At 70.6% G+C, this 55,849-nt stretch carries 51 protein-coding genes; 27 read left to right on the forward strand and 24 right to left on the reverse strand.

Annotated elements, in window-relative coordinates; translation table 11 throughout:
* Positions 1–430 precede the first annotated feature (430 nt).
* Positions 431–1,327, reverse strand: a complete 897-nt coding sequence (locus ACZ6Z4_RS09685) for an SDR family oxidoreductase (RefSeq protein WP_465560674.1) — start codon at positions 1,325–1,327, stop codon at positions 431–433.
* 88 nt (positions 1,328–1,415) lie between these two features.
* On the opposite strand from ACZ6Z4_RS09685, the gene ACZ6Z4_RS09690 reads away from it, so the two are divergent.
* Entirely contained in the window at positions 1,416–1,973 is a 558-nt protein-coding gene (locus ACZ6Z4_RS09690; RefSeq protein ID WP_465560677.1) for a TetR/AcrR family transcriptional regulator, read from the forward strand.
* 409 nt (positions 1,974–2,382) lie between these two features.
* Here ACZ6Z4_RS09690 and ACZ6Z4_RS09695 read toward each other — a convergent pair whose 3' ends face one another.
* The 7 genes from ACZ6Z4_RS09695 to ACZ6Z4_RS09725 all read right to left on the reverse strand — a co-directional run bounded on the left by ACZ6Z4_RS09695 (position 2,383) and on the right by ACZ6Z4_RS09725 (position 11,127).
* Positions 2,383–3,285: a helix-turn-helix domain-containing protein gene (locus ACZ6Z4_RS09695; protein WP_465560680.1), complete on the reverse strand. Its 903-nt coding sequence runs from the start codon at positions 3,283–3,285 to the stop codon at positions 2,383–2,385.
* A 73-nt stretch (positions 3,286–3,358) separates the two neighbouring features.
* Positions 3,359–3,859, reverse strand: coding sequence for a GNAT family N-acetyltransferase (locus ACZ6Z4_RS09700; protein WP_465560683.1), 501 nt, complete (start codon positions 3,857–3,859; stop codon positions 3,359–3,361).
* An 807-nt stretch (positions 3,860–4,666) separates the two neighbouring features.
* Positions 4,667–5,722, reverse strand: coding sequence for a class I SAM-dependent methyltransferase (locus tag ACZ6Z4_RS09705; RefSeq protein WP_465560687.1), 1,056 nt, complete (start codon positions 5,720–5,722; stop codon positions 4,667–4,669).
* A complete protein-coding gene (locus ACZ6Z4_RS09710) occupies positions 5,719–7,272 on the reverse strand; it encodes an ATP-dependent DNA ligase (protein WP_465560690.1) in 1,554 nt (517 codons plus the stop codon). Before ACZ6Z4_RS09710 ends, ACZ6Z4_RS09705 begins: the two co-directional genes overlap by 4 nt.
* A 32-nt stretch (positions 7,273–7,304) precedes the next feature.
* Entirely contained in the window at positions 7,305–8,273 is a 969-nt protein-coding gene (locus ACZ6Z4_RS09715; RefSeq protein ID WP_465560696.1) for a Dyp-type peroxidase, read from the reverse strand.
* Between the two features lie 122 nt (positions 8,274–8,395).
* Positions 8,396–9,808: a pyridoxal phosphate-dependent decarboxylase family protein gene (locus tag ACZ6Z4_RS09720; protein WP_465560700.1), complete on the reverse strand. Its 1,413-nt coding sequence runs from the start codon at positions 9,806–9,808 to the stop codon at positions 8,396–8,398.
* On the reverse strand, positions 9,805–11,127 hold the full coding sequence (locus tag ACZ6Z4_RS09725; protein ID WP_465560704.1) for an MFS transporter: 1,323 nt from the start codon (positions 11,125–11,127) through the stop codon (positions 9,805–9,807). The genes ACZ6Z4_RS09720 and ACZ6Z4_RS09725 overlap by 4 nt, the downstream gene beginning before the upstream one ends.
* Before the next feature lie 84 nt (positions 11,128–11,211).
* On the opposite strand from ACZ6Z4_RS09725, the gene ACZ6Z4_RS09730 reads away from it, so the two are divergent.
* The 3 genes from ACZ6Z4_RS09730 to ACZ6Z4_RS09740 all read left to right on the forward strand — a co-directional run bounded on the left by ACZ6Z4_RS09730 (position 11,212) and on the right by ACZ6Z4_RS09740 (position 14,764).
* Positions 11,212–12,417 carry a lysostaphin resistance A-like protein gene (locus ACZ6Z4_RS09730; RefSeq protein WP_465560708.1) on the forward strand — a complete coding sequence of 402 codons (1,206 nt, stop codon included), beginning with the start codon at positions 11,212–11,214 and terminating at the stop codon, positions 12,415–12,417.
* A gap of 41 nt (positions 12,418–12,458) precedes the next feature.
* A complete protein-coding gene (locus ACZ6Z4_RS09735) occupies positions 12,459–13,169 on the forward strand; it encodes an HAD family hydrolase (RefSeq protein WP_465560711.1) in 711 nt (236 codons plus the stop codon).
* 110 nt (positions 13,170–13,279) lie between these two features.
* Positions 13,280–14,764, forward strand: a complete 1,485-nt coding sequence (locus ACZ6Z4_RS09740) for a PPC domain-containing protein (protein ID WP_465560714.1) — start codon at positions 13,280–13,282, stop codon at positions 14,762–14,764.
* A 140-nt stretch (positions 14,765–14,904) separates the two neighbouring features.
* On the opposite strand, the gene ACZ6Z4_RS09745 is transcribed toward ACZ6Z4_RS09740, so the two are convergent.
* From ACZ6Z4_RS09745 to ACZ6Z4_RS09760, 4 genes are all read right to left on the reverse strand, one after another.
* Positions 14,905–15,864, reverse strand: a complete 960-nt coding sequence (locus tag ACZ6Z4_RS09745) for a sigma-70 family RNA polymerase sigma factor (RefSeq protein WP_465560717.1) — start codon at positions 15,862–15,864, stop codon at positions 14,905–14,907.
* A 243-nt stretch (positions 15,865–16,107) separates the two neighbouring features.
* On the reverse strand, positions 16,108–18,183 hold the full coding sequence (locus tag ACZ6Z4_RS09750) for a S9 family peptidase (protein WP_465560720.1): 2,076 nt from the start codon (positions 18,181–18,183) through the stop codon (positions 16,108–16,110).
* Positions 18,184–18,208: 25 nt separating this feature from the next.
* On the reverse strand, positions 18,209–19,012 hold the full coding sequence (xth, locus tag ACZ6Z4_RS09755; RefSeq protein ID WP_465560723.1) for an exodeoxyribonuclease III: 804 nt from the start codon (positions 19,010–19,012) through the stop codon (positions 18,209–18,211).
* A gap of 22 nt (positions 19,013–19,034) precedes the next feature.
* Positions 19,035–19,655 carry a TetR/AcrR family transcriptional regulator gene (locus ACZ6Z4_RS09760; RefSeq protein WP_465560726.1) on the reverse strand — a complete coding sequence of 207 codons (621 nt, stop codon included), beginning with the start codon at positions 19,653–19,655 and terminating at the stop codon, positions 19,035–19,037.
* Positions 19,656–19,728: 73 nt separating this feature from the next.
* Here ACZ6Z4_RS09760 and ACZ6Z4_RS09765 point away from each other — a divergent pair, with 73 nt between their 5' ends.
* The 5 genes from ACZ6Z4_RS09765 to ACZ6Z4_RS09785 are packed head-to-tail and all read left to right on the forward strand — an operon-like array spanning position 19,729 to position 23,789.
* Positions 19,729–20,652 carry an SDR family oxidoreductase gene (locus ACZ6Z4_RS09765; protein WP_465560729.1) on the forward strand — a complete coding sequence of 308 codons (924 nt, stop codon included), beginning with the start codon at positions 19,729–19,731 and terminating at the stop codon, positions 20,650–20,652.
* Entirely contained in the window at positions 20,649–21,809 is a 1,161-nt protein-coding gene (locus tag ACZ6Z4_RS09770) for a saccharopine dehydrogenase family protein (RefSeq protein WP_465560732.1), read from the forward strand. The genes ACZ6Z4_RS09765 and ACZ6Z4_RS09770 overlap by 4 nt, the downstream gene beginning before the upstream one ends.
* A 2-nt stretch (positions 21,810–21,811) precedes the next feature.
* Complete coding sequence (locus tag ACZ6Z4_RS09775; RefSeq protein ID WP_465560735.1) at positions 21,812–22,675, forward strand: alpha/beta fold hydrolase; 864 nt, start codon at positions 21,812–21,814, stop codon at positions 22,673–22,675.
* The gene (locus ACZ6Z4_RS09780; RefSeq protein WP_465560738.1) at positions 22,672–23,064 is read left to right on the forward strand and encodes a YccF domain-containing protein; all 393 of its coding nucleotides are present in this window, start codon (positions 22,672–22,674) and stop codon (positions 23,062–23,064) included. The genes ACZ6Z4_RS09775 and ACZ6Z4_RS09780 overlap by 4 nt, the downstream gene beginning before the upstream one ends.
* The gene (locus tag ACZ6Z4_RS09785) at positions 23,061–23,789 is read left to right on the forward strand and encodes an MBL fold metallo-hydrolase (protein WP_465560741.1); all 729 of its coding nucleotides are present in this window, start codon (positions 23,061–23,063) and stop codon (positions 23,787–23,789) included. The genes ACZ6Z4_RS09780 and ACZ6Z4_RS09785 overlap by 4 nt, the downstream gene beginning before the upstream one ends.
* Positions 23,790–23,839: 50 nt before the next feature.
* Here the strand turns inward: ACZ6Z4_RS09785 and ACZ6Z4_RS09790 are convergent, their stop codons facing one another.
* The gene (locus tag ACZ6Z4_RS09790; protein ID WP_465560746.1) at positions 23,840–25,075 is read right to left on the reverse strand and encodes an MFS transporter; all 1,236 of its coding nucleotides are present in this window, start codon (positions 25,073–25,075) and stop codon (positions 23,840–23,842) included.
* Between the two features lie 115 nt (positions 25,076–25,190).
* Positions 25,191–25,721, reverse strand: coding sequence for a hemerythrin domain-containing protein (locus ACZ6Z4_RS09795; protein WP_363676945.1), 531 nt, complete (start codon positions 25,719–25,721; stop codon positions 25,191–25,193).
* 135 nt (positions 25,722–25,856) lie between these two features.
* On the opposite strand from ACZ6Z4_RS09795, the gene ddaH reads away from it, so the two are divergent.
* Positions 25,857–26,624, forward strand: coding sequence for a dimethylargininase (gene ddaH, locus ACZ6Z4_RS09800; protein WP_465560750.1), 768 nt, complete (start codon positions 25,857–25,859; stop codon positions 26,622–26,624).
* On the opposite strand, the gene ACZ6Z4_RS09805 is transcribed toward ddaH, so the two are convergent.
* Entirely contained in the window at positions 26,604–27,947 is a 1,344-nt protein-coding gene (locus ACZ6Z4_RS09805; RefSeq protein WP_465560753.1) for a DNA polymerase IV, read from the reverse strand. The genes ddaH and ACZ6Z4_RS09805 overlap by 21 nt on opposite strands.
* Before the next feature lie 58 nt (positions 27,948–28,005).
* On the opposite strand from ACZ6Z4_RS09805, the gene ACZ6Z4_RS09810 reads away from it, so the two are divergent.
* The 7 genes from ACZ6Z4_RS09810 to ACZ6Z4_RS09840 all read left to right on the forward strand — a co-directional run bounded on the left by ACZ6Z4_RS09810 (position 28,006) and on the right by ACZ6Z4_RS09840 (position 34,341).
* Positions 28,006–28,767 (forward strand): MBL fold metallo-hydrolase, encoded by a 762-nt coding sequence (locus ACZ6Z4_RS09810; protein WP_465560756.1) that lies wholly within the window; start codon positions 28,006–28,008, stop codon positions 28,765–28,767.
* A gap of 107 nt (positions 28,768–28,874) precedes the next feature.
* Complete coding sequence (locus ACZ6Z4_RS09815) at positions 28,875–30,353, forward strand: glutamate-cysteine ligase family protein (protein ID WP_363676941.1); 1,479 nt, start codon at positions 28,875–28,877, stop codon at positions 30,351–30,353.
* A 344-nt stretch (positions 30,354–30,697) separates the two neighbouring features.
* Positions 30,698–31,111 carry a universal stress protein gene (locus ACZ6Z4_RS09820; protein ID WP_363676940.1) on the forward strand — a complete coding sequence of 138 codons (414 nt, stop codon included), beginning with the start codon at positions 30,698–30,700 and terminating at the stop codon, positions 31,109–31,111.
* A 1-nt stretch (position 31,112) separates the two neighbouring features.
* Positions 31,113–31,733 (forward strand): HhH-GPD-type base excision DNA repair protein, encoded by a 621-nt coding sequence (locus tag ACZ6Z4_RS09825; protein WP_184794993.1) that lies wholly within the window; start codon positions 31,113–31,115, stop codon positions 31,731–31,733.
* Positions 31,734–32,028: 295 nt separating this feature from the next.
* A complete protein-coding gene (locus ACZ6Z4_RS09830; protein ID WP_363676939.1) occupies positions 32,029–33,354 on the forward strand; it encodes an RNA polymerase sigma factor in 1,326 nt (441 codons plus the stop codon).
* Positions 33,354–33,611, forward strand: a complete 258-nt coding sequence (locus tag ACZ6Z4_RS09835) for a DUF6412 domain-containing protein (RefSeq protein ID WP_465560762.1) — start codon at positions 33,354–33,356, stop codon at positions 33,609–33,611. The genes ACZ6Z4_RS09830 and ACZ6Z4_RS09835 overlap by 1 nt, the downstream gene beginning before the upstream one ends.
* A 52-nt stretch (positions 33,612–33,663) precedes the next feature.
* Entirely contained in the window at positions 33,664–34,341 is a 678-nt protein-coding gene (locus ACZ6Z4_RS09840) for a YidC/Oxa1 family membrane protein insertase (protein WP_465560765.1), read from the forward strand.
* Between the two features lie 3 nt (positions 34,342–34,344).
* On the opposite strand, the gene ACZ6Z4_RS09845 is transcribed toward ACZ6Z4_RS09840, so the two are convergent.
* Positions 34,345–34,731 (reverse strand): hypothetical protein, encoded by a 387-nt coding sequence (locus tag ACZ6Z4_RS09845; RefSeq protein ID WP_465560768.1) that lies wholly within the window; start codon positions 34,729–34,731, stop codon positions 34,345–34,347.
* Between the two features lie 26 nt (positions 34,732–34,757).
* Positions 34,758–35,474 carry a TetR/AcrR family transcriptional regulator gene (locus ACZ6Z4_RS09850; RefSeq protein ID WP_465560771.1) on the reverse strand — a complete coding sequence of 239 codons (717 nt, stop codon included), beginning with the start codon at positions 35,472–35,474 and terminating at the stop codon, positions 34,758–34,760.
* A 136-nt stretch (positions 35,475–35,610) separates the two neighbouring features.
* Here ACZ6Z4_RS09850 and ACZ6Z4_RS09855 point away from each other — a divergent pair, with 136 nt between their 5' ends.
* From ACZ6Z4_RS09855 to ppk2, 5 genes are all read left to right on the forward strand, one after another.
* The gene (locus ACZ6Z4_RS09855) at positions 35,611–37,095 is read left to right on the forward strand and encodes an MFS transporter (protein ID WP_465560775.1); all 1,485 of its coding nucleotides are present in this window, start codon (positions 35,611–35,613) and stop codon (positions 37,093–37,095) included.
* A gap of 12 nt (positions 37,096–37,107) precedes the next feature.
* Complete coding sequence (locus ACZ6Z4_RS09860; RefSeq protein ID WP_465560778.1) at positions 37,108–39,180, forward strand: S9 family peptidase; 2,073 nt, start codon at positions 37,108–37,110, stop codon at positions 39,178–39,180.
* 88 nt (positions 39,181–39,268) lie between these two features.
* Positions 39,269–40,585: an MFS transporter gene (locus ACZ6Z4_RS09865; protein WP_465560781.1), complete on the forward strand. Its 1,317-nt coding sequence runs from the start codon at positions 39,269–39,271 to the stop codon at positions 40,583–40,585.
* Between the two features lie 56 nt (positions 40,586–40,641).
* On the forward strand, positions 40,642–41,268 hold the full coding sequence (locus ACZ6Z4_RS09870) for an SAM-dependent methyltransferase (RefSeq protein ID WP_465560784.1): 627 nt from the start codon (positions 40,642–40,644) through the stop codon (positions 41,266–41,268).
* 58 nt (positions 41,269–41,326) lie between these two features.
* Positions 41,327–42,235, forward strand: a complete 909-nt coding sequence (gene ppk2, locus ACZ6Z4_RS09875; RefSeq protein WP_465560787.1) for a polyphosphate kinase 2 — start codon at positions 41,327–41,329, stop codon at positions 42,233–42,235.
* Here ppk2 and ACZ6Z4_RS09880 read toward each other — a convergent pair.
* The 4 genes from ACZ6Z4_RS09880 to ACZ6Z4_RS09895 all read right to left on the reverse strand — a co-directional run bounded on the left by ACZ6Z4_RS09880 (position 42,232) and on the right by ACZ6Z4_RS09895 (position 45,724).
* Complete coding sequence (locus tag ACZ6Z4_RS09880) at positions 42,232–43,764, reverse strand: sensor histidine kinase (RefSeq protein WP_465560792.1); 1,533 nt, start codon at positions 43,762–43,764, stop codon at positions 42,232–42,234. The two genes, ppk2 and ACZ6Z4_RS09880, sit on opposite strands and share 4 nt — an antisense overlap.
* Positions 43,764–44,465, reverse strand: a complete 702-nt coding sequence (locus tag ACZ6Z4_RS09885; protein WP_465560795.1) for a response regulator transcription factor — start codon at positions 44,463–44,465, stop codon at positions 43,764–43,766. Before ACZ6Z4_RS09885 ends, ACZ6Z4_RS09880 begins: the two co-directional genes overlap by 1 nt.
* Before the next feature lie 65 nt (positions 44,466–44,530).
* On the reverse strand, positions 44,531–45,106 hold the full coding sequence (locus tag ACZ6Z4_RS09890) for a hypothetical protein (RefSeq protein WP_465560798.1): 576 nt from the start codon (positions 45,104–45,106) through the stop codon (positions 44,531–44,533).
* 132 nt (positions 45,107–45,238) lie between these two features.
* A complete protein-coding gene (locus ACZ6Z4_RS09895) occupies positions 45,239–45,724 on the reverse strand; it encodes a DUF456 domain-containing protein (protein ID WP_465560802.1) in 486 nt (161 codons plus the stop codon).
* Between the two features lie 42 nt (positions 45,725–45,766).
* Between ACZ6Z4_RS09895 and ACZ6Z4_RS09900 the strand changes: the two genes are divergently transcribed.
* Entirely contained in the window at positions 45,767–47,764 is a 1,998-nt protein-coding gene (locus ACZ6Z4_RS09900) for an amylo-alpha-1,6-glucosidase (protein WP_465560804.1), read from the forward strand.
* 31 nt (positions 47,765–47,795) lie between these two features.
* Here the strand turns inward: ACZ6Z4_RS09900 and ACZ6Z4_RS09905 are convergent, their stop codons facing one another.
* The gene (locus tag ACZ6Z4_RS09905; RefSeq protein ID WP_465560806.1) at positions 47,796–48,428 is read right to left on the reverse strand and encodes a LysE family translocator; all 633 of its coding nucleotides are present in this window, start codon (positions 48,426–48,428) and stop codon (positions 47,796–47,798) included.
* A gap of 80 nt (positions 48,429–48,508) precedes the next feature.
* On the opposite strand from ACZ6Z4_RS09905, the gene ACZ6Z4_RS09910 reads away from it, so the two are divergent.
* A complete protein-coding gene (locus ACZ6Z4_RS09910; RefSeq protein ID WP_465560808.1) occupies positions 48,509–49,984 on the forward strand; it encodes an aminotransferase-like domain-containing protein in 1,476 nt (491 codons plus the stop codon).
* 111 nt (positions 49,985–50,095) lie between these two features.
* On the opposite strand, the gene ACZ6Z4_RS09915 is transcribed toward ACZ6Z4_RS09910, so the two are convergent.
* On the reverse strand, positions 50,096–50,326 hold the full coding sequence (locus ACZ6Z4_RS09915; RefSeq protein WP_363676922.1) for a DUF7455 domain-containing protein: 231 nt from the start codon (positions 50,324–50,326) through the stop codon (positions 50,096–50,098).
* Between the two features lie 469 nt (positions 50,327–50,795).
* Here ACZ6Z4_RS09915 and ACZ6Z4_RS09920 point away from each other — a divergent pair, with 469 nt between their 5' ends.
* From ACZ6Z4_RS09920 to ACZ6Z4_RS09930, 3 genes are all read left to right on the forward strand, one after another.
* Positions 50,796–52,880 (forward strand): DNA gyrase/topoisomerase IV subunit B, encoded by a 2,085-nt coding sequence (locus ACZ6Z4_RS09920; RefSeq protein ID WP_465560812.1) that lies wholly within the window; start codon positions 50,796–50,798, stop codon positions 52,878–52,880.
* A 482-nt stretch (positions 52,881–53,362) separates the two neighbouring features.
* Positions 53,363–53,908 (forward strand): GNAT family N-acetyltransferase, encoded by a 546-nt coding sequence (locus ACZ6Z4_RS09925; RefSeq protein ID WP_465560815.1) that lies wholly within the window; start codon positions 53,363–53,365, stop codon positions 53,906–53,908.
* Positions 53,905–54,537 carry an HAD family hydrolase gene (locus ACZ6Z4_RS09930; protein WP_465560821.1) on the forward strand — a complete coding sequence of 211 codons (633 nt, stop codon included), beginning with the start codon at positions 53,905–53,907 and terminating at the stop codon, positions 54,535–54,537. Before ACZ6Z4_RS09925 ends, ACZ6Z4_RS09930 begins: the two co-directional genes overlap by 4 nt.
* Here the strand turns inward: ACZ6Z4_RS09930 and ACZ6Z4_RS09935 are convergent.
* Positions 54,530–55,849, reverse strand: coding sequence for a pyroglutamyl-peptidase I (locus tag ACZ6Z4_RS09935; protein ID WP_465560824.1), 1,320 nt, complete (start codon positions 55,847–55,849; stop codon positions 54,530–54,532). The two genes, ACZ6Z4_RS09930 and ACZ6Z4_RS09935, sit on opposite strands and share 8 nt — an antisense overlap.

The following is a 55,849-nucleotide window of genomic DNA, read 5'->3' on the forward strand; positions in this document are numbered from 1 at the left end:
CCCCCCCCCCCCCCCCCCCCCCCCCCCCCCCCCCCCCCCCCCCCCCCCCCCCCCCCCCCCCCCCCCCCCCCCCCCCCCCCCCCCCCCCCCCCCCGCCGGTCCTCGCGCTGCCGGTCCCCGTGCCGCCGGTGCCCTCCGCCACCTGCCCCTCCGCCACCGGTCCGCTCGCCATCGGCCTCCGCGCCACCCGCCCCCGCGCGTCCGATCCCTGCGCCGCCGGTTCCTGCGCCGCCGGTTCCTGCGCCGCCGGTTCCTGCGCCGCCGGTCCCCTCGTGACCGGCCTCCTCGCGACCGACCACGTGCGACCGGTCTCCGCGCCACCGGTCCCCTCCGCTACCTGCCCCCTCCGCCACCGGTCCGCTCGCCATCGGCCTCCGCGCCAGCGGCCCCGCGCCACCCGCCCCTGCGCGTCCGGGCCCCGCGCTGCCGATCAGCCGAAGTAGTGGCTCTGGGCAAGATCTTCGAGGAGACCGATCTCGGTGGGCTCCCAGCCGAGCAGTTCGCGGGTCCGGGTCGCGGTCGTCGGGTTGTCGATCGCGACGAAGTGGGCGAGGTAGCCGACGTACTCCGGTGCCTGGTCCTTGCTGATCGAGCGAGCCGGGAGGCCGAGGCCGCGGCCCAGTGCTTCGGCGATCTGCCGGAACTCGACCCCTCCGTCGTGCACTGCGTGCAGTCGCGCACCCGCCGGTGCCGACTCGAGCGCCAGCCGGTACAGGCGGGCCGCGTCGAGGGTGTGCACCGACGACCAGCGGTTCACGCCGCTGCCGACGTACGCCGAGAAGCCGTTGCGGCGGGCGAACTCGATCAGCGACCGGATGAACCCGGTGTCGAGCGGTCCGTGCACGATCGGCAGCCGGACGACCGACGAGCGGATCTGCTTGGCGGCCAGGTCGACGACGAGGTTCTCGGCGTCGATGCGGTAGCCGCCGGGCAGGGTGTCGTCCTCGGTGCCCGGGCGGTCGAGCCCGGCCCCGGCGAGCAGGCCGGTGCCCGACGTACCGACGAACGGTTTGCCGGTGCCGGCCAGGACGTCGGCGATCGCGCGGACGGCGGTGAGGTCGGAGTCGGCGGCGCCGGTGAGGTCGCCGGCCGCCATGGCGTCGTGGCGGAACGCGAGATGAACGACGCCGTCGGCAGCATCAGCTGCGGCGCGCAGGGTGTCGAGATCGTCGAGGTCGCCGCGGACGACCTCGACGCCCCAGCCGGCCAGGCGTGCGGCGGAGGCATCCGACCGGGCGAGCCCGACGGCCTGGTGGCCGTGCCGCTGGAGTTCGGGGACGAGGGCGGAGCCGAGGTGGCCGGTGGCTCCGGTGACGAAGACGCGCACGGTGGTGTCCTTCCAGTGATGTCATTGAGTGACATCACCGAGCCTACACCCGTGATGTCACTCGATGACATCGCATAGGATCGGCCTCATGGTGCGCTGGGAACCGGACGCTGCGGGTCGACTCCGCGAGGCCGCGATGGCCCTGTATGCCGAACAGGGCTACGACGGCACGACCGTCGCGGAGATCGCCGATCGGGCCGGCGTGACCGCGCGCACGTTTTTCCGCCACTTCGCGGACAAGCGTGAGGTGCTGTTCGCGGGTTCATCGGAGCTGGAGGATTTGATGGTCGCGGCGGTCGCCGCGGCCCCGGCCGGTGCCGGCGCGATGGACGCGGTCGCGGCGGGTGTCCTCGCGGCGGGCGAGGTCTTCGAAGGGCGCCGCGACCACGCGCGCCGGCGTCAGGCGCTGATCGTGGCGACCCCGGAACTACGGGAGCGCGAGTTCATCAAAATGGCTGCGCTGGCTACGGCCTTCACCGCGGCCCTGCAGGCCCGCGGGGTGCCCGCACCCCGCGCGGCTCTCGCGGCGGAACTGGGCGTCACGATCTTCCGGGTGGCGTTCGAGCGCTGGGTTGACGGACCGGAGGGCGACCTGGAGAAGGTGCTGCGATCGACCCTCGCCGAACTGGCCGACCTGACCACCTGAGTCGCCGAGGTGTGCGACCCGGCCCTGCCAACCCGGCCGACCTGACCTCCTGAGCCGCCGACGTGCGCGACCCGGCCCTGCCAACCCGGCCGACCTGACCTCCTGAGTTGCCGACGTGTGCGACCCGGCCCTGCCGAACTGGTCGACCTGACCATCTGAGTCGCCGAGGTGTGCGACCCGGCCCTGCCAACCTGGCCGACCTGACCTCCTGGGTCGTGGACGTACGCGACCCAGCCCTGCCGAGGTGACCAGCGGACACGCTGGGCGGAATGGGATGCATACGCCGTACCGGTCGATGGCTCGGCGAGCCGTGGGTCGTCGCGCCCGGTGAAGTCCAGCCGGCCCTGCTTCGGCTCGTGCCCGGGCCGGGGACGGGTGCATCCGTGTCGATCGGCGCCAGGACAGGTAGTCACTCGGGCTGCGGAGGCGGCCCCGTCTTCGGTCGGCGGGTCTTGCGGATCAGGCTCTTGAGCAGCGCCGGCGTTTCCTGCGGCGGTGGAATGGTCGCGGCGAGGGTGTCGAGGATCTTGGTGTAGGCGTCGACGTCGTCGCGCTTGTCCAGGTACAGCGCGCTGGTGAGGTGCTCCAGATAGACCACGTCCGGGAGGTCCGGCTTGGGAAAGCGCAGGACTGTGAAGGCGCCGCCGGAGGCTGCGTGGCCGGCGCTGCTGGTGGGGATGATCTGAAGGGTGATGTTCGGGCGCTGGATCGCGTCGAGGAGAGCGTTCAACTGGGCGCGGAGGACGTCAGGACCGCCGATCGGGCGTTGCAGGGCGGATTCCTCGACGATCGCCCAGAGCTTCAGCGGCGGTTCGCGGTCGAACATGACCTGGCGAGTGCGGCGCAGGGCGACGAACTGCTCGATCTCTGACTCGGTGCGGTCGCCGGTTGCGGTGAGCTGGGCGACGGCTCGCGTGTACTCCGGGATCTGCAGCAGGCCGGGAACGTACTGGATCTCGTACGTGCGGATCAGCTCGGCCGCGGCCTCCAGGCCCAGGTAGGCGTCGAACCAGTCGGGGGTGACGTCGCCGTACTGGTGCCACCAGCCGGGGTTGTTCGCGTCGCGGGCCAGCTGGACCAGGCGGTCGCGTTCGGCTTCGTCGCGGACGTCGTACAGAGTGAGGAGGTCGAGGACATCGCGTTCCTTGAATCCGACGCGGCCGAGCTCGAGGCGGCTGATCTTCGACTCCGAGCCGCGGATCGCCCAGCCGGCGTCGGCGCGACTGACCGCGGCGCGCTCCCGCAGTCGCCGCAGGTGCGCGCCCAGCATGATGCGCAGGGCCGTCGGCCCCGGCTCGTTCCGCCCGGCCATGCAGCCAGTTTACAGGAAGATCGAACAGATGTTCGAGTCGGGTGGGAATCTGTGACGGGTGGGACGAATGAGGTCAGCGCAGCGTTTTGGTGAACATGAGCACGGCGTCGTCGTCGAGCCGGACAAGCTCGCCGGGCGGTACCTGGCGGTGGTCGTAGATGACGCCGCGGCCGTCGGGGAGGTAGCCGCGGCGGACGTACATGCGCTGCGCGGTGCCGTAGTCGGCGTACAGGCCGACGCCGAGGCCGACGACGTCGGAGCGCTCGGCCACCGACGCCTCGGCGGCGTCCATCAGGCTGCTGCCGATGCCGCGGCGCCGGTACGCGGGCAGCACGTTGAAGTCCTGGATCTCCGGCATACCGCCGAACGGCTCGTACGGCGATCGCCAGTTGACCGTCACGTAGCCGGCGATCTGGTCGTCGACGGTGGCGATGAAGGTGCTGCGGCTGCCGGACTGCTCGTCGGCAAGGTACTGGTTGAACGTGGTGATCGGTTTGTCCCAGCCGGCCGCGGCGAAGGCGGCGAAGAGGTCGGCGGGGTCGGTGTCGACCATCGGGCGGATCGTGGACGTCATGAGGCTCCCCAGCGGCTGGACGATCCCGCGAGCGTACGGCGTGTGCTGCGTCGGGGGCGCGTGAATTAGTTGGGCGGCAGTGTCGCCTGGACGCAGGAAGTGCCCGCGCGGCGAGTGCACGATCTGCTTCGGCTCGACGCCGACCGCGGCGAGCGCCTGGCCGAGCTGCGCGGGGCGCGCGAGCTTGCGGGTGCGGGCGCGCGGGGGTGCGGGGCTGCGCGGGCTTGCGGGGTGCGCGAGCCTGCGGGCTGCACGAACTTGCGCGGCTGCCTGGGCTAGCGGGGATGGGGGGCTAGCAGGGGGTGTGGGGTTCGCCGGGGGTGCGCGGGCTTGCGGGGGTGCGGGGTTGTGCGAGCCTGCGGGGCCGCGCGAATTGGCTGGGCCGCGGGGGACGTCGGGCTGCGTGAATTGGCTGGGCTGCGCGAATTAGCCGGGTAACCCCGGGTCGAGCTCGCGGCGCGCAAACGCGACCTTGCCCGGGTCGCGCGACGGCAGCGTCGGCGGCCGCGCGGAGTAGTTGGGCTGCGTGAATCGGCCGGGCCGCGCGGGTTAGTCGGGCTGCGCGAATCAGCCGGATACCCCCGGGCCGAGCTCGCGGCGCGCGAACGCGAGCTGGCCTGGGTTGCGCGACAGCAGCGTCGGTGGCCGCGCGGTCGATGCGGCCGGGTGGGTGGTTGGTCAGTCGCGGTAGTGCTTGGATCGGCAGTCGGTGGACCGGGGGTCGGTCGCGGTGGTATCCGGATCGGCAGTCGGTCGACCGGGGGTCGGTCGCGGTGGTACTTGGATCGGTAACCGGCGGACCGGCGGTCAGTCGCGGAGGTACTCGGCTCGCCAGCGGAGTGCGGTGGGGTCGGTGGGGCTGGGGGCCTGGTCGAGCTGGATCAGGCGGAGGTCGTTCTCGGCGAAGGCGTTGATGCCGGCTCGGGTCAGGGGCCAGGGTGGGCCTTCGACGGCGGCGTCGGGGACGTCGTCGGGGCGGGCGAAGGCGATGACGACGAGGGTGCCGCCGGGGCGGACCTGTTCGCCGACCTGGTGGGTTGCTTCCGGCTGGATCGCGATGGGGAGCGCCTGGACGGTGAAGATCTCGATGACCAGGTCGAAGGCGCGGTGCCACTCGGCGGGTGGGTTGAGGAGGTCGGCCACTTGGTAGTGGGCCTTGGAGTCGGGGTGAGCCTGCTCGGCGGCGGCGACCGCGGTGGGGGAGATGTCGAAGGCGATGGTGTCGTAGCCGAGGTCGGCGATCAGTTCGGCGTCCCAGCCGGTGCCCGCGCCGACGATCAGGGCGCGCTTGCCGGTGCCGTCTGGCTGGGCGGTGGAGATCCAGTCGGCGAGGAGCGGGTGGGCCATGCCGCGGTCCCAGGGGATGACGGCGCGGCCGTCGGCCGCGGCGGAGTACAGCTCCTCGAACCAGCCGGTGGGGTTGTCGGCTTCGAGCGCCTCGTGGGCGAGCAGGCGCGACGCGGCGTCCGGGTCCGGCGCGCCCGCGGCGGCGGACGAGTCGGCGCCCGGCGAGGCCGGAGAGGCGGCGGAGTCGGCGCCCGACGAACCCGATGCACCGGGGGAGTCGACGCCCGGCGTGCCCGTTGCTGCGCCCGCGGGGTCGGAGGCAGCGCCCGGCGGGATTGGGGCAGCCGGGGAGTCCGCGCCCGTTGCCGCGTCCGCCGGGTCGGAGGCAGCACCCGCCGAAATCGAGGCAGCAGAGGAGTCCGCGCCCGATGGGGTCGAGGCGGCAGGGGATTCCGCGCCCGACGGGCCCGGGGCGGCAGAGGAGTCTCCGTCCCGCGAGGCCGCGGCGTCCGCCTCCGGCGCGACCGAAGCGTCCGCCTTTGATGGGGCCGGAGAAGTGCTGTCCTGCGGGGTCATGAGGCCTCGTCTGGTTGGTGGATGTTCTGGAGGGTCTGCACCGTGTCTGCTTCGGCGGGGGTCTTGTCTTCGCGGTAGCGGAGGACGCGGGCGAAGCGGAGGGCCATGCCGGCGGGGTAGCGCGGGGACGTCTGGACGCCGTCGAAGGCGATCTCGACGACGATCTCGGGGCGGAGGTAGACGGTGTAGTTGTCGCGGCTGGTTTCGATCTGCTGGAAGCGGTCGGTCTGCCAGCGGAGGAGCTCGTCGGTGAGGCCCTTGAAGGTTTTGCCCATCATGACGAACTCGCCGGTGGTCTCGTCGCGGGCGCCGAGGTGCAGGTTCGACAGCCAGCCGGTACGGCGGCCGTGGCCCCACTCGGCGGCGAGGACGACCAGGTCGAGGGTGTGGGTCTGCTTGACCTTCACCCAGCCCGAGCCGCGGCGGCCGGCCTCGTACGGGATCGACAGCGACTTGACCATCACGCCCTCGTGGCCGCGCTTGACCGCGTCGGCGAAGAAGGCCTGGCCGGCCTCGGGATCGTCGGTGACGAGCCGGGGGATGCGCCGGTGCTCGGGGACGAGTTTGCTCAGCCACTCGTGGCGTTCGGCGCCGCCGAGGCCGATCAGGTCCTGGCCGTCGAGGTGCAGGATGTCGAAGAAGTACGGCGTGAGCGGGACTGTCTCCGGGCCGGTCGCGGCGCGGGTCGCCGTACGGGAACCGGTGACCTGGAAGGCCTCCGGGCGGCCGTCGGGGCGGAGGGCGATCAGCTCGCCGTCGAGGACGACCTGGTCGGCCTTCAGCTCGAGAGTGGCGGTGACGACCTCGGGCACGCGGCTGGTGATGTCGTCGAGGGTGCGGGTGTACACGACGACATCCGGGCCGTTGCGGTGGACCTGGATGCGGATGCCGTCGAGCTTCCACTCCAGCGCGGCAGGCGAGCCGGTCTTCGTCATCGCCTCGGCGACGGTGGTCGCGGACTGGGCGAGCATCGGCTGCACACCCCGGCCGACCTCCAGGCCGAACTGGGTGAGACCGGCTTCGCCCTCGGTCAGTACGGCGACCGCGACGGGCGCGGCGGCACCGCGGAGCATCGTCGCGGCGCGGATCTTGTCGAGCGGGATGCCGGTGGCTTTCGCGACGGCGTCGGCCATCACGCCGTCGAGGGCGCCCTGCCGAAGCTCGCCGGCGACGAGGAGGCGGAGGAACGTCTGCTCGGCCTCGGTGGCGCGGGAGAACAGCGCGTCGACCGCGGCGCGTTTGCGGGCCTGGGAACCGGTGCCGGAGATCTCGGAGAGCTCGGCGAAGGCCCGGTCGACCTCCTCCACGGTCAGAGATGGCTCGGTGGCCGGTGCGGGGACGTCGGTGAGCGTGCGCCAGCCCACGCCGGTACGCCGCTGGCGCAGCTCACCGGACAGGTAGGTGACGACGACCTCGGTCTCCACCGGGTCGGTCACGGCTGAGAGCAGCTCGGCGATGAAGCCGGCCTTGGCCAGCCGTGACCTGGTCCCGCTGAGAGCGGTGGAGGTGGCAACCACGTCGGCGAGCAACATGAGTTCAGTCTTACTCATGCCACCGACAGAATCCGGGACTTCGGCCCGGCTCAGGGGAGCTTGGGCAGGTCGTCCAGGAAGTCGGCGGACGGCGTGAAGAACAGGGTGCCGGTGGCGGCGGTGGAGAAGTCGAGGATCCGGTCGTAGTTACCTTCCGGCTCGCCGAGGAACATCCGGTGCAGCATCAGCTCGGTGACGGCCGGGTCCTTGGCGTAGCCGATGAAATAGGTGCCGAACTCGGCTTCGCCGATCGATCCGAACGGCATGTTGTCGCGGAGGATTTGGAGCTCGTTGCCGTCCTCGTCCTCGATGACGTTGAGGGCGATGTGCGAGTTGGACGGCTTGACGTCGTCGTCGAGCTCGATGTCCTCGAGCTTGGTGCGGCCGATCACGAGCTGCTGCTGCTCGACGGTCAGGGCGTTCCAGGCCTTCATGTCGTGCAGGTACTTCTGGACGATCACGTAGCTGCCGCCGGCGAAGTCGGGGTCCTCGGGGCCGACCAGGACGGCGTCCTCGGCGTCACGGCCGGTCGGGTTCTCGGTGCCGTCGACGAAGCCGAGCAGGTCGCGCATCTCGAAGTACTTGAAGCCGTGCACCTCGTCGACGACCGTCGCCGCGCCGTCGAGGATCTTCATGATCTGCTGGGCCAGCTCGAAGCACTGGTCGAGGTGGGCGGCGCGGATGTGGAACAGCAGGTCGCCCGGGGTGGAGACGGCCTTGTGCTTGCCGCCGTTCAGCTCGATGAAGGGGTGCAGGGCGCGGGGACGGGGGCCGGAGAAGAGGCGGTCCCAGACGTCGGAGCCGATGCTGGTGACGCAGGACAGGTTGCCGGCCGGGACGCGGAAACCGACCGAGCGGGTGAGGCCGCTGACGCGCTCGAGAAGGTCACGGGCCGTCTCCTCGCCGCCGGGCTCGATGCGGACCACGAGAAAGATCGCCGAGCCGGTCAACGGCATCAGCACCGACTGCGGCAGCGCGCGCGTCGAGGCGGTCGGACCAGGGGTCGGGTCGGTCACCATCACAGGCTCCTCAGGGGTTCGTACGACGTTCGGACAGCAGGATGCCGGACGGGTGTTTCGGGACGGAGCGGCGGGGTGGGCGGATCAGACAGCCGACGAATGCGCGCGAGTGGCGTAGGTGCTCACGACGGGCGCATCAGGCGGTCCAGGAAGGCGATCAGAAGGGCCTCGCGCAGCGGTGGGGGAGCTACGTCGAGGAGGGCGTTGACGGGGGCCATTCGGGTGGGGAGCGTGCCGGACGACGCGGTGTCGCCGAGGCCGGCGATGGAGAGGAGGCCGTCGAAGGCGGCGTCGTCGAGGGTCGACGGGTCGAGGGCGACGGCGGCCGCGGCGAGGTCGGGGGAGATCTGGACGGGGCCGGACTTCTGGGCTGCCTGAGTCGCTGTAGTGAGAGCAGCGACGAGGGAGTCGAGGCGGGATGCGGTGGCTGCGCTGACCGTCAGGTGGAGGGACGGCGGTTGGGCGCCGAAACTCAACTGGGGCTGGACGAACCAGCCGAGGGCGGCCATCTTGTCGGCGATGGTGAAGACGTCGGCGCGGGCGTCGGATCGGAGCGCGACCAGGGTGGTCGTGGGAGGGGCGAGGACGGTGAGGCCGTCGATCTCGGCTGCTCGCGCGGCGAGCGAGAGCGTGGCGTCGTGGGCGGTGCGGGCGAGGCGGGTGTAGCCCTCGTCGCCGATGTGGTTGACGACGGCCCAGGCGGCGGCGAGGGGAGCGCCGGATTTCGTGGACTGCATGGTCGAGTTGAGCATCGTGTAGCCGGGCCAGGCGGCGCTGGCGAAGTACTGCGGGCGGCGGAGCGCCGGGTCGTGGTGGAGCAGGATGGACGCGCCCTTGGGGGTGTAGGCGTACTTGTGGAGGTCGACCGAGATGCTCGTGACGCCCGGTACGGCGAAGTCGAAGGCCGGTACGGCGCGGCCGTCGAGGCGGAGGTAGGGCAGGATCCAGCCGCCGATGCAGGCGTCGACATGGCAGCGGACGCCGCGCTCGGCTGCCGCGGCGGCGATCTCGGGGATCGGGTCGATGACGCCGTGGGCGTACGAAGGAGCGCTGGCCACGACGAGGACGGTGTTGCCGTCGATGGCTGCGGCGATGTCGGATGGGCGCGGGGTGAACGTCAATGGGTCGACGTCGACCACGATCGCGCGGACGCCGAAGTAGTGCGCGGCCTTGTGGAAGGCGGCATGCGCGGTCGCCGGGATCACCATGTTCGGAGACGAGACAGAGACGGCATCACGGGCGGCCTGGACAGCAAGCAGCACCGACTCCGTGCCGCCCGACGTGACCGTCCCCACCGCCGACGGTCCGTTCAGCAGCCGCCGCGCCCACCCGACCAGATCGTTCTCCAGCGTTCGCAAGCTCGGGAAGACCGTCGGGTCCAGCCCGTTCGTCGCGCCGTACTGCGCGAGCGCCGCGCGCCCGATCTCGTCGGCCTCGGCCAACCCCGAGTCGTACACGTACGCCAGCGTGCTCCCGCCATGCGTGGGCAGGTCGCCCTCCTGCAGTGCGCGCAGCCGGGTGAGGACGTCGGTCATCGGGCCTCCAGGACTTCGTCGGCGGTCAGTCGGTAGCGGGTCAACGAGAAGAAGCTCAGGCCGATCAACACGGCGGGGACCAGCGACAGCCCGATCACGATCGCGGTCAGAGCGGATCCGGGCTGCACAGCGTTCTGGTCGGTCGACGACACATATCCGCCCACCGCGAGCACGACGGCGTACAGACCAGGACCGAGCGCCAGCCCGAGCGTCTCCCCGGCCGTCCACACTCCGGTGAACACACCAGCCCTCCGTACGCCGCTGCGCGCCGAATCGACCGCCGCGACATCCGGCAGCATCGCCAGCGGGAACACCTGCGCGCCCGTGAAGCCGATCCCGACGATGCCCGTGGCGACGTACACGCACCACGTCGGCACGTGCTGCGCCGTCGCCAACGCCAGCGACCCGATGCCGAGCACGGTCGAGGCCGCCAGGAAGCCGGTGCGCTTGCCGAAGCGGTTCCCGAAAGCCAGCCACAGCGGGCTCACCAGCAGCGCCGGGCCGACCACGCACACGAAGCCGATCGTCGCCGCGCCCGGATCGCCCAGCACGTACCGAGCGAGGTAGTCGATGCCCGCGAGCATCGCGCCGATCGCGAGTGCCTGGAGCATCAGCGTGATCAGCAACCAGCGGAAGTCGCGGACGGAGGCGACGAGCCGCAGCTGGTCGCGCAGCGTGCCGGTCGTCTCCTGCGGGCGCCCGATCGGCGCGCGCCGCGTCCCGACGTACGCGCCGATCGTTCCGGCCGCGAGCAGCACGGCGACGGCCAGACCCATCACCCGGTACCCGTCGCGGCCGCCGATCGCGTCGCGGATCGCGGGCGACGCGCCGCCGCTGATCAGGATCGCCAGGGTCAGGAACGCGACGCGCCACGACATCATCCGGGTGCGCTCGGCGTACGAGTCGGTGATCTCGGCGGGCATCGCGATGAACGGCACCTGGAAGAACGCGTACGCCGTCGCGCAGGCGACGAACGCGAGCAGCACCCAGGTCGCGTTCAGCGCCTTCGAGCCGAGGTCGGGCGCGGCGAACAGCACCGCGAAGCAGACCGCGAGCGCGAGCCCGCCGCGGAGCAGGAACGGGCGGCGCGGGCCGAGCGGCGACCGGTGGTGGTCGCTGATCCGGCCGGCGACCGGGTTGAGCAGGACGTCGAGCGCCTTCGGGAGCAGGACGATCGCGCCGGCCGCTCCGGCGGCGATGCCGAGGGTGTCGGTCAGGTAGGGGAGCAGCAGCAGGCCCGGGACGGTGCCGAACGAACCGGTGGCGACCGAGCCCAGGGCATAGCCGATCCGCACTCGGCGCTGCTGCTGGTTCGGCATGACGGAAGCATGTCAAACAACAGCGATCGCGTGTCGAGCTTCGTCCACAGGGGTGGACTTGAGCCGATCTCATAGAGTCACGGCATGGCGTCGCAGGGAGGACCACCGCAGGACCAGCCGCAGCAGCCGGGCTACGGCCAGCCGCCCTTGCCCGGAGGCCAGCAGCTGCCCGGCGAGCCCGGCTTCTGGTCACCCCAGCAGCCCCCGCCGTGGACCGGCCCGCAACAGCCCTACCCACCACAGCCCTACCCCCAGCAACAACCCCCGTACGGCCAGCCGCCCTACGGCCAGCACCCGTACGGTCAAGTGCCGTACAACATGCGCCCGCCGGAGCCTCGCCAGATCCCCGCCCCGCCCGGCACCCCGTTCCACCAGCTCGCCCGCAACGCTCCCCACAAGTGGTGGCGACCGCTCCTCGGCACCCTGGCCCTGGCCGCCTTCGCGTTCTTCGCGACGATCGCCGTCTTCCTCGTCTGGAGCATCGTCCACGGCGCGATCACCGGCGACTTCCCCGACGGCGAAGGCGACCAGCTCTTCCCGACCGACCTCGAGAACCTCGCCAGCACCCTCGTGATGCTCGCGATCCTCACCCCGGCCGTCGTTTTCACCGCCTGGGCGATCCAGCGGCGCCCGGCCTGGAGCGTCGCCTCGGTGCTGAACAAGATCCGCTGGAAGTGGCTCCTGCTCGCCTGCCTGCCGGCCCTCGGCTACCTGGCGGTCTCGGTCGCCCTCACCGCGCTGGTGGACCAGATCTTCCCGAACGCCGACCCGGCCGCGGCTGACGACGGCAGCTGGATCGGCTTCGCCGCCTTCATCGGCCCGGCGCTGCTGATCCTGTGCCTGGTCCCGTTCCAGTCCGCCGCGGAGGAGTTCGTGTTCCGCGGTTGGCTCGTCCAGGCGATCGGTGCGTACGGTCCGCGCGGCGAGTCCCGCAACCTGTTCACCAGACTCTTCCGTACGCCGTGGCCGGCGCTCGTGATCAGCAGCGCGCTGTTCGTCTCCGCGCACGGCTACACCGGCTGGGCGCTGATCGACATCTTCCTGTTCGCGATGACGGTCGGCTGGCTGACCGTGCGGACCGGTGGCATCGAGGCCGCGATCGCGCTGCACGCGCTGAACAACCTGCTCGCGTTCCTGTTGCCTGCGGCAACGGGTGACCTGGGCAGCTGGGCCGACCAGGGCGGTGCGCCGTGGACGCTGCTGCTGTCCGACATCCCGGCGCTGGCGTTCTTCGTGGTCACCGTCAGCTGGCTGGCCAAGCGCCGCAAGGTGGAGACCGTCAGCCGGTAAACCAGCGGAGATTGTCGGTGCGATCTGGCAACCTGTGCGCCGTGACGAACAGCGCAGAACCGATCGAGGCCGTCCTCTTCGACTGGGGCGGCACCCTGGCCACCTGGCACGACATCGACCTGTACGCCGTCTGGCGCTCGGTCGCCGCCCTGATCGACGAGGCGCGCGCCGACGAGCTGGCGACGAAGCTGCTCGCGGCCGAGAACGCGGCCTGGCTGCGGTCCCGCGACGAGCAGGTCAGTACGACGCTGGAGGCGGTCTGCCTGGCCGCCGAGGTGGTGATGACGCCGGCCGCGCTCGCGGAGTACGAGCGGCAGTGGCACCCGCACACCGAGCTCAACCCGGACGCGATCGACATGCTGAAGCAGCTCCGCGACCGCGGCTACCGGATCGGCGTCCTGTCGAACACGATCTGGTCGCGGCAGCGGCACGAGGACATCTTCGCCCGCGACGCGGTGCTGGAGCTGCTCGACGGCGCCGTCTACACCAGCGAGGTGCCGTGGACGAAGCCGCACCCGGAGACGTTCCTGGCCGCGATGCGGGCGGCCGGCGCGACCGACCCGGCGCGCTGCGTGTTCGTCGGCGACCGGCTGTTCGACGACGTCTGGGGCGCCCAGAACGTCGGGATGCGCGCGGTGCACATCCCGCACAGCAACATCCCGTCGAACCAGGTCGGCCACACCGAGGGCACGCCGGACGCGACCATCCAGCGCCTGTCCGAGCTCCCCGGCGTACTGGACGGCTGGCGCTGACGCGATCTGTTCATCTGGCGACTCCTTGCCATCGGCGACCGCCGGCGCCCGCGGCGACCTAGCCTGCGAACACCGCTCGTGAAGCAAACGTTCGAAAGGTGAGGATTCGTATGAGCAGGCTCAACGCGCGCCGGCGGCTCGGCTTCGCGGCCCTGGGGCTCTCCCTGGCCGCGGCCGCTGGTGTCGCCGGCGTCGCCACGTCTTCGTCGGCCAGCGTGCAGGCCCAGCCGCCGGCCGCCGTGCCGCGCCCCGCCGGGGTCAATCCGTTCATCGCCGAGTTGTCGGCCGGCGGGAACGTCGACTACGCCGCGTGGCGCAAGTACCTGCGGTCGAACGCCCCGGCCGCGGCCGCGCAGCGCATCGCCACGCTGCGGGCCCAGAAGTCGCCGCTGCTCGCCACCGCCGACGCCGTACCGGTGACGGCGAAGGAGCAGCAACCAGATCGGACCACCTCGGCCGCCACCGCACAGGGGCTTCCCGGCTTCGGTACCGGCAAGCACCAGCAGCCGAAGATGCACGTTCAGGGCGATCTCGACGCGGGCGACAAGGACTTCTACGCGGTCCAGCTCACGGCCGGCGACCTCTTGGGTACGTCGGTCAACGGTGCCGGGTCGGCGCTGGAGATCTACGCGCCGAGCCGAGAGTTCATCAGTGGTTCCACCCTGGACTACAGCGACATCTTTCCGCCGTCGTCACCGTTGCCGGGCGGCGGCAACGCGGTGCTGACCTACCTGGTTCCCAAGACCGGCCGCTACTACGTGAGCGTCGGCGGGACGGCCACCGGCGCGTACGACCTGACGCTGGAGGACTACCGGCCGCCGCTGGAGTCGGCCAAGCCGACGCAGACGTTGTTCCTGGACTTCGACGGCGCCCGGGCCGAGTCGGGTCCTTTCGGTGGTGGCCGCGTGACGCTCAGCCCGTTGTCGAGCTTCGTCGGCAAGTGGGGGCTGAAACCCAGCGACGAGGGCCGGCTGATCGACGCGATCGTTGCCGAGGTCAAGGAGAACCTGCTGCACGACATGGCTGCGAGCGGCCTCAACCGGCGCTTCGAGCTGAAGGTCCTGAACAGCAAGGACGACCCCGACCCGTGGGGCCGGCCCAATGTCAGCCGGGTGATCGTCGGCGGTACGAACGCGGAGTTCGGCACCTCGAGCCCGCTGCCGATCTTCGGCATCGCGCCGAGCATCGACCCCGGGAACTTCGCCACGACGGAGACCTCGTTTGTGCTGCTCGACCTGGCCACCGGCCCGGCCGGACCGACGAACTCGCTGAACACCTACCTGAAGCCGCAGAGCAACCGGATCGGCTTCCTCGGCCAAGCGCTCGGGACCGCCACGTCGCACGAGGCGGCGCACGCGTTCGGAAACTTCCACACCGACGCCAACGACGCTCAAGCCAACCTGATGGACTCGAGCATTCCGACCTACCCGCGGCTGTTCGGGGTCGGTCCGGACGGCATTGGCGGCACCGCTGACGACGCCGACGTCGACTTCGGCAAGGACGCGTTCAGCCCGGCCGAGGGTCTGCAGACCGGGACCGAGGACACGCTCAACCAGATCGGCTTCGCCCTGACCAGCGGCGGCCACCGCCGCTGACCCCGGTCCGATGCCGCGGCGTCTCCGGACCGACGCTGTGGACTGATAGCCGCTCCGACATCACAGAACCCCCGGGCCTGGAGAGGCCCGGGGGTCCTGAGTGGGGTTTTGGTTGGCTACGGCTGCCAGGTGGCTCAGACCTAGGCGGCCAGCGTCGGGTCGGCCATCAGGCGCAGGCGCCCCAGTGCCTCGCGCTCGATCTGCCGGACCCGCTCGGCGGAGATGCCGTGCACCGCGCCGATGTCGGCCAGCTTGGCCTGGCGGCCGTCGTGCAGCCCGTAGCGGCGACGGATCACGTCGGCCGACCGCGGGTCGAGCTGGTCGACCAGGCTGAACAGTCCGGACCGGTCGGAGGCGTCGGCGACCAGCTGGTCGGGGCCCGGCGCGGTCTCGGCCGCGATCAGGTCGCCCAGCGAGGTCTCGCCCTCGTCGTCGATCGGGTTGTCCAGGCTGATGTGGTCCCGGCCGATCCGGATCAGCTCCGTGACGCGCTCCGGGTCCAGGTCGAGCTCGGCGGCGATCTCGTCGATCTCCGGCTCGCGCCCGAGCTTGCGCTCCAGCGTGCGCCGCGCGGACCCGATCTGGTTCAGCTGCTCCACCACGTGCACCGGCAGCCGGACCACGCGGGCCTGCTGCGCGATACCGCGGGTGATCGCCTGCCGCACCCACCAGGTCGCGTACGTCGAGAACTTGAAGCCCTTGCGGTAGTCGAACTTCTCCACCGCGCGGATCAGCCCCGTGTTGCCCTCCTGGACCAGGTCCAGCAGCGGCATCTGCGAACGTCCGTACCGGCGCGCGATCGAAACCACGAGCCGCAGGTTGGCGGTGACGAAGCGCTGCTGGGCCTTCTGCCCCTCAGCCGCCAGCCACTCCAGCTCCTCCTGCGTCGCGTACTTGGGCGCGCCGCCCTTCTTACGTCCAACCCGCCCCTCGGCCAGCAGCTGCTCCGCCAGGAGTCCTGCCTCGACCGTCTCAGCGAGCTCGACCTCTTCCTCCGCCGTCAGCAGCGGAGTGCGCGCGATCTCCTCCAGGTAGAGACCGACGCTGTCCTTGCCGTCGATACCTTCGTCCGTGGACCGGACACGAGCCATGCGAGCCACCGAAACTCCCTTCGTCGTTACATGGAGAGCAACGCTCGAGTGAGGTTCAAGATTCCACGACGAGTGTGTAAACAGCCTGAACGTTCCCTGAGAGTTCCCAGCAGCTCCACGTTCAGGAAGCATTGTGTGTCCCACCACACATCGCCTTTCGTTGCCACCCAGCGCAACGCACCCGGTACCCGCCGGATTCCCGTAAAAACAGGACAACCGGGGGCCGGGTGCGCGCGTCTACCAGGGTTGGGCTCAGGCCAGACCGAGTGCGTCCAGCTCCCAGGCCAGCGTGAAGGCGACTTCTCGCCACGCGTCGTACCGGCCGCTGCGGCCGCCGTGACCGGCTTCCATCTCCGTTTTCAGCAGCACGTCGACGTCACCGGCGGCCGTCGCGCGCAGTTTCGCGACCCATTTCGCCGGCTCGACGAAGAACACCCGGGTGTCGTTCAGGCTGGTGATCGCCAGAATGCGCGGGTACTGCTGCGCGCTGACGTTCTCGTACGGCGAGTAGGACTTCATGTAGGCGTACACCTCGGGGTCCTCGAGCGGATTTCCCCACTCCTCCCACTCGATCACCGTCAGCGGCAGCGACGGGTCGAGAATGGTGGTCAGCGCGTCCACGAACGGCACCTCGGCGACGATTCCGCCGAACGCCTGCGGCGCCAGGTTCGCGACCGCGCCCATCAGCAGCCCGCCGGCGCTGCCGCCCTGCGCGACGATCCGCTCCGGGCGGCTCCAGCCGTCCTTGGCCAGGTGCTCGGCGACGGCGACGAAGTCGGTGAACGTGTTCCGCTTGGTGAGCGTCTTGCCGTTGTCGTACCAGCGTCGGCCGAGCTCGCCGCCGCCGCGGACGTGCGCGATCGCGAACACGACGCCGCGGTCGAGCAGCGACAGCCGCGGGATGGAGAACCACGGGTCCATCGATGACTCGTACGAGCCGTAGCCGTACAGCACGACCGGCGCGTTGCCGTCCTTGGCGACGTCCTTGCGGGCGACGATCGAGATCGGCACCTGCGTCCCGTCGGCGGCCGTCGCCCACTCCCGGTACTGCGTGTAGGCGCTCAGGTCGACCCCGCCGAGCACGGGCTGCTGCTTGAGCAGCCGTCGCTCGCCGGTCGCCACGTCCACGTCGTACGTCGAACCGGGCGTGACGAGGGAGGTGTAGCCGAACCGGTAGCGGGTGTCGTCCCACTCGTCGTTGCGGCCCGGGCTGACGGTGTAGATCGGCTCGTCGAAGGTCAGCACGTCAGGAGCGGCGAAGGTCTCGCCCTCGCGGCGCATCACCGCCAGCTCGGTCAGCGCGTCGCGCCGCCGGTAGAGCACGACGTGCCGCGCGAACGCGTCGACGCCGAGCAGCCGGCTCGACTCGTCGCCCTCGATCAGCGTCGTCCACTCACCGGGCGCGTCCAGGGGAGCGCTGGCCAGCGAGAAGTTCTCCGCGTCGGCGTTGTGCGTGATCAGCAGCTGGTCGCCGGCGTGCTCGACGTCGTACTCGACGCCCTCGACGCGCGGCCGGACGACGACCGGCGTACCGGCCGGGTCCTGCGCGTCGAGCAGCCAGACCTCGCTGGTCAGCTTGCTGCCGAGGGCGATCTGGATGGCCTGCTCGTTGCGGGTCAGGTCGACGCCGATCCAGTACCGCTCGTCGGCCTCCTCCATCACCAGGACGTCGTCGCCGGAGGCGCCGAGCGCGTGCCGCCAGACCTGGAACGGGCGCCACGCGTCGTCGACCTTGGTGTAGAAGATCGTCGAGCCGTCGGCCGACCAGGCCGAGCCGTAGTGCACCTCGGGCAGCTCGTCGGGCAGCAGCTCGCCGGTGCGCAGGTCCTTGATCCGCAGCGTGAACCGCTCGTCGCCCTTGAGGTCGACCGAGTAGGCGAGCAGGTTGCCGTCGGGGGAGACGTCGACGGTGCCGAGCGAGAAGAACTCCGAGTCGCCGGCCAGCACGTTGCCGTCGAGCATGACCTCCTCGCCGGGGATCTCGCCGTCGGTGGCCGGCGGCTGGTCGCCGTCGGCGAGCACGCGGCAGCTGATCGCGTACTGCTTGCCCTCGACGGTGCGGGTGTAGTACCAGTAGCCGCCGTGCCGCGCGGGCACGCTCAGGTCGGTCTGCAGGGTGCGGGCGGAGATCTCGCCGAAGATTGCCTCACGCAACGGTTCCAGGTGCGCCGTGCGGGCCTCGGTGTAGGCGTTCTCGGCGCGCAGGTGGTCCAGCACCTCGTCGTTCGACTTGTCCCGCAACCACTCGTAGTCGTCGACGAAGACGTCGCCGTGGTGGGTGCGTTCGATCGGCTTCTTGGCGGCGACAGGGGGTGTCAACTCAGGCATGTGGGGAGACTACCCGGCACCTCCGTCAGAGGCTGTACGTCGCCACCACGGGGGCGTGGTCGCTCCAGCGCTCGGCGTACGTCGGGGCGCGGTGGATCTCGCAGCCGGTGGCCGCGCCGGCCAGCTCCGGGGACGCGATCTGGTAGTCGATCCGCCAGCCGGCGTCGTTGTCGAACGCCTTCCCGCGCCACGACCACCACGAGTACGGACCGGGTCCGTCGCCGCCGAACCGGCGGCCCAGGTCGACCCAGCCGGCCGCGAACAAACGATCCATCCAGGCCCGCTCCTCGGGCAGGAAGCCGCTCTTCTTGCGGTTCGCCTTCCAGGCCTTCAGGTCCTCCTCGCGGTGCGCGATGTTCAGGTCGCCGCACATCAGGACGTGCCGGCCGTCGGCGCGCAACTCGGTCAGCCGGGCGGTGATCGCGTCCAGGAACGCGTACTTCTCCTCCTGCCGCGGCGGCGTCTCGAACTCGCCGGTGAACACGTAAGTGCTGACCGCGGTCAGCGCTGAGCCGTCGTCCAGTACGACGTCGGCCTCGACCCACCGGCCGGACCCGGCGAACCGCTCCGGGCCGATGTCGGTCCGCTCCACCTTGATCGGTCGCCGGCTCGCGATCGCGACACCCGCGCGGCCCTTGCTGCCGTCGATCGTCGGCTCGGCGTGGGCCAGGTGCCAGTCGCCACCGAGATGGTCGCGCAGGACCTCGTCGGTCGCGCGCACCTCCTGCATCAGCAGCAGGTCCGGATCGGTCTGCTCCAGCCACGGAGCCATGCCCCGCCGGTACGCCGCCCGAACTCCGTTCACATTCACCGTGGCAACCTTCAGCACCGGGCAACCCTAGGGCATCACCTCACAGCGTCGTGAGTACGGCGGCCAGCGACCGCTCGCAGAGGTCCTCGAGCTCGTCGCCGGTGACGGTCGGGTCGTCGATCCAGGTGAGCAGGATCTGCTCCACGTACCCCTGCCAGCCGAGGCAGACCAGCTCCACCCGCGGCGTCGTCTCGACCCCCTGCTGGGCGAGCGCGTCGATCACCCACCGGCTGAACACCTGCCGGATCTCCGAGTGCAGCGCGCGGACCTCGGGGTCACCGGCCGCGGACATCAGCAGCGTCGCGCGGTAGAGCTGCGGCGCCTGCAGGACCGCGCGGACGAAGGCGCGGATCCCGGTGCTGAGCTGCTCGTCGGGCGGCAGCGAGAGATCGGGCGCGGTCCGGAGCATCAGCTCCGAGGCCGCCTCCTCGATCACCGCGAACTGGAACTTCTTCTTCGAGCCGAAATAGTGGAACAGCAGCGCGGGGGAGACCTGGGCTTCGGCCGCGACCTGCTCGACGCTCAACTCGCGGTGCGGGTCGGCCTCGAGGACCCGCCGGGCGGCTTCGAGGATCTGCGCCCGGCGCTCGTCCGGCCGCAACCGGGCCCCGTCGCGCGGCCGCGTCCCGGGGCCGGCCGGGTCGGGAGAGGCATGGGTCATACGGCCAGTCTATTGAGTATCGGCTCAACAAGCACTTACTGTTGAGTATCGACTCAACAGACGGAGGTCCGCGATGGCCGGCAAGGTCGTACTCATCACAGGCGCGTCCCGGGGGATCGGTGCGGCGGTGGCCCGCCGGCTGGCGAGCGAGGGCGACAAGCTGGCGCTGGTCGGGCTCGAACCCGACGAGCTGAAGCAGGTCGCCGAGGCCTGCGGCCCGGACGCCGGCTGGTGGGAGGCCGACGTCACCGACCTCGAGTCGCTGCGTAGCGCGGTCGAGGGCATCGTCGCGCGGTACGGCCGGATCGACGTCGTGGTCGCCAACGCCGGCATCGCGGCGCCCGGCTTCACCCGCAGCATGGACCCGGCCGTCTGGGAGCGCGTCCTCGACGTCGACCTGTACGGCGTCTGGCGGACCGTGCACCTGACGCTGCCGCACCTGATCGAGTCCAAGGGCTATCTGCTGCTCGTCTCGTCGCTCGCGGCAGTCGTCCACATCCCCGGGCTGGCTTCGTACAACACAGCCAAGGCCGGGGTCGAGGCGATGGGCAACACGCTGCGCGCCGAGTTGCGGCACCTCGGCGTCCGGGTCGGCGTCGCGCACATGACGTTCGTGGACACCGACATGGTCCGCGGCGTCGACGACCACCCGGTGTTCGGCAAGGTCCGGACCGGCATCCCGTTCGCCAGCCGCGTCTACCCGCTGGAGCTGGCCGTCGAGAAGTTCACCGCCGGGATCCGGAAGCGCTCGCGGGTCGTGCACGTGCCCGGCTGGATCGGCCCGATGAAGATCTTCCGCGCCCTGATCCCGCACATCGTCGAGCTGGGCAGCCGGGTGTCGGTCGCGAAGGCAGACCGCGCCGCGCTGGCCGACATCGAGGCGCGCGGCGCCGACATCTCGTCGCGCGCCTCGGGTGCCGGTGGCCTGGCCGACACCGCGAAGGCGAAGACGGCCGCCGAGGCCCGCGCCGCCGAGGCGAAGGCGGAGCACGGATGAGCGACCGCCGGTACGACGTCGTCCTGTTCGGGGCGACCGGGTTCACCGGCGCGCTGACCGCCCAGTACCTCGTGAAGCACGCGCCGCCGGGCCTGAAGCTCGCGCTCGCAGGGCGGAACAAGGCCAAGCTGGAGCGCCTCCGCTCCGACCTGGACGCGCCGCAGCTCGACCTCCTGATCGCCGACGTCGAGGACTCCGGCTCGCTGCGCGCCGTCGCCGAGGCGACCCGCATCGTCGTCACCACCGTCGGCCCGTACATCCGGTACGGCGAACCGCTGGTCGCCGCCTGCGCGGCGGCCGGGACCGACTACCTCGACCTGACCGGTGAGCCCGAGTTCGTCGACAAGATGTACGTCGCCCACCACGCGCGGGCCGTCGAGACCGGCGCCCGGCTGATCCACTGCTGCGGCTTCGACTCGATCCCGTACGACCTCGGCGTGCAGTTCACCGTCGAGCAGCTCCCGCGGCGCGTACCGATCAAGGTCGACGGCATGATCCGCGCGGGCGGCAAGCCGTCGGGCGGAACCTGGGAGACCGCGATCACCGCGTTCTCACGCGGCAAGCAGAACCTGGACGCGCACCGCGCGCGGCGCCGGCTGGAGGAACGCCCGGCCGACCGCTCGGTGAAGCTGGCCGCGGGCCGGATCCACCGGCTGCAGGGGTTCTGGGCGGTGCCGCTGCCGACCGTCGACCCGCAGATCGTCCGGCGGTCCGCGCTGCTGCTCGACTCCTACGGCCCGGACTTCACCTACTCCCACTACGCGGCCGTGAAGCGGCTGCCGATGGTTGCCGGAGGCATCGTCGGGATCGGGTTGCTGGTCGCGGCCGCGCAGGTCCCGCCGGCCCGGCGGGCGCTGCTCGACCGGATCAAGGCCGGCGACGGGCCGTCGCCGCAGCGGCGCGCGAAGTCGTGGTTCAAGGCGCGCTTCGTCGGCTCGGGCGGCGGCAAGCGCGTCGTCACCGAGGTGTCCGGCGGTGACCCCGGGTACGACGAGACGGCGAAGATGCTCGGCGAGTGTGCGCTCAGCCTGGCTCTCGACGACCTGCCCGAGATCGCGGGTCAGGTCACCACCGCCTCGGCGATGGGCCCGGCGCTCCGCGACCGGTTGGTTGCCGCAGGCATCGGGTTCCGCGTGGTCGCGACCGAGGAGTACTGAGCGTGCGCCGGGTGAGATCGGCCGACGGAACGCAGATCGCGCTCTACGAGTACGGCGAGCACACCGCCCCGGTGCTCGTCTGCGTGCACGGCTATCCGGACAACGCGCGCCTGTGGGAGCCGGTCGCGGAGCGGCTGGCCGAGCACTTCCACGTCGTCACGTACGACGTACGCGGCGCCGGGCAGTCCGACCACCCGCGCGGGCGGTCGGCGTACGAGCTGGATCGGCTGGAGCAGGACTTCACCGCGGTGATCGACGCGGTCGCGGGCGACCGGCCCGTGCAGCTGCTCGCGCACGACTGGGGATCGATCCAGTCCTGGCACTTCGTGACCAGCGAGCGGCTGCGCGGGCGGATCGAGTCGTTCGTGTCGATCTCGGGGCCGTCGCTGGACCATGCGGGCTACTTCTTCCGGCGCCGGCGGCCGCTGCGGGAGAAGCTCCGGCAGCTCGTGCACTCCTGGTACATCTTCTACTTCCAGCTGCCGTGGCTGCCTGAGCTCGGCTGGCGGAAGGGCTGGGCGCATCGCGCCTTCGGCAAGCTGGAGCTGAGCGCCGGAGGCAGCGCGGCCGCGCCGGGAGAGCGCGATCTCGCGGACTACGTGAACGGGCTGCAGCTCTACCGGGCGAACGTGATCCCGCGGCTGCTGCGGCCGCGCGTACGGCGTACGGACGTCCCGGTGCTCGCGGTCTCGCCCGACGGCGACGCGTTCGTGACCACGCCGCTGCAGACCGACGTCGCGCGCTGGGCCCCCAACCTGAGCGTCCAGGTGGTCAGGGGTGGGCACTGGTTGCCCCGGAACGATCCCGGACTCGTCGCCCGGCTGACCCTCGAACACACCCGGAGGGTGGCAGGCTGGCAGGTATGAGAACGCTCCTGAACCTGATCTGGCTGGTGCTGGCCGGTTTCTGGCTGGCCGTCGGTTACGCGATCGCGGGTCTGATCTGCTGCATCCTGATCATCACCATCCCGTTCGGCATCGCCTCGTTCCGGATCGCCGGGTTCGCGCTCTGGCCGTTCGGCCGGACGATCGTCGACCGCCGCGGCGCGGGCGCCGGGTCGGTGCTCGGCAACATCATCTGGGTGCTGCTGGCCGGCTGGTGGCTGGCGCTCGGCCACCTGGTCACCGGGATCGCGCTGTGCGTCAGCATCATCGGGATCCCGCTCGGCCTGGCCAACTTCAAGCTGATCCCGATCTCGCTGCTCCCGCTCGGCAAGGACATCGTGTCCACCGACCAGGCGTTCGGCGCGCGATGAGGACGCTGACCGTTCTCGGCTCGTGCGGCGCCTGGCCCGAGGCCGGGCGCGCCTGCGCCGGCTTCCTGCTCGAGTACGACGGGTTCAAGGTCGTTCTCGATCTCGGCTACGCGACGTTGCCGCGCTTGCTGGAGTACTGCGAGGACGGCGCGGTCGACGCCGTCGTCATCACGCACCGGCACCCCGACCACTGCGTCGACGTCAGCGCGCTCGGCCGCGTTCGCCGCTTCCAGGCGCCGGACGCCGAGCCGGTCGCGCTGTACTGCCCGCCGGGAGTGGTCGACGTACTGCGCGCGCTGGAACCGAATCCCGACCCGGAAGACGTCTTCGCCGTCCACGACCTGGCATCGACCCCGGAGATCGGGCCGTTTCAGCTGGAGACCGTCGAGCTGCCGCACTTCGTCCCCAACCACGGCGTGCGGCTCAGCGCGCCCGGGCTGACGGTGGCCTACACGGGCGACAGCGGGCCGTCGGATGATCTGGCGAGGCTCGCGGAGGGCGCCGACCTCTACATCTCCGACGCGACCCACCAGACCGCGCCCCCGCCGCCGCGCTTCCTGATGACGGCCGCTGAAGCCGGGACCGGCGCTGCCGGGGCGAAGCGGCTGCTGCTGACGCACTTCTGGCCCGGCTCGGATCGCGCTCTCTCCGTTGCTCAGGCGCAGGAGACCTTCGCAGGTGAAGTGATCGCGGCCGAGGAAGGCCTGGTCGTCGACCTGAGCTAGCCAGAGAGGCTGGTCCAGCCGGAGAGCCTGGTCCAGCCGGAGAGCTTGGTCTAACCGGCGAGCCTCGCGTGCCGGAACGCCGACCGGTGCAGCAGCGCCGCCTGCACGACCATCCCCGCCACCCCGATCCACAGCGTCTCCCGATGCCCGAGGTGCTCGGCAAGCACCCCGCCGAGCACCAGACCGACCGTCAGCGACGCCCGGTTCACCGACCGAAGCGTGGCGTGCATCCGCCCGAGCAGCCCGGTCGGCGTGATCGACTGCCGATAGCCCATCTCGATCGGGCTGTCGATACCGATCGACAGCCCGAACGCGAACTGGCTGACGCACAACAGCACGAAACCGAGCGCGTTGTCTCCAGCCAACGGGATCAGCAGATACCCCACAGGCGTCATCCACCGGCATGCGATGATCGCCGGCCCGACACCGAGCCGCCGCCCGAACCATCCCGACGCCGTCGCGCCGAGCACCGATCCGACGCCACCGATCGCCAGCGTCACCCCGACCGCGCCGACGCTCAGCCCGAGCGTCTTGTACGCGAAGACCGTGTACGCCGTACTGACGACGCCCTGGAACACGAACCAGACGTGCCCGGTCACCGCCAACGGACCGGTGATCCGGTCCCGGTACACCCAGGCCAGGCCGTCCCGGATCTCCCGGCGCAGGTCGCGCGGAACATCCTTGCCGGGGGCAACTTCCGGCGCGATCGGCCGGACGGTGAGCAGCAGGAAGCCCGAGATCAGGTACGAGAGCGCGTCGAGCAGGATCGCCAGCGGCGCGCTGATCAGCTGGACCAGGAATCCGGCGAGGGCCGGCCCACCGGTCGAGGCGACGGCGTTGGTCTGCTCGAGGCGCGCCCACGCGGGCGTGAGCAGCGCGGTCGGGACGAGCAGGGGCGGGAACGACTGGTGCGCGGCGTCGTACCCGAGGGACAGCGCGCCGAAGACGAGCACGATCGCGATCAGCAGCGGCGGCGACAGCAGGTCCAGCGCGGCGCAGAGCGGGATCAGCGCGAGCACGAAGCCGCGGGCGAGGTCGGCGGTGACCAGGATCGGTTTGCGGCGGTGGCGGTCGACGAAGACGCCGGCCAGCAGACCGAGCAGGAGATAGGGGAGCCAGCGGGCGGCGCTGAGCAGGCCGACCTCGCTGTCGGACGCGCCGAGGGTGAAGATCGCGATCGCCGGCAGCGCGACGGTCGTGATCGACGTACCGGCCATCGAGATGGCGTCGGCGGCCCAGAACCGGAGGAACGCCGGGTAGCTGAGCAGCGGCCACCGGCGGTTCATGGCAGGACCCTACCCAGCAGGCCGTCCCCGGGACCTGGGGCACGGGCCAGTCGCGCTCACGCCGAGTCTGGCGACTGGCCCGCGCTCTTGGTCGCGGGGACGGTGGGGCGGCGGCTCAGGAAGACTTGTCCTTCTTCTTGGCGGCCTCGACCAGCTTGCGGACGTTCTCGATCGAGCCCGCGCCGGACTCGATCAGCCGGGCCCGCTCGGCCGCGAACTTCTCGCCGAGGTCGTCGCGGACCTCCTGCGAGACGTCGGTCCGGGCCGGGTTCAGCACGTCGCGCTCCTCCTCGTCGAGGTGGTGCGACAGGGCCTCGGACAGCTCGTGGGTCTTCTCGCTGAACTCCTCCGACGCGGTGTCGCCGACCTCCATCAGCTCGAGCAGGGCTTCGTTGCCCTCGTCGTGCTCGTGCTCGGAGTGCTCGACCTCCTCGGCGTCGATCGCGTCCTTCTTCCGCAGCTGGGGGTAGACCTTCGACTCCTCGGCCTCGGCGTGCGCGATCAGGACGGTCGCGAGGTCGGCGAGCACGGCGGCCCGGTCGCTCTCCACGTCCCGCAGCTCGCGCAGCGCCTCCTCGAACCAGCGGTGGTCGGCCAGGATCACCTCGACCACGTCACCACCGGTGTGCTGCAGAATCTTCGGCATCGAACCCTCCAGATCAGCGCCCGGTCACCACACCGGGATCGTCCAGCCGGTACCCGCCGGGCGCCGCCGCATGCATACGACTCCAGCGCCCGCGAACCATCGGATCGTTGCCGCCGTCCCGGATACGCTCCGCGTATGGCCACCCTCCGCGCGCTCGTCCGCCGCCCCAGCCCGCGCCTCGCCGACGGTCTGCTGACCCATCTCGACCGCGTTCCGGTGGATGCCGATCTCGCCGTCCGGCAGTGGCAGCTGTACGTCGACGCGCTCGCCGCCGCGGGCTGGGAGACCGTCGAGGTCCCGCCCGCCGACGACTGCCCCGACGGCGTCTTCGTCGAGGACACCATGGTCGTGTACGGCGACCTCGCGGTGATCGCCCGCGCCGGCGCGACCGAGCGCCGCCCCGAGGCCCAGGCCGCGGCCGAGACCGTCGAGGCCCAGGGCTACCGCCTCGCCCACATCGATGCCCCCGGCACCTTCGACGGCGGGGACATCCTCAAGGTCGGCAGCACCGTGTACGTCGGCCAGGGCGGCCGCACCAACCGCTCCGGCTTCGACCAGCTCCGCGCCCACCTCGAACCGCTCGGCGCCCAGGTCGTCGCCGTACCGGTCCGCAAGGTCCTGCACCTCAAGTCCGCCGTCACCGCTCTGCCCGACGGCACCGTGATCGGCTACGAACCCCTCGTCGACGACCCCGCCGCCTTCCCCACCTTCCGCGCGGTCCCCGAGGAGCCCGGCTCCCACGTCGTGCTCCTCGACGACGACCACCTCCTGATGGCCGCCTCCGCGCCGCGCACCGCAGACCTCTTCAGCGAGCTCGGCTACACCCCGGTCCCCGTCGACATCACCGAGTTCGAGAAGCTCGAAGGTTGCGTGACCTGCCTGTCAGTCCGCCTCCGCGGCTGACTCCTCCGGTACGACGCGCTGCAGCTTCGTCAGCTCCGGGTCGTCCATCGCGAACGTGCGGATCGGCCCGCGGGTGTCGGGAGTCTCGAAGCGGACGGTGACGCGGCCGCGCCCGGCACCCCAGACCCAGCCTTCGCCGTACGTCGGGTGCGTGACGTCCTGGCCGGGCTGGTAGCCCTGGTCGCGTTCGCGCGGACGGACCGGTACGTCGGGGACGTCGACCGCGCTCGCGGCAGCCTCGTCGGCCTCGGACTCGGTGAACAGGTCGTCCTGGATCCAGTCGGCCAGCGACGAGACGCCGACGCCGAGCAGGCGGATGCCGCCGGAGATGTCGCTGTCCTCGAGCAGCCGGCGCGCGACCCGGGCGACCACCCGCGGGTCGTCGGTCGGCCCGGCCAGGGTGGACGAGCGGGTGTGGGTGGTGAAGTCGTGCATCCGCGTCTTCACCGTGACGGTCCGGCCGGACAGCTGGGCCTTGCGGAGGCGCTCGGCGACCCGGTGCGCCATCCGCTCGCTGATCGCGGTCAGCAGCGAGCGGTCGATGATGTCGGTCTCGAAGGTGTCCTCGACGCTGACCGACTTCGTCTCGCGGTCGCTGACCACCGGCCGGTCGTCGGCCGCGACCGCGAGCCGGTGCAGGCTCGTGCCGTGCGCGGAGCCGACCTGGCGGATCAGCTCCTCCTCGTCGAGCAGCTGCAGGTCGGCGACGGTCCGGACGCCGGCCATGCTGAGCCGCTGCGCGGTCGCCGGCCCGACGCCGGGGATCACCGTCACCTGCATCGGCGCCAGGAACTCCGCCTCCGTCCCCGGCGGCACGACGACGACACCGTCGGGCTTGTCGAGGTCGCTGGCGATCTTCGCGATCAGCTTCGACGTCCCGGCGCCGACCGACGCGGTCAGCCCGCCGCTGGCCTTCTTGATCGCGTCCTTGAGGTCGTTCGCGATCGCCTCGACGTCCTCGACGGTGAGGTCGCGCAGCCCGGTCGCGGCCAGGTCGACGAACGCCTCGTCCAGCGACAGCGGCTCGACCAGCGGCGACAGCGCCCGCATCTGCTCCATCACCGCGTGGCTGGTCGCCCGGTACACCTCGAACCGCGGCCACAGGTACGCCGCGTGCGGGCAGCGCGAGCGCGCCTCGGCCGTCGACATCGCCGAGCGGACGCCGTACTTGCGGGCCTCGTACGACGCCGTCGAGACGACGCCGCGCAGGCCGATCCCGCCCACGACGACAGGTTTGCCGCGCAGGGAGGGCTTGTCCCGCTGCTCGACCGCCGCGAAGAACGCGTCCAGGTCGACATGCAGGATCGACGGATCAGCACGCACCCGACCAGTCTCGCTGCCGGCACCGACAATCGCCCGACCCGGGTGACAGGATCACCGCATGAGCTTCCCCACCCGCTGGGACGACGGCACCACCGCGACCGGCCCCGACCACCAGGTCCACCGGTACGACGACCGCACGGTGATCATCCGCCAGGCGCTGCGGACGAACTTCGAAGGCCCGTTCCTCTATCTCTTGCTCGGCACGGAACGCGCTCTCCTGCTGGACACCGGGACCGGGCACGCCGATCTGCGCCCGGTCGTGGACGGACTGATCGGCGACCGCGAGCTGGTCGTCGCGCACACCCACGCGCACGGCGACCACGTCGGTGGCGACGACCAGTTCGGCCAGGTGGTCGGTCACAGTGCCGAGGAGGTCGCCGCGTTCTTCGGGATCACCACCTGGCCGGACGAGATCGTCAGCTTCGACCTCGGAGAGCGCGTTCTCGACGTGATCCCGATCCCCGGCCACCAGGGCGCGGACATCGCGCTCTACGACCGGGAGACCCGGCTGCTGCTGACCGGCGACTCGCTCTACCCGGGTCGCCTGTACGTGCCCGACTGGACGGCGTACCGGGCGAGCATCCGCCGCCTGGCCGGGTTCGTTGCCGCGGGCAATCCGGTCGAGCACGTGCTGGGCGCGCACATCGAGATGCCGGACCGGCCGGGGGAGGACTACCCGATGGGCGCGGCGGTGCATCCCGACGAGCACCCGCTGCAGCTCCCGCCGGAGACGCTGACCGAGCTGGACGAGGCGCTGACCAAGGCCGGGCCGGAGCCATGCCGCCTGGTCCACGACCACTTCATCGTGTACCCCCGCTGAGTCCACGACGCGATCCAGGTCACATCAAGGGCCCGGTTCAGGCAGACTGTCGCCAGGTACTGGGAAGTACGCCGTACCCACGGCAGTACCGGGACAGGGGAGGCCAGATGGGCGAGGAAGTCGACCGGGTCGAGTTCACCCGGGCGGACCGGACAGCGTTCCGCAACCAGGTCCACCGCAACCTGGACGCCTTCGCGCGGATGCTGCGGGAGGCGCGGTTCGACGCCGAGCGGCCGATGACCGGGATCGAGATCGAGCTGAACCTGGTCGACGACAAGTGCGACCCGGCGTTCAAGAACACCGAGGTGTTGAGCGCGATCGAGGACGACGCGTTCCAGACCGAGCTCGGCCAGTTCAACGTCGAGATCAACGTGCCGCCCGGCCAGATCGACGGCGACGGGCTGGACACCATGGAGGCCTCGATCCGGGCCAGCCTGAACGCGGCCGAGGAGAAGGCGCAGCGGACCGGCTCGTCGATGGTGGTGGTCGGGATCCTGCCGACGCTGCTCACCGAGCACATCCGCCGCGACGCGCTCAGCACCAACCCGCGGTACGCGCTGCTCAACGACCAGATCTTCCAGGCCCGCGGCGAGGACGTGCAGATCTCGATCGACGGCGTCGAACGGCTGGCGGTCACCGCCGACAGCATCGTCCCCGAAGCCGCCTGTACGTCGACGCAGTTCCACCTGCAGGTGACGCCGGAGGCGTTCCCGAAGTACTGGAACGCGGCGCAGGCGATCTCCGGCGTGCAGCTCGCGGTCGGGGCGAACTCGCCGTTCCTGTTCGGCAAGGAGCTGATGCGCGAGACCCGGATCGCGCTGTTCGAGCAGGCCGCCGACACCCGGACCCACGAGCTGAAGACGCAGGGCGTCCGGCCGCGGGTTTGGTTCGGCGAGCGATGGATCACCTCGATCTTCGACCTGTTCGAGGAGAACTCGCGCTACTACCCGGCGCTGCTCCCGGTCACCTCCGACGAGGACCCGATCGCGGTCCTGGACCGCGGCGACGCGCCCGCTCTTTCGGAGCTCCGGCTGCACAACGGGACGATCTACCGCTGGAACCGCCCGGTGTACGACGTTGTCCGGGACAAGCCGCACCTGCGGGTGGAGAACCGGGTGCTGCCGGCCGGCCCGACGGTCGTCGACACGATGGCCAACGGCGCCTTCTACTTCGGCCTGGTCCGCGCGCTGGCCGACGACGAGCGGCCGATCTGGTCGCAGATGTCGTTCAGCGCCGCCGAGGAGAACTTCCACGAGGCGGCCCGGCAGGGGATCGACGCCGAGGTGTTCTGGCCGGGCGTCGGTACGGCGCGGGCGACCGAGCTGGTGCTGCGGCGGCTGTTGCCGTTGGCATCGCAGGGGCTGGACGCCTGGGGCGTCGCTCCCGACGTACGGGACCGGCTGCTGGGGATCATCGAGCAGCGGTGCCTCACCCACCGCAACGGTGCCTCCTGGCAGGCCGACGAGTTCCACCGCCTGTACACCAAGGGCTCGCACGATCGTCGTGACGCTCTGCGAGGAATGTTGCGCCGCTACCGCGACCACATGCACGAGAACCTGCCGGTGCACGAGTGGCCGGTGGACTGAGCCGGTTTTTCCACGACGTGAAGAAAACCCGCCGGGCCGCCGACAACGTAGGACAGCGGTCCGGCCGCTTGCCAAAGGCAACGGCATGGGACTGGCGCGGCGGCCCCGGACCCTGCGAGGGTGTCCGCCACGGCCCGGCATCGGGGGAGGGTTAGAAGCCGCGACCGCGGGTAAGCAGGTTCCAACCGAACTGCCTGCCCGCGAGCGACACGGTCTCGTTGCGGACACAACTGCCTAACGGTCACGGTCGCGACACAGATGGTGCTTTTCCACAGATGCCGGTAGCGGTTCAGGGCAGTATCGTTCGGAACGGGTCGACAGACACCCGGAGGTGAGGCAAGTCGATGACGACCATCGTCGTGGGTTATGTGCCGAAGGCCGAAGGGCGCGCAGCCCTTCGGAGGGCGGCGGAGGAGGCGAAGCTTCGCGACGCCAAGCTGGTGGTGGTGAACTCCCACCGTGGCGGACGCAGCTTCGACAGCGACGAGGCGGAGGCCAGTGAGGCCGCGCTGACCGAGGTGCGCGAGCAGCTGGACTCGACCGGCGTGCCGTACGAGGTACGGCAGCTGGTGCGTGGACTCGACCCGGCGGAGGACCTGGTGGCCGTCGCCGAGCAGGTGCACGCGGAGTTCATCGTGATCGGTCTGCGCCGGCGGTCGCCGGTGGGCAAGCTCATCCTCGGCAGCAACGCGCAACGGGTGCTGCTCGACGCTCCGTGTCCGGTGCTAGCCGTCAAGGCTGAGGAAGGGGAGGACTGAGGTGACTTCGACACGCAGCAAGAAACTGTGCCTGGCGCAGCAGCCCGACGCCGACGAGATGCTGAGCAGGGACCCTTTCGCGCTGATGGTCGGGATGCTGCTCGACCAGCAGATCCCGATGGAGCGGGCCTTCGCCGGCCCGGTCCTGATCGCCAAGCGGATGGAGGGCTCGTTCGACCCGTGCACGGTCGCCGCCTACGACCCGGACGGTTTCGTCGAGGTGGTGACCGGACCGCCCGCGGTGCACCGGTTCCCGACCGCGATGGCGGCCCGGATCCAGACGCTGGCCAAGCACCTGGACGAGGAGTACGGCGGGAACGCCTCCGGGGTGTGGGCCGACGTGAAGTCCGGTGACGACCTGCTGGCCCGGCTGTCGGCGCTGCCCGGCTTCGGTGCGCAGAAGGCGAAGATCTTCGTCGCGCTGCTCGGCAAGCAGCTCAAGGTCCGCCCGCGCGGCTGGCGCGAGGCCTCCGAGCCGTACGGCGAGGACGGTGCGTACAAGTCGGTCGCCGACGTCATCGATGTCGCGTCCCTGGTGAAGGTGCGGCAGTTCAAGGCGGCCCAGCAGGTGGCCCAGCAACGGGTCGTCGCGCGGCCGTTACGGCAGACCAGGAACAGCTGAACGCGAGCTGTTGAAGGCTCAAGAGCAGGACCGGTGCCGGCCCGCGGGGGCGTGCGGGCACCGGCGTGCCACGCCGGGACGGGGGTCGCGCGTGGGTTCGGGTTGCTCCGCGGATTACAATGTAGTGTTGCTGCCGCCTGACGGGCACCCCGGTGATTAAATGCTGACCAGCGAACACGATCGCAGACGAGCACAGAAGCCGGCGAGCAGCGCACAACTCGTTGCACCACCCGAGCGGTACCAGCACCACCAGCATCGCCGTACAGAAAACCCTGCGTCAGACGAGAGGTAATTCGTGTCGTCCAGCTCGTCCGAGAGTCTTCCCGCCGAGTCAGCCCGGGCTGTGGCCGCCACCGCCCGCAGCACGGCTCCGAGGACCAGCGCCAGAGTGCCTGACCCTGCTGCCAAGAAGGCCACCGTGAAGAAGGCCGCCCCCGCGGCCAAGAAGGCTGCTGCATCCAAGGAGGACGGTATCCCCGCGAAGAAGGCCGCCGCGAAGAAGGCGCCGGCGAAGAAGGCCGTGTCCGAGGCGGGTCTGTCGATCGACCCGAAGACCGGGAAGCCGCGCGCCCTGGACGACGTCGACGAGGCGGACTTCCAGCCCGACGCCGTCAAGCCGCTGGAGAAGGAGCTCACCGAGGACCAGGGCTTCATCGTCTCCGAGGCCGACGAGACCGACGAGCCCGAGCAGCAGGTGATGGTGGCCGGCGCGACCGCCGACCCGGTCAAGGACTACCTGAAGCAGATCGGCAAGGTCCCGCTGCTGAACGCCGAGCAGGAGGTCGAGCTCGCCAAGCGGATCGAAGCCGGCCTGTTCGCCGAGGAGCAGATCGGCGACGAGGCGACCAAGCTCAAGGACAAGGTCAAGGACGAGTACGAGTGGATCTCCGAGGACGGCCGGCGGGCCAAGAACCACCTCCTCGAGGCCAACCTGCGACTCGTCGTCTCGCTGGCCAAGCGCTACACCGGCCGCGGCATGCTGTTCCTGGACCTGATCCAGGAGGGCAACCTCGGTCTGATCCGCGCGGTCGAGAAGTTCGACTACACCAAGGGCTACAAGTTCTCGACGTACGCGACCTGGTGGATCCGGCAGGCGATCACCCGCGCGATGGCCGACCAGGCCCGGACCATCCGGATCCCGGTGCACATGGTCGAGGTCATCAACAAGCTGGCCCGCGTCCAGCGCCAGATGCTCCAGGACCTCGGTCGCGAACCCACTCCGGAAGAGCTCGCCAAGGAGCTCGACATGACCCCGGAGAAGGTCATCGAGGTGCAGAAGTACGGCCGGGAGCCGATCTCGCTGCACACCCCGCTCGGTGAGGACGGCGACTCCGAGTTCGGCGACCTGATCGAGGACTCCGAGGCGATCGTGCCGGCCGAGGCGGTCTCGTTCACGCTGCTGCAGGAGCAGCTGCACGCGGTGCTCGACACGCTGTCCGAGCGCGAGGCCGGTGTGGTCTCGATGCGCTTCGGTCTCACCGACGGCCAGCCGAAGACGCTGGACGAGATCGGCAAGGTCTACGGCGTGACCCGCGAGCGGATCCGCCAGATCGAGTCCAAGACGATGTCGAAGCTGCGGCACCCGTCGCGGTCCCAGGTCCTGCGCGACTACCTCGACTGATGCACCAGGTGATCGCCGACGCGCTGTCGTCGGTGATCCCTGCGCTCGACGCGGCAACTCTGGCCGCCGCCGTGTTCACGGCGGCGGCCCTGCTGTTCACGCTGATGCTGGCGGCCGGGCACGCGTCCCGGCGGGCGCCGGTGGTGACGCCGCTGGTCGCGCTGACGCTGCGCGAGCAGTCGGCACGGACGTCGTACGTCCCGCTGTGTGATCCGGACACGGCCGGCCGGCCGCGTCCCAGAGCTCCCGGGCTGTAGTCGCACTTCCTCGCGACCAGCCCGAATCCTCTTGTTCTGATGGAGCTCTGTCATGCCTTCGTTTCTCGAGGCGCCGATCACCGGCGCCTACCAGCTCGTGTCCTTCGTCGCCTCCGCGCTCGAACCCGTCGGTGGCCCGTACGCCGCCGCGCTGGCGATCGTCGTCTGTACGCTCGCCGTCCGGTTGCTGCTGCTGCCGCTCAGCCTCGCGGCGGTGCGTGGTGAGAAGTCCCGTGCGGTGCTGATGCCGCAGATCCAGGAGATCAGCAAGAAGCACGCCAAGAACCCCGACCGCGCGCAGCGGGAGATCGCCAAGCTGCAGGCGGACTCCGGGACGACGCTGCTCGCCGGCTGCCTGCCGATGTTCGCCCAGCTGCCGTTCTTCTGGGTGCTGTACACGCTGTTCACCCGCGCGGTCGTCGGCGGCGAACCGAACGACCTGCTCAGCGGCACGCTGTTCGGTGCGCCGATCGGGGTGCACTGGCCGGTCTTCGCAACCACACCGGCGTACGTCGGACTCGCGGTGCTGCTGGCCGTCGTGGCGTTCTTCTCGGCCCGCCGCCAGCTCGCGCGGCTCGACGCGAGCGCGACGCCGATGAGCCGGAACATCGCACGCCTGCTGCCGTTCGGCACGCTGCTGACGGCGGCGTTCATCCCACTGGCTGCCGGGCTCTACCTGCTCACGACGACCACGTGGACGGTGGTCGAGCGGACGATCCTGCTGCGCTGACGTTCAGCGGTGCGGGCCGCGGTGGCCCGGCCCGGACCGGTCGGACTGCTGACCGGGCGGGCGGCCGCGGCCCGACTGCCGGCGATGGTCGGGCGGAGAGCCCTGCGATCCCTGGGACGCGGACCAGATGTCCTCGACGGTGAAGGCGTCGCTCGTGGCCTGGGCTTTCTCCGCGGCTTCCTTGGCTTTCCGCACGAGCTCCTCGGCCAGCTCCGGTGGCCCGGCCGCCGCGGCTCCGCTGGCCGCGGCCCCACCGGCTGCGGCTCCGCCGCCGGCACCTCCGGCGGTCGCGCCCTTGGCCGGCGGCAGTCCGCGCTCCATCGCTCGGCGCGTCTCCGCGATCCGTGCTACTTCGTCCCGCTCCGGAGTTGGTTCGCCAGGTTCTGCCACGCCGCGACCCTAGTCGCGCGCCGGGGTCAGCTTCGCAGGCGCAGCTCGAGCCCGTCCAGAATCCGTTCCAGCCCGTACCGGAACGTCTCGTCGGCATCCGACTCCGGCTCGCGTTCCCGGTACGCCGCGTACAGGTCGCGCAGGTGCGGGTGGACCTGCGCGGCCGCCTCCGCGACCGGCCAGGACTTCGCCGTCCACTCCTCGACGGTCTGCCCGCTGCGCTGGAGCCGGGTCAGCGTCGCGGCCTCGTTGCCGGCCACGCCGAGCACGAAGCCGACCACCGTCTTAGACGCCTGGTCGGCCTCGATCACGCCGAACCCGGCGACCCGGTAGAGCGCGAGCATCCGGTCCGAGACCGCCATCAGGTTCGGACCGATGTAGGTCAGCCCGACCTCGGCGAGTGTCGTGGCCACCCACGGGTGCCGCTGGATGAGCGAGCGCAGGCTGTTCGCCGTCGCGACCGCGCCCGCGCGCCACTGCCTGGGCTCGGTGATCTCGGGGACCTCGAACTCGCCGTACACCGCGTCGACGCACAGCTCGAGCAGGTCGTCCTTGGTCGCGACGTGCCAGTACACGGCGGTGGCGGCGGCGCCGACCTCCGCGCCGAGCTTGCGCATGCTGAACGTGTCGACGCCGTCGGCGTCGAGCAGCTTGAGCGCCGCGCCGACGATCTGCTCCTGGCTGAGGGCCGTCTGCTCACGCCGCCGCCCGCGCCTGGGCCGGGTTCCGACCTCTTCCGCCACCGTTCCACCTCCGCCGTTGGTGCCGTCATCGTACGCCAGGAATTGAACACCGTGCAGGACTTGACCACTGTTCAATTTTAATTGCACACTGTTCAAGCAAGCTGAACAGCGTTCAATAATCGTGAGGGGAACCCCGATGAGCACCGAACCGCACCCGCGCCGCTGGCTGATCCTGGTCGTGCTGTGCCTGAGCACCTTCGTCCTGGTCCTGGACAACGGCGTGCTCAACGTCGCGATCCCGGCCCTGACCCAGGACCTGGGCGCGACCGCGCAGGACATCCAGTGGATCGTCGCCAGCTACATCCTGGTCTTCGCCGGGCTGCTGCTCACCGCGGGCAGCCTGTCGGACCGGTACGGCCGCCGCCGGGTGATGATCGTCGGCCTGGCGATCTTCGGTCTCGCCTCCCTGGTCGCGACGTACGCCGGCAGTCCGGAGCTGCTGATCGCCGGCCGGGTGCTGATGGGCATCGGGGGAGCGGTGGTGATGCCGAGCACGCTGTCGATCCTGATCACCGTCTTCGACGACGCCGAACGCCGCAAGGCGATGTCGATCTGGAGCTCGGTGCTGATGGTCGGCCTGATCGGCGGCCCGGTGCTCGGCGGCGCGCTGATCGCGCACTTCTGGTGGGGCTCGGTGTTCCTGATCAACGTCCCGGTCGTCGCCCTGGCGATCGCCGCCGCGCTGATCTGGATGCCGGAGTCCAAGGGTCCGTGGCGCAAGCCCGACCCGCTCGGCGCGGTGCTGTCGACGGCCGGGCTGGTCGCGCTGGTCTGGTTCATCATCGAGCTGCCCGAGCACGGCGTCTCCTGGCCCGCGCTCGCGGTCGCCGTCGTCGGCCTGACCGCGTTCGTCGCCTGGGAGCTCCGTACGCCGGAACCGATGGTCCCGCTGCACCTCTTCCGCGACCGCAACTTCAGCGGCGGCTCGCTCTCGCTGGTCCTCGTCCAGGTCGGCAACGGCGGTCTGATCCTCGCGCTGATGCAGTACCTGCAGTTCGTGCTCGGCTTCTCCGCGACCAAGGCAGGCCTGGCGCTGGTGCCGATGGCGATCGCGGTGATCGTGGTGAACGGCCTCGGCGCGACGCTCGGCCAGAAGATCGGCAACCGGCCGATGACGGTCGCCGGTCTGGTCCTGCTGGCCGGCGGCTTCGGGTTGATGGCGCTGCTCGACGCCAACGACAGCTTCGCCAAGGTGACGCTCGCCCTGCTCGTCTTCGGCGCGGGCAGCGGTTTCGCCCAGCCCGCGGCGACCGCCGCGCTGATGGGCGCCGTACCGCACGAGCACGCCGGGGTCGGCTCCGCGCTGAACGACACGATGCAGCAGGCCGGCGCCGCGCTCGGCATCGCCATCCTCGGCAGCGCGATGGCCGAACGCTTCACCTCCGGCATGCCCGCCGGTACGCCGGACGCCGCCCGCGGCTCGATCGGCGAGGCGCTGGCCGTCGCCACCGCGACCGGTGACACCGCCCTCGCCGAGGTCGCCAGGACCACCTTCGCCGCCGCGATGTCGAGCACCTTCGTCGCCGGTGCCGCGGCCGTGCTCGGCTCCGCCGTCCTCGCCCTGATTCTCCTTCGCGACAAGAAGCCGGCCGACGCGCCGGTCGTCGAACTCACGCACTGAAAGGCCGATCCGATGAATCTCCGCTCCGCTGAAGCTCTGCTCCGCCACAACCGCTCGAACCTCGTCGACGGTGCCCGCATCACCCCGCAGTTCACCGATGACGGCTTCGCCTACCAGCTGACCCGCGACGGCGCCGACACGACATACCTCGTCGACTCGGCCGCCTGGACCCGCGCCGAGATCGGCTCCCTGCCCGTTGTGCCCGGCACCGGTGACTTCCTGGCGGTCACCTCACCCGACGGCAAGCACGAGGTGATCCGCCGCGGCCCCGACCTCTGGCTCCGAATCGTTGCTGACGGCACCGAACGCCCGCTGACCACCGACGGCGAGACCGACAACGCCTACGGCACGAACTCGTTCTCCGTCGACGTCCTGCTGGGCAAGATCGGCCTCCCGCATCTGCCGCCGGCCGTCGTCTGGTCCCCGGACTCGACCCGCATCCTGACCCACCAGCTCGACAGCCGCCTGGTCCGCGAGACGCAGCTGATCGATGTCCTGCCCGACGGTGACGCGGCGCCGGAGCTGCTGACCCAGCGCTACGCGTTCCCCGACGACGAGCACCTGCCGCTGCAGCGGTACGTCGTACTGGATCTGGAGGGCGGCGCGGTCCGTGCCCAGGGCGAGCCGCAGTACGTCGGCGTGCTGTCGCCGATCACGCTCGAGTGGGCCTGGTGGTCCGGGGGCGACGTCTACTTCCTCGAGCAGCCCAGGGACCAGCGGAGCCTCACGATGAAGCGGCTCGACACCGAAACCGGCGCGACCGAGGTGATCCTGACCGAGACCGGCGACACCCGCCTCGAACCCAACCAGTACGGCCAGGAGCGCGCGGTCACCCGCGCCGCCGGCGACGACCTGCTCTGGTACAGCCAGCGCGACGGCCGCCCGCACCTTTACCGCTACGACCTCCGCACCGGCGAGCTGCGCAACCAGATCACGTCGGGGGAGTGGAACGTCCGCCGCATCCTGCACGTCGACGACACCGTCGTCTGCTTCACCGCCGTCGGCTTGGTTGCCGAGAGCCCCTACCGCGAGACCGTCTGCCGCGTCCGCCTCGACGGCACCGGCTTCGCCCGCGTCACCGACGACGACCTGCACCACGACGTCACCGTCGCACCGAGCGGCGAGTACTTCGTCGACACCGCCTCGACCGTCGGCCGGCCGCCGGTCACCACCGTCCGCTCCTGGACCGGCGAGGTGCTGATCGAGCTGGAGCGTGCCGACGTCACCCGCCTGCTCGCGACCGGCTGGCAGCCGCCCGAGGAGTTCCGCGCGCTCGCCGCCGACGGCGTCACCGAGATCTTCGGCCTGCTCCACAAGCCGCACGACTTCGACCCGTCCGCGAGCTATCCGGTGCTGAACAGCCCGTACCCCGGTCCGCACGTGAACCGCACCGCCCCCGGCTTCGACCCCGGTCACTTCGGCCCGGACGCCGAGGCGCTCGCCGCGCTCGGGTTCGTCGTGATCGCCGTGGACGGCCGCGGGACGCCGGGCCGGAGCAAGGCGTTCCACGACGCGTCGTACCGCCAGCTCCAGACCGCCGGGATCGTCGACCACGTCGCCGCGATCAAGCAGCTGGCGGAGTCCCGGCCCTGGATGGACCTCGACCGGGTCGGCGTCTACGGCATGTCCGGCGGCGCGTTCGCCACCGTCCGCGCGATGGGTGAGTTCCCCGGCTTCTTCAAGGCCGGCGTCGCCGAGTCCGGCAACCTCGACAACCGCGTGTACCTGCAGCAGTGGGGCGAGACGTACGCCGGCCCCGTCGGCGAGCAGGACTACGCCGAGGTCTCCCTGCTCGACCTCGCCGACCGGATCGAGGGCCGCCTGCTGCTCGTCCACGGCGGCCTCGACGACAACGTGCAGCCGCACCACACGCTTCGCTTCGTCGAGCGCCTGATCGCGGCCGACAAGGACTTCGACCTGCTGATCGTCCCGCGCGGCGAGCACGTCCTGCTGGGTTACGAACATCACGTCGTACGCCGCCGCTGGAACCACCTGCTGCAGCACGTCGCCGGAGTCACCCCACCGGCGTACCGCCTGAAGCCCGCTGAGATCGACCTCGCGGTGATCGCCAAGATGTTCGGATGAGCGCGTTCCGGACCGTGGCACGCATGTCGTGACAAATGGGCGCCGATGGGTAACGTGTCGACGATCCGCCATCGATCGGAGGCAGACCGTGACCACCGCCCCAGTGGTGAAGGCCCCGCCCGGAGCCAGCCGCACCCGCTACCTGATCCTCGCGCTCGCGTTCGTCGGGCTCTCGCTGAACTACCTGGACCGCGCGAACCTGAGCGTGGCGCTGCCGTTCATCGAGGACGACCTGCACCTGGATCTGAGCAACGCCGAGAAGGGCCTGATCCTCGGCGCGTTCTTCTGGGCGTACGACGGCGCGATGCTCGCGGCGGGCTGGTTCGCGGACAAGGTCGGGTCCCGCAAGGCCTTCACCTTCGCCGCGGTCTGGTGGTCGGTGATCACCGCGCTGACCCCGCTGGCCCGCGGGTTCTGGTCGCTGTTCCTGTTCCGGTTCGCGCTCGGGGCGGGCGAGGCCCCGGCCTACCCGAGCGCGACCAAGGCGTCGTCGCGGTGGTTCCCGAAGCACGAGCGGGCGTTCTCCACGGCGGTCATCGACTCCGGCTCGCGGGTGGGGACCGTGCTCGCGCTGCCGGTGGTGACGGCGCTGATCGCGCTGGTCAGCTGGCACTTCTCGTTCGTCGTCCTGGGGGTGGTCGGGCTGATCTGGGCGTGCGCCTGGTACTGGTACTACCGCGACCCGATGGAGCACAAGGGCGCGAACGCCGAGGAGCGCGAGTACATCGCCGCCAACGGCGCCCGGCTGGAGGAGAACGACGACCAGGACGCCGTCGAGGTGCGCTGGCGCGACCTGTTCCGGTACCGGACCGTGCGCGGCATGATGCTCGGCTTCTTCTGCCTGAACTTCGTCATCTACTTCTTCCTGACCTGGTTCCCGTCGTACCTGAAGGACGCCCGCGGGCTCGACCTGGCCGAGCTCGGCACCCTCGGGACGCTGCCCGGGATCACCGCGATCGCCGGCGCCTGGGTCGCGGGGCTGACCGCCGACCGGTTCATCCGGCGCGGTGCCGACGTGACCCGGGTCCGCAAGACGGTGATGGTCGGTGGGCTGCTCGGTGGCGCGGCGATCGTCTTCGCGGCGCCGGCGTCGTCGGTGTACGTCGCGCTGCTGTTCCTGGCGATCTCTTACGCGAGCCTGGCGATCGCGGCGACCGGGATCTGGTCGCTGCCCGGTGACGTCGCGCCGAGCTCGCGGCACGTCGCGTCGATCGGCGGCATCCAGAACTTCGCCTCGAACATCGCGGGCATCATCAGCCCGTTCCTGTTCGGGCTGCTGCTCGACCTCAACGACGGCTCGTACGGGCCGTCCTTCGCGGTCGCGGCCGGCGTCGCCGTGGTCGGCGCGCTGACCTACGCGTTCGTCGTCGGCAAGGCCGAGCCGCTGCCGGCGCTGCGCCGGTAATTGCCGAAACGGCAAGGAAGTTTGCGCACGGCGGGCCGGCGTCACATGATCGGAGCATGACGACAGAAGAACTCCCCGCGGACCACTGGAACACCTTCTACGCCGAGCGGGACCAGATCTGGAGCGGCAAGCCGAACGTCGTACTGGTGGCCGAGGTGGCCGGCCTGACGCCGGGGCGCGCACTCGACCTCGGGTGCGGCGAAGGTGCCGACGCGATCTGGCTCGCGCAGCAGGGATGGACGGTGACCGCGGTGGACATCTCGACGGTCGCGCTCGAGCGCGCGGCCGGGCACGCGAAGGACGCCGGCGTCGGCGACAAGATCGAGTGGGAGCAGCACGATCTCGGGACGTCGTTCCCGGAGGGTTCGTACGACCTGGTGTCGGCGCAGTTCCTGCACTCCAAGACCGAGCTGGCCCGGGAGGCGATCCTGCGCAGCGCGGCGGGCGTCGTCGCGCCCGGGGGAGTGCTGCTGATCGAGGGGCACATGGGCTTCCCGCCAGGCGAGCACAACCCGCACCCGGAGATCCGGTTCCCGTCGCCCGACGAGGTGGTCGCCGACCTCGCGCTGCCCGAGGACGAGTGGGAGGTCCTGGTCAGCACGATCCACGACCGGGCGCAGATCATGCGCGACGGCGAGCAGATCAACCGCCGCGACTGCACGGTGAAGCTCCGCCGCCGCTGACGGCACTGTTCATCACGAGGATCCCTCGGGTTCATCGCTCGCGGTGAACCTAGGGATCGTGAACACCCCTGACCTGGTCCAAGAGCTCGGCTTCCGCGTCCTCGACGAGGAGGACGACGACCCCGTGCTGCTGCGCGCCGACGGCACGCCGGTCGACACCTGGCGCGAGGGCTACCCGTACGGCGAACGCCTGAGCCGCGAGGTCTACGACCGCGACAAGCGGCTGCTGCAGATCGAGCTGCTGAAGCTGCAGTACTGGGTGAAGCGCTCGAAGAAGAAGCTGGTGATCGTGTTCGAGGGTCGCGACGCGGCCGGCAAGGGCGGCACGATCAAGCGGTTCATGGAGCACCTGAACCCGCGCGGCGCCCGGATCGTCGCGCTGGAGAAGCCGACCGAGCGCGAGCAGACCCAGTGGTACTTCCAGCGCTACGTCGAGCACCTGCCGGCGGCCGGCGAGATGGTGCTGTTCGACCGGTCCTGGTACAACCGGGCCTGCGTCGAGCGGGTGATGGGCTACTGCGGCGAGGACGAGTACCTGGAGTTCATGCGGCAGGCGCCGGCCTTCGAGCGGATGCTGGTCCGGTCGGACATCCAGCTGGTCAAGTTGTGGTTCTCGGTGTCGCAGGCCGAGCAGCAGACCCGGTTCACGATCCGGCAGATCGACCCGGTCCGGCAGTGGAAGCTGTCGCCGACCGACCTCGCGTCGCTGGACAAGTGGGCCGACTACACCGAGGCGAAGGAGGCGATGTTCCACTACACGGACACGCCGGACGCGCCGTGGACGGTGGTGAAGAGCAACGACAAGAAGCGCGCCCGGCTGGAGGCGATGCGGCACGTGCTGTCGCTGTTCGAGTACTCCGACAAGGACCACGAGCTGGTCAGCCACCCGGACCCGAAGATCCTCGGCCCGGCCGCGGAGGTCCTGGAGCACGGCGAGTCGGCGAACCGGAGCTTCCCGGAGCTCTAGTCGGTCAGCGGCAGTGAAACGGTGAAGGTTGCCCCACCTCCTGGTGTGTCGGTGACAGCGACCTCCCCGCGGTGCGCGGCGACCAGCGCGGCGACGATCGACAGCCCGAGTCCGGAACCGCCGGTGACCCTGGTCCGCGCCGAGTCCGCACGGTAGAACCGCTCGAACACCCGCGCCTTCTGCTCGGCGCTCAGCCCCTGACCGGTGTCGGCAACCTCCAGCACCGCGCGCCCGCCGCGCGTCCCGACCGACACCGTCACCGGCGCCTCGATCGGCGTGTGGTGCAGCGCGTTGCTGACCAGATTCCCGAGCACCTGCCGCAGCCGCGCCTCGTCGCCCTCGACGACCGGCGCACCGGAATTCGGCAGGATCTTCAGGCTGACCGTGCGCTCCGGCTGCACAGCCTCCACGTCATGGACGGCGTCGCCCGCGAGCGTGAGCAGATCCACCGGCTGGTACTGCAACGGCCGCTGCTGGTCGAGCCGCGCCAGCAGCAGCAGGTCGTCGACGAGCAGACCCATCCGCTTGGCCTCGTCCTCGATCCGCTTCATCGTCGCGGGCTCCATCGCGCCGCCGCGCTGCCGGGTCAGCTCAGCGAACCCACGGATTGACGTCAACGGTGTCCGCAGCTCATGACTCGCGTCCGCCACGAACCGCCGCATCCGGTCCTCGGACTGCCGTGCGTGCTCCTCCGACTGGCGGGCGAGCTCGGCCGAGCGCCGCGCCGACTCCTCCGAGCGCCGGGCCGCCGACTCCGATGCGGTGCGTTGCGCGAAGGCCGTCTCGATCTGACCCAGCATCTGGTTCAGCGCCAGCGACAGGCGGCCGACCTCCGTGCGTGGATCCCGCTGCGGCACTCGCCGGCTGAGATCCCCACCGGCGATCGCGACCGCCGTGTGCTCGACGTCCTCCAGCCCGCGCAGACTGCGCCGTACGACGTACGTCGCGACGCCGGCCAGCAGCACGAGCAGGATCACCCCGGCGGCGATCTGCACGCCGACCAGCTGCTCGATCGTGTGGTCCATGTCGGCGAGGCTCTGGCCGATCATCACGTAGCCGTCACCCGCGCGCAGCGGGACGGCGAGCACCCGCCAGGTGTCGCCGCCGGAGACCGCGCCGGTGTCGAACGGGTGATTGCCCTTGGCAACCACTTGGGCGAGGGTCAGGTCCGGCAGCGCCGGCTCGCCCTCGGTCTCGCGCAGCGGCTGGTGGAAGGGGCCGCCCTGGACCTCGGAGCCGTCGGACTGGAACCGCTGGACGAAGAAGGCACTCGGTAGCCGCCCCGCCCCGCGGGGTTGGCGGTCCGGGCCCGGGCCCGGTGGCTGTGCGGCGAACTGCTTGGACGCCTCGGTGAGCTGGTTGTCGACCCGGTCGATCAGGTAGCCGCGCATGATCGTGGTCGCGACCAGGCCCGACGCCACCAGGGCGGCGGTGACGAGCGTGAGCAGGACGATGACGATCGTGATCCGCAGCGGGTAGCGCTCGGTGAAGCGGCGGTGCGAGAACAACCGCCCGGCGCTGGTGGACATCAGTTGGGACCTCGCGGCGTCCGCAGCACGTAGCCGACGCCGCGAACGGTGTGCAGGAGCTTCTGGTCGCCGGTGTCGACCTTGCGGCGCAGGTACGACATGTACGACTCGACGACACCGGCGTCCCCGGCGAAGTCGTAGTTCCAGACCGCGGACAGGATCTGGCCCTTCGACATCACCCGCTCGGCGTTCTCCAGCAGGCAGCGCAGCAGCTTGAACTCGGTCAGCGACAGCTGCACCGCCGTACCGGCCTTGAAGACCTCGTAGCTGTCCTCGTTCAGCTCCAGGTCGGCGTACTTGAGGACGGCCGGTTCGGTCGCGGCCTGCTCGCGGTGCCCGGAGCGGCGCAGCAGCGCGCGGACCCGCGCGACCAGCTCGTCCAGGCTGAACGGCTTGGTCACGTAGTCGTCGCCGCCGGTGTGCAGGCCGAGCACCTTGTCCTCGACGGCGTCCCGGGCGGTCAGGAAGAGGACCGGCACGTGCCGGTCCTCTCCCCGCAACCGCCGGACCACCTCGAACCCGTCCAGCCCGGGCATCATCACGTCCAGCACCACCAGGTCGGGCTCGACCTCGCGGGCCTTCTTCAGCGCCTCGGCCCCGTGCGTCGCCGTGGTCACGTCGTACCCGGCGAACCGCAGGCTCGCGGACAGCAGCTCGACGATGTTGGGTTCGTCGTCGACCACCAGAAGATGCGGGCTCATGGACCCCAGTCTGCCCCCGGGACCCGTGCGAACCCTGGCACCTTCCTGGCAGTTCGCTGTGAAGGTCAGCGCGGGCCGCGCTTGAAGCCCCACTTCTCCCGGGCCGCGTCCCGGGTGGTGCCGTCGTTGACGGTGGTCGCCGTGGCGACGTTGTTCGCGACGACAGCCGACACAGTGACCTGGTTGCCGACCTTCACGTCGTCGATCCCGTCCCGGGCGGCGTTCACCAGGGTGTCTTCGGTGAGCGTGTAGTCGCGGCTGTAGCCGTCGGCGCTCTTCACGGTGAGCTTGTCCTTGCTGACGGCGGTGACCTCACCGCGCTGGGTGGCGACGGTCTGGTAGCCGCCGCCCTCCTTCTCGACCACGAACTCGCCGTGCAGCGCACCCATCCCGAGCCCGAACTCGCCGCCGTGCCGGCCGGGTCCGCCGGGGCCGCCGGGCCCTGGCTTGGCCGGGTCGGCCGGAGCTGAGGGGTCGGCCGGGGCCGACGGCGACGCCGACGGGTTGGCCGACGGCGTGGGGGACGGGTCGGCGTTGGTGGTGGCCCAGGCGACCCCGCCGGCGGCCGTGGTGACGACCACCGCCGCAACGGTGCCGACCAGCCGCCACGGTTTGTCGGAGAGCTTCTCGAACGACGCCATCTGCAACTGCCTCCCGGTACGACGTACCAGGCCGTCACCTGGTACTGGTCGTCCCACCCTGCGCGGCCGACCTGAGACGGGCCTTGGGCGAGGCTGGCAAAACCCTGGCAGTCGCCCAGATCACCAGAAGACTCAGACCAGCCAGAGCACGGCGACCAGCCAGACCGCCGCGGCGAGCGCCGTACCGACGAACTCGATCAGGATCGACAGCCCGGTCGCGCGCAGCGCGTGCTTCGTCGACGCCCAGGCCGCCGGGTGGGTGCCGAGCCGCTGCCGCTCCGACAGGTACACGCCGAGCGGGAAGCCGACGAACATCCCGACCACCGGGATCACGAAGAACCCGACGATCCCGAGCAGCACGCCGACGAACATCGAGCGTCTGGGCACGCCGGACTCACGCAGCCGGCGTTCCGGTACGACGTACTTGACCACCTGGCTGGCACCGATCAGGACCACGGCCGCGGCGAGGACGGCCCAGCCGGTCGGGCTCTGCACCTCCAGCGCCCAGATCAGGATCGCGGCCAGACTCAGCAGGGCGCCGGGCAGCACCGGCACCACGATGCCGATGATGCCGACGAAGATCGCCACACCGACCAGGAACGTCGCAACGGAGTTCACGCCCCCAACTCTGCCGCAAAACGGTCCGCTTAGTGTGGACGCATGGCTGACTCACTAGCTGCCCTGCACGAACTGGTCACCACACTCGCCGCGCCGTGGGTGGTCCTGTCCCCGCGGTCGGGCCAGCTGACCGGCTCCGGCGCCGAGGGCGTCTTCGCCCGGGACCGCCGGGTGCTGTCCCGGCTGGCGGTGTCGGTCGACGGCCGGGAGCCGCTGGCGGTGCACGTCGACGAGCAGCCCGGTACGACGGTGTTCGGCGCGGTGCTGGTCGGACTGGGCGACGACGGCCACGACCCGACGGTCCGGCTCCGGCGGACCCGGACGGTCGACGGTGACGGGCTCACCGAGCGGTTCACGGTCGTGAACAACTCGCACCAGACCGTCGCATGCCGCCTGACGGTTGCGATGGGCACCGACCTGGCCGGTACGGCGGAAGTCCGCAGCGGCGCCGCCGCGGAGCTTCCCGCGCTGGTCCCGAGTGCCGACGGCTCGGCGCTGGTCTGGGAGAACGCCGCGGGAACGCGAGTGAGCGCTCTCTGCGATCCCGCCGCCGTTCTCGGCGCCGACGGCTTCGAGTGGCCGCTGCAGCTGAAGCCGGGTGACGAGGTCACCGTCACGCTGCGCGTCACCGCCACCTTCCCGGCCGCCACGGGCTTCGAGATCAAGGCGCCCGAGCGACGTCCGGCGTACGGCGAGATCGCGCTCTCCTGCGACGACTCGCGCGTCGACCGCTGGTTCCGCCGCTCCCTCGACGACCTCGCCGCGCTCCAGCTCGGCACGGGCAGCGACCGCTATCTCGGCGCGGGCCCGCCCTGGTACCTGACGCTGTTCGGCCGTGACTCGCTGATCTCGTCCGGCATGCTGATCCCGGTCGACCCCGAGCTCGCCGCGGGGACGCTGCGCGCGCTGGCCGCGTGGCAGGGCACCAAGGTGGACGCCGACGCGGCCGAGCAGCCGGGCAAGATCCCGCACGAGCTGCGCGCCGAGGTCGCCGACCACGGCCACGGGCTGGTGCTGCCGGCGGCGTACTACGGGACGCACGACGCGACCCAGCTCTGGATCACGACGCTGCACAAGGCGTGGCGCTGGGGGATGCCCGCCGACGAGGTCCGGGAGCTGCTGCCGAACCTGCAGAGAGCGCTCACCTGGATCCGCGACTTCGCCGATCCGGACGGCGACGGGTTCCTGGAGTACATCGACGAGTCCGGCCACGGCCTGGCCAACCAGGGCTGGAAGGACTCGAGCGACTCGGTCCAGTGGCCCGACGGCACGATCGCGACCGCGCCGATCGCGCTCTGCGAGGTCCAGGGCTACGCGTACGCCGCGGCGGTCGCCGGCGCTGAGCTGCTGATCGCCTTCGGCGCCGGGGGCGCCGACGAGTGGCTGGACTGGGCGGCCGCGCTGAAGACCCGGTTCCGGGAGAAGTTCTGGGTCGACGGGTACCCGGCGATCGCGCTCGACGGCGAGAAGCGCCCGGTCGCCGGCCCGGCGTCGAACCTCGGGCACCTGCTCGGCACCGGCCTGCTCGACACCGACGAGGAAGCGATCGTCGCCGACCTGCTCGGCGAGCACCAGCTCGACAGCGGCTTCGGCCTGCGCACTCTCACGACCGAGATGACCGGCTTCAACCCGCTCGGCTACCACACCGGCAGCGTCTGGCCGCACGACACCGCAATGGCCGTCCAGGGCCTGTACGCCGCCGCGCGTCCCGCGGTCGCCGGCTCGTACGTGCGGGGGCTGGTGCAGGCCGCCGAGGCGTTCGGCTACCGGCTGCCCGAGCTGTACGGGGGAGCGGGCGTCGGCGAGGAGAGCACGCCCACGCCGTACCCGCTGTCCTGCCGGCCGCAGGCCTGGGCCGCGGCCTCGGCGATCGCGGTCGTCGTCGCGGCGCTCGGCATCGAGCCGAACGTCCCGGCGGGAACGCTCGACATCACTCCGGCGAGCGACTTCCCGTGGCGTTCGCTGAAGCTCGACGGTGTGCGCGTCGGTGAGCGGGTGCTGTCGATCGAGTACACGGACGGCAACCTCACGCTGAGCTAGAGCTGATCCGGGCTCAACGTGAGGTTGAGGTTCAGTGCACGAGAGCGCTGAGAGCTGCGACGAGAGCGACGGCGAGGTAGCTTCCGCCGGCCAGGTAGCGCTGGATCTGGGTGCTGCGCGGTGAGCGGAAGCGCCGGCCGATCGCGTCGGCGCCGACGGCGTAGCAGAGGTCGAGGACCAGCCCGATCACGAGCACGGCCAGTCCGAGCAGCAGCATCTCGCTGCGGACCTGACTCGCGGTCGCGTCGCGCGTCGTGAACTGGGGGAGGAACGCGAGGAAGAACAGCGCGGCCTTCGGGTTGAGCAGGTTCACCAGCACGCCCGCGCGGAACACCTTGCCGAGCGGCTCGGCGTTCAGGCCGCCGAGCCCCGACGAGCTCGTGGTACGCCGCAGCGTCTTGATCCCGAGGTACGCGAGATAGACAGCGCCCGCCAGCGAGATCACCGTGAACAACTCCGGCGACGCCTCCAGCACAGCGACCAGACCCAGCGCCGTGACCAGGATGTAGACCACCGACCCGGTCTCGATCGCGAACGCCGACACGACACCGGCCCGGCGGCCTTGGGTCAGGCTGCGCAGCGAGATGTAGATGTTGTTCGGCCCCGGCATCCCGACCAGCACCACGGTCGCTCCGACGAACCCGAGCAGCTGCCCGATTCCCATCCTCACCCCTTCAACTGGACTGCGTACCGGACTAGCCTGTCGGCTCCACGCCCAGTCCACCCGAGCCAATCCGAGGAGAAGTGGACCGTTCCGGAGATCCCGCAGTCCTGGCCGACCTGATCGGTCGCCGGCTGACCGGCCGCACCGGCGGCCTGTACCGGCGCCTGGCCGACGCGCTCGCCGCGCTGATGGGTTCGGCCGAGCTTCCGGTCGGCGCCAAGCTGCCCGCCGAGCGCCGGCTCGCCGAAGCGCTCGCCGTTTCCCGCAGCACGGTCGTCGCGGCGTACGACGAACTGCGCGCCCGCGGCCTGGTCGAGAGCCGCCGCGGCAGCGGGACGACGGTCGCCCGGTCCGCGAGCCGCGGCCGGTCGACTGCCGACAAGCGGATACCGATCGGGTACGGCGAGTCGCTGTTCCACCGGATCACCGTCGGCCCCGGCGACGTGATCTCGATGACGTACGCCGTCGACCCCGGCATCCCCGACCTGGCCGCCGAGGTCGAGGACCTCGCGCGCACCGACCTGCCGACTCTGCTGCAGGACGTCGGCTACCACCCGCGCGGCATCGAGCCGCTGCGGACGCGGATCGCCGAGCACTTCGAGGAGTCCGGGCTCCCGACGAGCGCCGACGAGATCGTCGTCACCAGCGGCGCGCACCAGGCGATCGCGCTGGTCACCGCGATGTACCTGCGGACCGGTGCCGCGGTCGTGATCGAGCAGCCGAGCTGGCCGGGCTGCTTCGACCTCTTCGGGGCCGCGGGCGGGCGCGTGGTCGGCGTACCGCTGGACGACGCCGGGATCCGGCCGGACCTGCTCGAGGCGGCGCTGAAGGAGCACCAGCCGGCGATGCTGTTCGTGATGCCGACCTTCCACAATCCGACCGGCCGGCTGATGTCACCGGCCCGGCGTCGCCAGGTCGCCGAAATCGCTGCCCGGTACGGCGTGGTCGTGGTCGAGGACAACGCTTATTCCGCCGGCGATCCGGCCGGCCCGGAAATACCGCCGCCGCTGGCGGCGTACGCACCAGGGAATGCGGAGGTGCTCACCATCGGCTCGGTGTCGAAAGCGGTCTGGGGCGGTTTGCGGATCGGCTGGATCCGCGCGCCGCGGCCGTTGGCCGACCGGCTCGCGCGGCACAAAGCGCTGGCTGATCTCGGGAGCCCGGTGATCGACCAGGCGCTCACCGCACGACTGCTGCCGCGACTCGGCGACGTCACGGCCGAACGGGCGCGGCTGGCGACCGGACGGCGTGCGCACATCGGCGAGTTGTTGCGCGACCGGTTGCCCGAGTGGGAGTGGGAGGAGCCGGCCGGGGGATCGGCGTTGTGGGTCCGGCTGCCGGACACCGACGCGCGGGTGTTCGCGCAGATCGCGTTGCGGCACGGCGTCGAGGTGGTCGCCGGGCACGCGATGGACCCGACCGGTGACCACGACAACTACCTGCGGTTGCCGTTCGCGTACGCGCCGGAAGTACTTGTCGACGCAGTCGATCGCTTGGCCGGCGCGTGGCAGGAGCTGCGCCGGCACGGGCCGGAGCCCGGCGTACCGATGGTGTGAGGAAGGCAACAACTCGCCGGACAGGACTGATGGTGGTCACCCGTGAGGGTGACCACCATCGCTAAGTGTGTGTGGGGTCTGCGCCGCCGTTGGCGCCTACGAGGCCTGGGGTTACCGCTCCTCGTCCGCGGCGGCGACCGGGGTGGCGTCGAGCCGGCCGGTCTCGTCGTGGATGGTGATCGCGATGTTGCGCAGCTTCTCGGCGTGCTCCCGGCTGTGGTGGGCGCAGAACAGAAGCTCCCCACCGCTGGTCAGGGTGACACGTACGTAGGCCTGCGCGCCGCAGCGGTCACAACGGTCCGCAGCCGACAGGGTCGAGCTCGGGGCGAGTGCTGTAGTCACTTTGAGGCCTCATCTCATCTAGTTCCGTACTCACCAGATAGCAACATCCTGACATGCGGATCGCTTCCCGGTAGGTGCAGCGTGTCCGAATGTGAGACGAACCACCTGTTCCCTTATGACGCATATTGACGGGGAATCGTTTCGGATTCGCTCGATCTGTTGTTTCCGGCGGGTGTCGGGCGTGTCCTCTTTCACTGTGCGCCACCAGTTGTTCACTGTGCGCTGACTTCCGGAGTGTCGGAATTCTTCGTGATCGAGTCCGGATCGATACCTGCCGGGACAACTGTCTGGTGCGAGGTCCCGGTCGATGCTGTTGTGCTGATTCGGTACCCCGCCATGATGCCGGGCAACCCAAACCGGCCACGTGGACCTCCTGCCGGGTTTTGGGGGTGCGGCCTCGTAGGCTGTCACTCGTACGACGGCCGGGCCGTCGTACGGATGTCTGCTTGTGAACCAGTGAAGGAGCCCAGTGGCCGCCCCGACGCCTCGCAGTACCGAGCTCGACCCGACGTACAACGCGCGCAACCTGCTCGTCCTCGAAGGACTGGAGGCGGTCCGCAAGCGGCCGGGCATGTACATCGGCTCGACCGACAGCCGCGGCCTGATGCACTGCCTGTGGGAGATCATCGACAACTCCGTCGACGAGGCCCTGGCCGGGCACGGCGACCGGATCGAGGTCGTGCTGCACAACGACGGCTCGGTCGAGGTGCGCGACAAGGCCCGCGGCATCCCGGTCGACATCGAGCCGAAGACCAAGATGACCGGCGTCGAGGTCGTCTTCACCAAGCTGCACGCCGGCGGCAAGTTCGGCGGCGGCTCGTACAACGCCTCCGGCGGTCTGCACGGCGTCGGTGCCTCGGTGGTCAACGCGCTGTCCGCGCGCCTGGACGTCGAGGTGGACCGTGGCGGCACGGTCTGGACCACGTCGTTCCGGCGCGGGGTCGCCGGCGAGTTCGACGGCGAGGGCGCGGCCGCGGGCTTCACCGCCGCGACCGGTCTGCGCAAGGCCGGCCGCGCCAAGAAGGGCGTCACCGGCACCCGCATCCGGTACTGGGCGGACCGGCAGATCTTCACCCGCGACGCGACCTTCAACTACGACGAGCTGGTCACCCGCGCGCGGCAGACCTCGTTCCTGGTCCCCGGCCTGGAGCTGGTGATCCGTGACGAGCGCGGCGAAGAGGTCACCGAGGAGTCGTTCAAGCACGACGGCGGGATCAGCGAGTTCTGCGAGTTCCTGGCCACCGACCAGCCGGTCACCGAGGTGGTCCGGCTGACCGGGACCGGTCACTTCACCGAGACCGTGCCGATGCTCGACGACGCCGGGCACATGACCCCGACCGACGTCGAGCGCGACCTCGACGTCGACATCGCGGTCCGCTGGGGCGACGGGTACGAGACCGAGGTCCGCTCGTTCGTGAACATCGTCGCCACCCCGAAGGGCGGCACGCACGTGGCCGGCTTCGAGCGGGCGCTGTCGAAGGCGTTCACCGGCGTACTGACCGGGACGCGGCTGCTGAAGAGCGGCGAGGAGATCATCAAGGACGACGTGCTCGAGGGGCTCACCTCGGTGGTCACCGTCCGGCTGGCCGAGCCGCAGTTCGACGGCCAGACCAAGGAGGTGCTCGGGACGCCGGCCGCGTCGCGGATCGTCGCGAAGGTCGTCCAGACCGAGCTGGAGACGTTCCTCACCTCGACCAAGGGCACGGCGAAGGCGCAGGCGCGCGCCGTACTGGAGAAGGTCGTCGCCGCATCCCGGACCCGCGTCGCCGCGCGACAGCACCGGGAGCTCCAGCGGCGCAAGACCGCGCTGGAGTCGTCGGCGCTGCCGGCCAAGCTGGCCGACTGCCGCAGCAACGACGTGGACCGCTCCGAGCTGTTCATCGTCGAGGGTGACTCGGCGCTCGGGACGGCGAAGCTCGCGCGCAGCTCGGAGTTCCAGGCGCTGCTGCCGATCCGGGGCAAGATCCTGAATGTGCAGAAGGCGTCGGTCGGCGACATGCTGAAGAACGCCGAGTGCGCCTCCATCATCCAGGTCGTCGGCGCCGGCTCCGGCCGGACCTTCGACATCGAGCAGGCCCGCTACGGCAAGATCATCTTCATGGCCGACGCCGACTCCGACGGCGCCCACATCCGCTGCCTGCTCGCGACCCTGTTCTTCCGCTACATGCGCCCCCTGGTCGACGCCGGCCGCGTCTACACCGCCGTCCCGCCACTGCACCGCTTCGAGCTGACGAACCCGAAGAAGGGGCAGGACAAGTACCTGTACACCTACAGCGACGCCGAGTACCAGCGGAAGTCCGCCGAGCTGATGAAGAAGGGCGTCCGCTGGAAGGAGCCCCCGCAGCGCTACAAGGGCCTCGGCGAGATGGACGCCGACCAGCTCGCGGAAACCACCGTCGACCCCCGCCACCGCACCCTGCGCCGAATGACCGTCGACGACGGCGAAGCGGCCGCCCAGGTCTTCGACCTCCTGATGGGCAACGACGTGGCGCCGCGCAAGGAGTTCATCGTCCAGGGCGCCTACGAACTCGACGAAAGCCGCATCGACGCCTGAGTTGTCAACGACAGCGGTCCAGCCCCGGGGTTCGCCTCGAGCTGGACCGCTGTTACGTTCTGCCCGCTGCCCGCTGCCCGCTGCCCGCTGCCCGCTGCCCGCTGCCCGCTCACCTACACACGCGGTCACCTGCGCATGTGCTCGGCTGCGCGCTCCGTGGGTGAGGATGCGCGCTGCGCTGAGGGTTGCCCTCGTCGTGGTCACGCTGTCTCTCGCCTGCACACCCCGTCGCCTGTGACCGGGACGCTGGACGGTTTCGACACCCACCACTGACCAAGCGGGTTCTTGGTTGGATTCTTCGCCGTGGCTGAGCGGGAGCGGGGTGGATCGGCGGCGCTTGGACAGTGGTGGGTGTCGGCCGATCGCGGACATCGCCTTGGGTACGAGGCCAGACTGCCGGGGCTCGACCTGCCGCCGGAGCCTGCGCGGTGCGCGCGGGAAATGGGCTGAGGGGCGACCGGGTGGGGTGCGAGGATCGGGGTATGGAGCAACTGACTTTGAAGACGGGGCGGCTCGAACTGGTGCCGTTGGGGGAGCGACACCTGGAGTTGGAGGTGTTGCTGGATTCCGATGCCGAGGTGATGAAGTACCTGGGTGGGAAGGCTCGGAGTCGGGCGGAGGTCGAGGTGGCGCATGCTCGGCGGATGGGGTGTGCGGCGGGTGGGCTGGGGTTCTGGGTCGGGTTCGATGATGTCGGGTTTGTGGGCTGGTGGTTGCTGCGGGGGCCGGATCAGCCTCAGGTGGAGGGTGAGGCCGAGCTGGGGTACCGGTTGTTGCGGGATCGGTGGGGGCGGGGGTACGCGAGTGAGGGGTCGCGGGAGTTGCTGCGGTACGGGTTCGACGTCGTCGGGCTGGAGCGGATCTTCGCGCAGACGCTTGTCGGGAACGCCGGGTCGCGGGCGGTGATGGCGTCGGTGGGGTTGTCGTACGTGCGGGAGTTCCCGTCGTCGGAGGACTTCCCGGGGGCCGAGTTGGGTGAGGTCGAGTACGAGATGACGCGGGAGACCTGGCGCAAGGCGCAGGCGTGACGCGGTTGGCGGCGTTCGATCTCGACAACACGCTGATCGATCGGGACGGCGCGTTCCGGGCGTGGGCCGAGTGGTGGGTCGAGCGGCAGCGGCTGAGCGGTGAGGCCGTCGAGTGGTTGCTGGCGAACGATCTCGGCGGGTATCGGCCGCGGCAGGAGTTGTTCGCGGGGGTGAAGGCGGAGTACGGCGTCTCGAAGTCGGCGGTGGAGCTGGTCGACGATTACGACCGGGAGCATCCGCTGTTCACGTCGGTCGAAACCGCTGTGCTGGAAGGGATTGCGAGCTTGCGTACGGCGGGCTGGAAGGTCGTCGTGATCACCAACGGCGGGGTCGTCCAGCAGCAGTTGAAGCTCGATCACACCGGGATCGGAGCAGCGGTCGACGGCGTGTGCATCTCCGAGGCCGTCGCCGTGCGGAAGCCCGACAGGCGCATCTTCGAGGTCGCGGCCGAGGCGGTTGGTGCGCGACTCGAGGGCGGCTGGATGGTGGGTGACCACCCGGAGTACGACATCGCCGGTGGGATCAACGCTGGTCTACGAACCATCCTGGTCGGCGACCAGCACGCCGGCCCGAAGGCGGACCATCACGTGGATTCCGTGCTGGCCGCCTTCGGGCTGATTCTCAGCTGAGTGCCTGCCGCAGTACGGCGTGTGCTCCGCGGACGATCGCGTCGCGGTTGGCCTCGTACGTCGGGTCGGTGATCTCCGTCTTGTTCGCGACGTCGAACTGCAGGACCGGGACGTGCAGGTGCCCGGCGGGCATCAGCGGGTCGAGGAGGTCGCGCTGGAGGGTGTTGCGGTAGGCAACCTCGTTGGAGAGGTAGCCGCCGCCGGCGCCCTCGGAGGCGATCGAGCCCTCGGTCGGGCCGAGGGGCTGGCGGACCGGGAGGGTCTGGCCGGCCGGGATCTCCAGCACGGACGTGTTCACCCGGGTGCGGAACGGGGTGACGTCGGCCTGGGCCATCCGGGCGGTCGGGAGGCTGGTGGTCAGCCACTCCGGGCCGGCGGGCATGCTCGGGGAGACGACCGGCGCGTTGATCGTGCCGCCGCCCCAGAGGTTGTTGTTGTCGCCGATCGAGCTGACCGAGCGGCGGCGGCCGTTGAAGACCTCGAGGTCGAAGATGCCGACCCGGCCCTGGCTCGCGGTCATCACCAGGTCCGCGTGCTGCGGGCCTGGGCGGTAGTGCGGCGCGAGCGCGTCCTCGACCATGTTCTGGTCGAAGTCGGTGTACCGGACCGGGAAGACCACGGTCTGGATCTCGTACGTCGTCCCGCCGACCTTCCAGCGCTGACCGTCCAGCGACAGCGCGTTCGCCCCGGACGGGTTCCCGATCCGGATGTCCGCGTCCAGCGTGAACGGGTCGAACCCGGTGACCAGGATCTTCCGTACGCCGGGGGAGAACCGCGTGCTGGTGATCCCGCGCGACGCGTACTCCAGGCTCTTCATCAGCTCGGCGCGGTCACCGGCGCTGAGCCCGAACGACGGCTTCCACTGCCGCAGCGCGAGCGCCATCGAGATCCGCGCCCAGTACAACCCGCGGTCGTCGGTGGCCGGCAGCGCGGACGCGGCCTGCTGATGCTGCGCGCGGTGCGTCGCCGTACGCCAGAGCGCTTCGGCCTGAGCCCGTACGACGACGCGCGCGACCAGCTTGTTGGGCGCGGCACAGAGCAGGTGGTTGAAGAGCTTCACCTGCTTGTCGAAGCCGGAGCGGGTCAGGATCTGGCCGGGCACTGACGGGCCGCCGGCCACGCCGTTGCCGAGGCGCTGCTCCTCGACGGTGCCGGTGACGGCCGCGTCGAAGCAGGAACCGTGCAGGTCGAGCGGCCGGCTCGGGCGGTCGACGGCGATCGCGGCGGGTGCGGGAGTGGCGGTGAGAACGGTGCCGAGAGCCAGGGCACCGACCATCAACGAGCGGGAAAGAGAGCTTGGGCGGAGTCTCAT

The sequence above is a fragment of the Kribbella sp. NPDC104740 genome (assembly GCF_055583505.1).

What these genes read in the sequence shown, in the direction of transcription:
- ACZ6Z4_RS09690 (WP_465560677.1), top strand. Translation starts at nt 1,416, where the DNA reads ATGGTGCGCTGGGAACCGGACGCTGCGGGTCGACTCCGCGAGGCCGCG.
- ACZ6Z4_RS09695 (WP_465560680.1), bottom strand. Translation starts at nt 3,285, where the DNA reads ATGGCCGGGCGGAACGAGCCGGGGCCGACGGCCCTGCGCATCATGCTG.
- ACZ6Z4_RS09700 (WP_465560683.1), bottom strand. Translation starts at nt 3,859, where the DNA reads ATGACGTCCACGATCCGCCCGATGGTCGACACCGACCCCGCCGACCTC.
- ACZ6Z4_RS09705 (WP_465560687.1), bottom strand. Translation starts at nt 5,722, where the DNA reads ATGACCCCGCAGGACAGCACTTCTCCGGCCCCATCAAAGGCGGACGCT.
- ACZ6Z4_RS09710 (WP_465560690.1), bottom strand. Translation starts at nt 7,272, where the DNA reads ATGAGTAAGACTGAACTCATGTTGCTCGCCGACGTGGTTGCCACCTCC.
- ACZ6Z4_RS09715 (WP_465560696.1), bottom strand. Translation starts at nt 8,273, where the DNA reads ATGGTGACCGACCCGACCCCTGGTCCGACCGCCTCGACGCGCGCGCTG.
- ACZ6Z4_RS09720 (WP_465560700.1), bottom strand. Translation starts at nt 9,808, where the DNA reads ATGACCGACGTCCTCACCCGGCTGCGCGCACTGCAGGAGGGCGACCTG.
- ACZ6Z4_RS09725 (WP_465560704.1), bottom strand. Translation starts at nt 11,127, where the DNA reads ATGCCGAACCAGCAGCAGCGCCGAGTGCGGATCGGCTATGCCCTGGGC.
- ACZ6Z4_RS09730 (WP_465560708.1), top strand. Translation starts at nt 11,212, where the DNA reads ATGGCGTCGCAGGGAGGACCACCGCAGGACCAGCCGCAGCAGCCGGGC.
- ACZ6Z4_RS09740 (WP_465560714.1), top strand. Translation starts at nt 13,280, where the DNA reads ATGAGCAGGCTCAACGCGCGCCGGCGGCTCGGCTTCGCGGCCCTGGGG.
- ACZ6Z4_RS09750 (WP_465560720.1), bottom strand. Translation starts at nt 18,183, where the DNA reads ATGCCTGAGTTGACACCCCCTGTCGCCGCCAAGAAGCCGATCGAACGC.
- ACZ6Z4_RS09760 (WP_465560726.1), bottom strand. Translation starts at nt 19,655, where the DNA reads ATGACCCATGCCTCTCCCGACCCGGCCGGCCCCGGGACGCGGCCGCGC.
- ACZ6Z4_RS09765 (WP_465560729.1), top strand. Translation starts at nt 19,729, where the DNA reads ATGGCCGGCAAGGTCGTACTCATCACAGGCGCGTCCCGGGGGATCGGT.
- ACZ6Z4_RS09770 (WP_465560732.1), top strand. Translation starts at nt 20,649, where the DNA reads ATGAGCGACCGCCGGTACGACGTCGTCCTGTTCGGGGCGACCGGGTTC.
- ACZ6Z4_RS09780 (WP_465560738.1), top strand. Translation starts at nt 22,672, where the DNA reads ATGAGAACGCTCCTGAACCTGATCTGGCTGGTGCTGGCCGGTTTCTGG.
- ACZ6Z4_RS09785 (WP_465560741.1), top strand. Translation starts at nt 23,061, where the DNA reads ATGAGGACGCTGACCGTTCTCGGCTCGTGCGGCGCCTGGCCCGAGGCC.
- ACZ6Z4_RS09790 (WP_465560746.1), bottom strand. Translation starts at nt 25,075, where the DNA reads ATGAACCGCCGGTGGCCGCTGCTCAGCTACCCGGCGTTCCTCCGGTTC.
- ACZ6Z4_RS09795 (WP_363676945.1), bottom strand. Translation starts at nt 25,721, where the DNA reads ATGCCGAAGATTCTGCAGCACACCGGTGGTGACGTGGTCGAGGTGATC.
- ddaH (WP_465560750.1), top strand. Translation starts at nt 25,857, where the DNA reads ATGGCCACCCTCCGCGCGCTCGTCCGCCGCCCCAGCCCGCGCCTCGCC.
- ACZ6Z4_RS09810 (WP_465560756.1), top strand. Translation starts at nt 28,006, where the DNA reads ATGAGCTTCCCCACCCGCTGGGACGACGGCACCACCGCGACCGGCCCC.
- ACZ6Z4_RS09815 (WP_363676941.1), top strand. Translation starts at nt 28,875, where the DNA reads ATGGGCGAGGAAGTCGACCGGGTCGAGTTCACCCGGGCGGACCGGACA.
- ACZ6Z4_RS09820 (WP_363676940.1), top strand. Translation starts at nt 30,698, where the DNA reads ATGACGACCATCGTCGTGGGTTATGTGCCGAAGGCCGAAGGGCGCGCA.
- ACZ6Z4_RS09835 (WP_465560762.1), top strand. Translation starts at nt 33,354, where the DNA reads ATGCACCAGGTGATCGCCGACGCGCTGTCGTCGGTGATCCCTGCGCTC.
- ACZ6Z4_RS09840 (WP_465560765.1), top strand. Translation starts at nt 33,664, where the DNA reads ATGCCTTCGTTTCTCGAGGCGCCGATCACCGGCGCCTACCAGCTCGTG.
- ACZ6Z4_RS09855 (WP_465560775.1), top strand. Translation starts at nt 35,611, where the DNA reads ATGAGCACCGAACCGCACCCGCGCCGCTGGCTGATCCTGGTCGTGCTG.
- ACZ6Z4_RS09860 (WP_465560778.1), top strand. Translation starts at nt 37,108, where the DNA reads ATGAATCTCCGCTCCGCTGAAGCTCTGCTCCGCCACAACCGCTCGAAC.
- ACZ6Z4_RS09870 (WP_465560784.1), top strand. Translation starts at nt 40,642, where the DNA reads ATGACGACAGAAGAACTCCCCGCGGACCACTGGAACACCTTCTACGCC.
- ACZ6Z4_RS09880 (WP_465560792.1), bottom strand. Translation starts at nt 43,764, where the DNA reads ATGTCCACCAGCGCCGGGCGGTTGTTCTCGCACCGCCGCTTCACCGAG.
- ACZ6Z4_RS09885 (WP_465560795.1), bottom strand. Translation starts at nt 44,465, where the DNA reads ATGAGCCCGCATCTTCTGGTGGTCGACGACGAACCCAACATCGTCGAG.
- ACZ6Z4_RS09890 (WP_465560798.1), bottom strand. Translation starts at nt 45,106, where the DNA reads ATGGCGTCGTTCGAGAAGCTCTCCGACAAACCGTGGCGGCTGGTCGGC.
- ACZ6Z4_RS09900 (WP_465560804.1), top strand. Translation starts at nt 45,767, where the DNA reads ATGGCTGACTCACTAGCTGCCCTGCACGAACTGGTCACCACACTCGCC.
- ACZ6Z4_RS09905 (WP_465560806.1), bottom strand. Translation starts at nt 48,428, where the DNA reads ATGGGAATCGGGCAGCTGCTCGGGTTCGTCGGAGCGACCGTGGTGCTG.
- ACZ6Z4_RS09925 (WP_465560815.1), top strand. Translation starts at nt 53,363, where the DNA reads ATGGAGCAACTGACTTTGAAGACGGGGCGGCTCGAACTGGTGCCGTTG.
- ACZ6Z4_RS09935 (WP_465560824.1), bottom strand. Translation starts at nt 55,849, where the DNA reads ATGAGACTCCGCCCAAGCTCTCTTTCCCGCTCGTTGATGGTCGGTGCC.